Source organism: Pseudomonas sp. NKUCC02_KPG, from assembly GCF_019345465.1.
Taxonomy (GTDB): Bacteria; Pseudomonadota; Gammaproteobacteria; order Pseudomonadales; family Pseudomonadaceae; genus Aquipseudomonas.
Genome location: NZ_JAHKRC010000017.1, coordinates 57,672 through 115,342, shown reverse-complemented (window position 1 = coordinate 115,342; position 57,671 = coordinate 57,672). Strand labels below are relative to the sequence as shown.

Here is a 57,671-nt window from a genome sequence, read left to right as displayed (position 1 = left end):
TGCCATCGTGCAACACTCCCACCAATGACGCCGCTCCCGCCGCTACGCTGAACTGCAGACAACCCAGCATCGCCGATGCACTGCCGGCTCGGGCACCCTGCCCGCTCATGGCGCAGGCCGAAGCATTGGGAATGATGCAGCCCAAACTGGCGATACAGATAAACAACGGGATCAGTAACGGCCACAGTTGCGCGGTATGCAAGGTGCTGACACCCAGCAAGACCAGCCCGGCCGCCAGATACACCCACACCATGCGCGCCAGCAAAAAGGCCGGGCCACGCTTGGCCAACAGGCGGGCGTTCAGTTGCGCCACCAGAATAAAACCGGCTGCGTTGGTACCAAACAGCCAGCCGTAATGCTCGGCGGGTACGCCATACAGTTTGATAAAGACGAAAGGCGAACCTGCGATGTAGGCAAACATCCCGGCCATTGCAATCCCCCCGGTCAGCGCATGCCCCAGGAACTCGCGGTCCTTGAGCAGCCGCCCGTATTGACGCAATGCGCCGGACAGCGGCTGGCGCGGCACGTTGGCAGGCAGGCTTTCAGGCAGGCCCAGCGCTACGGCTGTTGCCGCCAACGCACTGAATACCGTCAACACCAGGAAAATCGACTGCCAGCCATACAGGTTGACCAGCAATCCGCCCAGCATCGGCGCCAGGATCGGCGCCAGGCCCATCACCAACATCAACTGCGAAAACACTTTGGCCGACTGCACGGCATCGCATTTGTCACTGACAATTGCCCGCGAGAGCACCATGCCAGCACAGCCGCCGAGTGCCTGGACAAACCGCGCGCCAATCAGCCACTCCAATGTCGGGGCAAAGGCGCACGCCAGCGATGCAACCGTGAACAGGCCAACACCCACCAGCAGTGGCACGCGCCGCCCAAAGCGGTCTGCCACAGGTCCATACGCCAGTTGCCCGATAGACAGGCCCAGGAAGTACACCGCCAGAGTGAGTTGAATTTGAGTTTCATCTGTCGCAAAGGCTTGTGCCATTGCCGGAAAGCCGGGCAGGTAGAAATCGATCGCCAGGGGACCGAAGGCGCTCAAGGCACCAAGAATCAAGATTGTTCGAAGGTTCATCAGGTATCCAGATCGGGCTGCAATTAGCGCAGCCCGATAGTCTAGCCGTGGATACCGAACTTGAACATAAAGATAGCCAGCTAGCTAATAAACCGCTTTGGCCTTGTCGGAATAACGATACCCCGCAATCTAGTGATTACCTGCATATCAATGCGCTGTACGCGCTTCAAAACCTGCATTGGTGATCACATCAATAATCTGCAAAGGGGACACCTTGCTGTCTACCTTTACGGTTTTGCCCGCCAGATCCACTTCGACCTTCGCGTCTTTATCCACAGCCTGAACCGCACGGGTCACCGCGCCAACACAGCCGCCACAGGTCATACCCTCTACTTTGAACGTTTGCATGATCACGCCTCCTGTCTGAGATATGGCTACAGCTTCAACCTTTCCATTGTGGCAAGGTCAAGCCCGTTGTTTCACGCGCTGACTGGCAATCCATGCCCTGCTCGGCCAAGCTGCAAGCCTCGGGATATAAAACAGGATACTTAGTCATGCGCCGGACCGCTTTGAGCCTAGTCAGCCTTTTGGGTCTCGCCAGTTTGCCGCTGTGGGTAAATGCCGATCAGGACTACGGTGTATTGATCATTTCCCGCGAGCGCCTTGAAGTGCCGACCAACTGCGAGGTCGGTGTGTACATCGATGATCAACTGGCCGGTCGACTGTTTCAGGAACAAGCGCTGGCTTTCAACTTGCCGGCGGCCAGCGTTGATATCCGCCTCAAACTTCTACCCGGACAAGCCCCCGGTTGCTTGCCCGGCATGCTGGTACCGCCCGCGCAGCAATTCAGCCTGAAGGCCGGGGACGTGCGCAAATACCGTATCGCCCTTGGCAAGCAAGGCATGTACCTCAAGCCCGCGAAACTGGAATATTGAGCGCAGCACTAAGGAAAACCTGACGAACAGCAAGAGCCCTTGACCTTCCCATGGGGTCAAGGTCGATTCTATGGATAGATAACTTCTTGAGGAGGATTGCTCGTGCCCACCCAATTCGATCTGCCTATTGATGGTATGACTTGCGCCAGTTGCGCGGGGCGTGTGGAAAAAGCCCTGACCAAAGTACCCGGCGTGCGTTCGGTAAGCGTCAATCTGGCCACTGAACAGGCCCGCATCGAGGCGCCTGTGGACAGTTTGCCGGCATTGGTCGAGGCCGTGAAACAGGCAGGTTACAGCGTACCTGCCCACAGCCTGGAACTGGACATCAGCGGCATGACGTGCGCCTCTTGCGCAGGCCGCGTCGAAAAAGCCCTGGCCAGGGTGCCGGGAGTCAAGAGCGTCAGCGTTAACCTCGCCAGCGAACGTGCCCATGTCGAGCTGCTCGGCCAGGTCGATACCGCCCTGCTGATAAACGCTGTCAGTCAGGCCGGTTATGGCGCCAGCGTCCACCACTCTGCCAAAGCGAGCGAGGATGATCAGCAAAAACGTCTGCACCGCGAGCGCTGGGCGCTGACACTGGCCATTGTGCTGGCGTTGCCGCTGGTATTACCGATGTTGCTCGCACCATTGGGCGTGCACTGGATGCTGCCCGCCTGGGCCCAGTTCGTCCTCGCCACCCCGGTACAATTTATCCTCGGCGCACGCTTTTACGTGGCCGCCTGGAAAGCCGTCAAAGCCGGTGCCGGCAATATGGACCTGCTGGTGGCACTGGGCACCAGCGCCGGTTATGGCCTGAGCCTTTACGAGTGGGCGATTGCCGAGCCCGGCAGCATGCCCCATCTGTATTTCGAAGCTTCGGCGGTGGTGATTGCACTGGTGCTGCTGGGCAAATACCTCGAAAGCCGCGCCAAACGCCAGACTGCCAGCGCCATCCGCGCCCTGGAAGCCTTGCGCCCAGAGCGCGCCCTGCGTGTGGTCGACGGGCAGGAGCAAGACGTCGCCATCAGTGACCTGCGCCTGAATGATCGGGTCCTGGTCAAACCTGGTGAGCGCTTTCCCGTAGATGGCGAAGTTGTCGAAGGCCAAAGCCATGCCGACGAAGCCCTGATCAGCGGTGAAAGCCTGCCAGTCCCCAAACAGCCTGGGGATAAAGTCACCGGAGGCGCCATTAATGGCGAGGGCCGGTTGATCATTAAAACCCTGGCCCTGGGCACTGAAACCGTACTGGCGCGCATTATCCGCCTGGTCGAAGACGCTCAGTCCGCGAAAGCCCCGATCCAGAAACTGGTGGATAAAGTCAGCCAGGTGTTCGTACCCGTGGTCCTGCTGATTGCCCTCGCGACACTACTCGGTTGGTGGCTTTATGGCGCACCGATTGAAACCGCGTTGATCAACGCCGTGGCTGTGCTGGTTATCGCCTGCCCTTGTGCCCTGGGCCTGGCAACGCCCACTGCGATCATGGCCGGCACTGGTGTTGCGGCCCGTTACGGGATTTTGATCAAGGATGCCGAAGCCCTCGAACGCGCCCATGAAGTCAGCGCCGTGGTTTTCGACAAAACCGGCACCCTGACCTCTGGCGCCCCGCAAATTGCCCACTTCAGCGCACTGGACGGCGATGAAGCGCAGTTGTTGCAAGCCGCTGGCGCCCTGCAACGCGGCAGCGAACACCCGCTGGCCAAAGCCGTTCTGGATGCCTGCGCCGCACGCAACCTGAAAGTACCGGATGTCATGGACAGCCAGTCGCTTACCGGGCGAGGTATTGCTGGCACCCTGCAAGGCCGTCGCCTGGCGCTGGGCAACCGCCGCCTGCTGGAAGAAACCGGCCTCAGTCCGGGTTCGCTCGCCGCATCCGCCAAGGCCTGGGAAACCGAAGGCCGCACGCTGTCCTGGCTGATAGAGCAAAGCCCGCAGCCGCAAGTGCTGGGCCTCTTTGCCTTTGGTGACACACTGAAAACCGGCGCCCTCTCGGCGATCCAGCAGCTCAGTGCACGCCACATCAGTAGCCATCTGCTGACAGGCGACAACCGTGGCAGCGCGAAAGTGGTTGCCGAGGCGCTGGGAATTACCGATGTTCACGCCGAAGTGTTGCCCGCTGACAAGGCCGCAACGGTAACTGAACTGAAAAAAACCGGCGTGGTGGCCATGGTTGGCGACGGCATCAACGACGCCCCGGCACTTGCCGCCGCCGACATTGGCATCGCCATGGGTGGCGGCACCGACGTGGCCATGCATGCAGCGGGTATCACCCTGATGCGCGGCGACCCGCGACTGGTACCGGCCGCACTGGAGATCAGCCGCAAGACCTACGCCAAGATTCGTCAAAACCTGTTCTGGGCGTTTATCTATAACGTGATCGGTATTCCACTGGCCGCCTTCGGCTTTTTGAACCCGGTACTGGCGGGTGCGGCCATGGCATTTTCCAGCGTCAGTGTGGTCAGCAACGCATTGCTGCTTAAATTCTGGAAGCCCAAGGATCTTGAATAAGGAGGCAACCCCATGAATATTGGCCAAGCCGCCAAACAAAGCGGCTTGAGCGCCAAGATGATTCGTTATTACGAGTCCATCGGCCTGCTCAAACCCGCCAGCCGCAGCGACAGCGGCTACCGCCTCTACAGCAGTGACGACCTGCACACCCTGGCGTTTATCAAACGCTCCCGTGACCTTGGGTTTTCACTGGAAGAAGTCGGCAAGCTGCTGACACTCTGGCAAGACCGCCAGCGCGCCAGCGGCGATGTGAAGGCGCTGGCGCGTCAGCACATTGATGAGTTGAATCAAAAAATCGCCGAACTGACCAGCCTGCGCGATACGTTGCACGAACTGGTCGAGAGCTGTCAGGGCGACCATCGCCCTGACTGCCCGATTCTCAAGGATCTTGAGAGTGCTTGTTGTGTCGGCTGAACAAAAAGCCCCGTATCCACTGCCGACGGAAATTCGGGGCTTACGACAGGACTGCCTTGGCGAGCATCAACAGACCTATCACCGCACATAACGTCGCGAAGCCTTGCTGTAGCCATTGGGCCGAAACCCTGGGGGCAATCACCCGACCGGCAATCATGCCGGTCAGGGTGGCGCCGATGAACATCACGCCTTCGCTCGACAAGCTCACACCCTGGCTCATCAGATTGCCCAAGGTGCCCAGCGATACCAGTGCCACCACCATCAGCGAGGTGGAGACCACGGCATGAATGCGCACGTCACTGAATTTTCGAAACGCAGGTACGATCAGGAATCCGCCTCCCACACTCAACAACCCCGTCAGCAAACCCGAGGTGGCACCAATCGATACCAGCGTCATGCTGCAGCGGGCATTCCAGGTCAGCCGCCCGGTAGCAGGATTGAGCATGCAGTTTTTTTCTATCGCCCCCAGGCTGCCACTCTCGCGCGCATCAGCTCTGGCCTGCAAAAACATACGCACGGAGACGAACATCATGACCCCGCTGAACATCAACACCAGCGCCCTGGCGGGGATCAATCTGGCGAGGTGCAGCCCGATCGGCGAAGTCATCGAACCCACAATCGCCATCAGCGCGGCGGCCTTGTAGCGCACCAGGCCTTTGCGCAGCCCGTCCAGCGCGCCCAGTGCCGCTGCCGTACCGACCGCCAGCAATGCCACCGGCGTGGCTTGCGCCAGTGTCCACCCCAGGCCCAGGGTCAACGCCGGTATGGCCAGAATACCGCCACCCGCCCCCGTCAAACCCAGCACTACACCCACCAACATGCCTAACAGAATAATCAACATGGTCAGGTTCAGTCCGGTTTGCAGTCAGTGAACCACTCGCGACCTTTAAGCATGCCTTGCCAGTAGAACCAGGGCAGAAACGTTGCCTTGAGCCACCAGGCCGACTTGCGGGCCACGGTCGGGTCCAGGGCAAAGGTGGGCAGCAGTTTTGCGCCATAACCAAATTCGGCCAGGATCACCTTGCCGTTTTCGACGGTCAGCGGGCATGAGCCATAGCCATCGTAGCGCTTGGGCAAAACCGCCCCCTTGCGCAGGGCGAGCAGGTTCTCGGCCACCACGACCACTTGCTTGCGAGTCGCTGCCGCGGTTTTGGCATTGGGTGTGTTGCAGACATCGCCAAGGGCGAAAATGTCGGGGTAGCGTGGGTGTTGCAGTGTAGCCGGATCGGTCTCGAACCAGCCCGCCTTGTCCGCCAACTCGCTGCGACGGATAACGTCGGGCGCTTGCTGGGGTGGCACCACATGCAACATGTCGAACGTTTTCTCAACGCGGGTCACGCCACCGTCTGCGTCGGTCACATCAAACCAGGCGGTCTTGCCTAGCCCGTCGACCTTGACCAGATTGGACTGGAAGACCAATTGGGCCTTATAGGCCTCAACGTATTTCATCAGTGGAGGAACGAAGGTCGGCACGCCAAACAGCACCGCCCCCGCCAGATTGAACTCAACGGCCATCGAATCCAGAACGCCACGCTTGCGCCAATGATCACAGGACAGGTACATGGCTTTTTGTGGAGCCCCCGCGCACTTGATCGGCATTCCCGGCTGGGTGAACAGCGCTTTGCCGCCCTTCAGGGTGCGCACCAGCTCCCAGGTATAGGGCGCCAGGTCATGGCGATAGTTGGACGTCACGCCGTTCTTGCCCAAGGTCTCTTCAAGGCCCTCGATATGCTCCCAGGCCAGTTGCAACCCCGGGCAAACGATCAATTGCTGATAACCCAGTTCAGTACCATCACTGAGCAGCACAACCTTGCGTTGCGGGGCGAAGGCGCACAGCGACGCCTTGATCCAGACAACACCTTTGGGCATTACGGCTGCAGTCGGGCGAACCGTGTCCTTGACATCAAAGGCACCGCCGCCAACCAGCGTCCACGCGGGCTGGTAGTAGTGCTCTGTATTGGGTTCGATCACGGCGATGCGCAATGACGCGTTGCGCTTGAGCAAGCTGGCCGACACCGAGATACCGGCCGAGCCACCACCGACCACGACAACATCGTACAGCCTGGCCTCACGCGAGGCTTGAGTCGCCGCCTGATAGAGCTTTGATGAGCGATTGCCTGTACGGCAATACGCCAGAACGGGTTTTGGCAGCTCATTGAGCAACTGACGCAACTGCTGCGCCTGCTCAGGGGTCGCACCCGTGCTGAGTACCGGCAGGTAAGCAAAGCTCAGCCCCAGGGCCTGCGCCGCCTGCTGTATCGATGCGTGCCCGGGTTGGTCTGGGCCGCCTTCATGATCCGGACGGTTACAGATCACACTGGCAAAACCCAGTGCTGCCAAAGACTGGAGATCAGACTGCCCGATTTGACCGGCCACAGAAAATGACGTGTCGATTCGCTTGATGCTTTGCTCCATTGAGCACTCCAGGCACAACAAAAATGAATGGAATAGGTTGGGCGATGTCAGCCAGAGGAATGAGGTTGCGCTATTTTTTAAGCGCCTGGCCGCAATACAGGCCTGACAGGGTTTGCATCACAGACACCACTTCAAAGCTGGCAAGGGAATAGAAAATGTACTTTCCCATCCTTCGGGTATTGACCATGCCCTCATCGCGCAACACACCAAGCTGTTGCGAAAGGGTGGGCTGCCGGATGCCCGTCAGGGCTTCAAGTTCGCCGACATTGCGCTCACCTTGGGTCAACTGGCAGAGCAACAGCAGTCGGTCTTCATTGGCCAGGGCTTTGAGAAGGGTGCAGGCTTTGGATGCAGAGTCGCGCAGAAGTCCGATTTCTTCGCTGGTTAACTGAGCAGTCATGAAAAGCTCCGGGACGTGATAGTCGACAGTCTACGACCCGATAATATATGTTTCAATATATTGAGCATTTTTTGACAAACACGAGGCCCGTCATGCACCCCGAAATTCAAGGATTTTTCGACCCTGCAACGTCGACCGTGAGCTACGTGGTTCATGAAGCCGGCGCCAGCGAGTGCGCAATCATCGATCCGGTGCTCGACTACGATGCCGCCGCCGGGCGCATCAGTACCACCGGTGCAGACATCATTGCTGCTTACGTGCAGGCACAGGGCCTGAAGGTGCAATGGCTATTGGAAACCCACGCCCACGCCGATCACCTGTCTGCCAGCGCTTACCTGAAGCGAAAGCTGGGCGGCCAGATTGGTATTGGCGCGGCAATCACCCAGGTACAAGGGGTGTTTCGCGACATCTACAACCTTGAGCCCGAGTTCAAGCTCGACGGTTCGCAGTTCGACCGGCTGCTGGAACCGGACGAGCTGTTCCACATTGGACGGCTACAGGTACGCGCACTGCACGTGCCGGGGCACACCCCGGCCGACATGGCGTATCAGGTTGAGGGCGACTGTCTGTTTGTGGGCGACACATTGTTTATGCCCGACGTTGGCACGGCCCGCTGCGACTTCCCGGGAGGCGATCCGCACCAGTTGTACCAATCGATCAAGCGTCTGCTGGCCTTTCCAGTCCAGACCCGACTGTTCATGTGCCATGACTATCCGCCAGCAGGGCGTGAGGCCACATGGTCAACCACGGTGGGTGAGCAGCGAGCCAACAATATTCATGTCAACGACAGCGTCGACCTGACGGGCTTCGTCGAGATGCGCACCGCCCGCGACGCGACGCTGGGGGTTCCGGCACTGCTGATTCCGGCCATTCAAATCAACATTCGGGCCGGTAACCTGCCGCCCGCCGATGAAACCGGCCTGTGCAGCCTTAAGGTGCCGCTGAACCGTTTTTAGCCGCACAATTATTGTGTGTGTGTGTGTGGGAGCGGGCTGCATTGAAGTAAAAAAAATCCGGCCTGAGCCGGATTTTTTATTTAGCCAATCACTGCATCCACGGTGGAGGCGGCTCTTCAGACTTGCTCGGTGGCGCATCATCTGCAGCACGCACGGCCTGACGGAACGCTTCGTCCAGACGGGCAGCTTCGATCTCGCGCATGACACCGCCCACATCGGCCAGCTCGTCCGGCTCGTCAAACTCGCCCGTCAACACGCTGCCAGGGTGCAAGGTGGCAGCTTCGTAAAGCGCCCACATTTCCTTGGCGTATTTGGTTCCTTTAAGTTCCGGCGCAAAACGCCCGAAGTAAGAAGCCATGTTGCCCACGTCACGCTCCAGCATGCTGAATGCGTGGTTGTTACCCGCGGCATCGACAGCCTGTGGCAGATCGATAATCACCGGGCCGGTCGGCGTCAGCAGTACGTTGAACTCGGACAAATCTCCGTGGACCAGACCGGTACACAGCATCAGCACAATCTGCTGAATCAGGAACGCGTGATACTCGCGAGCCTGGTCCGGTTCCAGCACCACGTCATTGAGTCGGGGGGCTGCATCGCCGTACTCATCCGCCACCAGTTCCATCAACAGCACGCCTTCAAGGAAGTCGAACGGTTTTGGAACCCGAACACCGGCGCCCGCCAGACGAAACAGCGCAGCCACTTCGGCGTTCTGCCAGGCATCCTCGGTTTCTTTACGACCGAACTTGGAGCCCTTGGCCATCGCTCGGGCCTGACGGCTGTTGCGAACCTTGCGACCCTCCTGATATTCGGCGGCCTGGCGGAAACTTCGTTTGTTAGCCTCCTTATAAACCTTGGCGCATCGCAGCTCATTGCCGCAGCGGACTACGTACACAGCTGCTTCTTTGCCACTCATGAGTGGGCGCAGCACCTCGTCGATCAGACCGTCCTCGATCAGGGGTTCTAAGCGTTTTGGAGTCTTCATCAGCTTTTATTGTGGGTCCTTTATTACCAAACACGCGAATGTCACTCGTTATACGGCAATCCACTCACCACGGGGAGAGGGCAAACGATTTGAATGATAGACGAGCAATCCGTCAAGAGCACCGACTAATGGGCCCGCTGCCTAGCCCTGGCGAAATAACTCGCCGGGCGTATAGCCGAACATCTTTTTAAATGCCGCGATGAATGCCGACGTCGACTCATACCCGCACGACAACGCCGCACGCGTGACATGACCACCCTCCTCCAGCACCTGCAACGAAGACAGCAGTCGTACCCGCTGACGCCAACTGCGAAAACTCAAGCCCGTTTCACGCAGGAACAACCGCATCAGGGTTTTTTCAGACATGCCCAGACGATCCGACCACAGGCTCAGGCTGACGTCGGCATCGGGGGTTTCGATCAATTCATTGCACAGCACCAGCAAACGCCCATGGCGTGGCAGCGGCAGCGAAAAACCCACCTCAGGCAGGCTCGCCAATTGATCCAGCAACACAGCCACCAACCTTTGCTCAGGGCTGCCGCCCTCGGGGTATTCGGCGGGCAATGCACAAAAACCTTTGATCAGCTCCCGTGCCAGCGGCGTGACCTCCAGCACCCGGCACTGGCCGGGCGCCCAAAGGCAATCCTCACGACGTACATACAGGCTGCGCATTTCGGCACGCATCGAGGTGATGACCTCATGCTCCAGCCCGGCGGGAATCCAGATCCCCCACTGCGGCGGTGCAAAAAAGCTGCCCTCGTCGGTATGCACCCCCAACACGCCACTGATCGCGTATGAAAACTGCACCCAATCATGCCGATGACGTGGCGTCCAGGAACCTGCGCCCAGGCTTTCGGCCCGGGCATACAGTGGCCGTGGCAGTGCATCAAGCACTGGAATGGCGCGCTGGAGTCCACGTTGTCCGTTTGGCGGCATTGATTGGCCTTATATCGCAAGACGTCAGATACCTGCGACGTTAGGCTAAGTTACTAATTCTTACAATGTCCCGGTGCCCACGATGCCTGTGCTCAAACATCTCAAACGAATGTTCACCGACTGGTTTCTGTGCGGCATGCTGCTAGCGACATTTCTGGCCTATGTGTTTCCGCATTTCGGCAGTACTGGCGGCGGGATGCACGCTGAGTGGGTAATCAACATCGGTGTGTTCCTGGTGTTTTTCCTGCACGGGGTCAACCTGTCCAGCGAGCAAATCCGCCACGGCCTGAAAAACATCCGCCTGCACTTCATGGTTCAGGGCTTCACCTTCATCGTTTTCCCGCTGATCTGGGTCATCGCCGACAAGCTGCTGGGCACCCATGTTCCGCCGCTGCTGATGCTGGGCTTCTTCTACCTGTGCGCATTGCCTTCGACCATCTCCTCCTCGGTCGCACTCACCGGCAGCGCAGGCGGCAACGTACCGGCGGCGATTCTCAACGCCAGCCTGTCCAGCGTATTGGGGATTTTCATCACCCCATTGCTCGTCAGCCTGGTGGTTGGCAGCGGCGCGGGCGGTATCGACCTGGGCTCAACCCTGCTCGACCTGTGCGCCATGCTCCTGTTGCCCCTGGTCCTTGGCCAACTGGTACGCCCGCTGTTCGGACGTTTTTTCGCCCGCCACAAGCGCTACACCAACATCTGCGACAAAGTGGTGATTCTGCTGCTGGTTTACGCAGCGTTCTGCAACTCGATGGTCTCGGGCATGTGGCAACAACAAGGCACCTCGGTGATTATCAGCGCCGTGATCGGCAGTGCCGTCCTGCTCGCCGTCATCCTGTGGATGACCACCCGCACTGCCCGTGCCTTGAAGTTCAGCACCAGCGATGAAATTGCCGCAGTGTTCTGCGCCAGCAAAAAATCCCTGGCTGCCGGCGCGCCGATGGCCGCCCTGATCTTTGGCGCCAACCCCGGCCTGGGCCTGATTTTGCTGCCGATCATGATCTACCACCCGCTGCAGTTGATCGTGTGCTCGGTGATGGCAGAAAGCTACGCCACTCGCAAATACAACATGAGTGGGAGCGGGCTTGCTCGCGATGCAGACGCCGCGGTGTAACAGCCACACCGCGGTGATGCCATCGCGAGCAAGCCCGCTCCCACCCACATGCGGCTACCGCTCAATGATTGCGGTAACGCCCTGCCCACCTGCCGCGCAGATCGAGATCAGCCCTCGTCCCTGCCCGGCAGTGGCGAGCAGCTTGGACATATTGGTCACGATCCGCCCTCCTGTCGCCGCAAACGGATGCCCCACCGCCAGCGAGCTGCCCTTGACGTTGAGCTTGCTGCGATCAATCGAGCCCAGCGGTGCATCCAGGTCGAGCCGGCTTTTGCAGTAGGCCGCATCCTCCCAGGCCTTCAACGTACACAGCACCTGCGCAGCAAAAGCCTCGTGAATTTCGTAGTAGTCAAAATCCTGCAAAGTCAGGCCATTGCGCGCCAGCAACCGTGGGACGGCATACACCGGCGCCATGAGCAAACCTTCCGCTCCATGCACGAAATCCACAGCGGCAGTTTCGCCATCACGCAAGTACGCCAAAATCGGCAAGCCGCGTTCCCTGGCCCACTCTTCGCTGCCCAACAGCACCACGGCAGCGCCATCGGTCAGTGGCGTGGAGTTGCCCGCCGTCAACGTGCCTTTGGCACTGCGCTCGAACACAGGCTTAAGGGCGGCCAGCTTCTCCAGGGTCAAGTCGGCACGCAGATTGTTATCGCGGCTCAAACCCCGGAAAGGCGTGAGCAAGTCATCTTCCCAGCCTGCGTGATAGGCCGCCGTCAACGCCTGATGGCTGTGCAGCGCCAGTTCGTCCTGTTCAAGCCTTGGGATGCTCCAGGCTTGCGCCATCAGTTCGCAGTGCTGGCCCATCGACAGCCCGGTGCGGGGCTCGCCATTACGGGGAAACTCGGGTTTCAGAAAACCCGGACGCAATTGCAGCAAGGTCTTGAGCTTATCCAGAGGCGCCTTGGTGCGATTGAACTGCAGCAACCATTTACGCAGGCCGTCATTAAGGCCAATCGGCGCATCGGATGTGGTGTCCACTCCCCCGGCAACCGCACAGTCGATCTGCCCCAGGGCAATCTTGTTGGCCACCAGCAATACCGCTTCAAGCCCCGTCCCGCAGGCCTGCTGCAGGTCATAGGCCGGTGTTTTCGGCGACAGCCGTGAGCCCAGCACGCACTCACGGGTCATGCTGAAATCCCGAGAATCCTTGAGCACCGCCCCGGCCACAACCTCCCCCATGCGCAGCCCGTGCAGGTTGTAACGCTCGATCAACCCCTCCAGCGCGGCCGTCAACATGTCCTGATTACTGGCGGTCGCATACGGCCCGTTGGAGCGGGCAAACGGGATTCGGTTACCACCAATAATTGCTACACGACGCAGACTCATACGATTGCCCCTATTCTTTTGAATCCATTAATCGTTACAAGCGTAGGTCTTATCGCTGATAACGAACGACCACGGCCTGTTTGTGGTCAACCCTTTGAACCCCACCTGTCGGAGAGTGTTCCATGTCAGACCGTTATATCGACTTCGTCAACTCATCCCTCGGCCAGCGTCTGGTCGGCGCGTTGGGGCTGCCGTCACCGGGACGACTGGAACGCTGGCAAGCCGGGCGCCTGCGCCCCGTCGAAGGCCCGCTATTGATTGGCGGCGGGGCACTGGCCGAACAGGTGAACCGTTTTGCCAGCAAACTCACCGACGCCGTCTACAGCTACGGCCCCGAACCGTTGCTCGCAACCCCCTGGATTCCTGGCCAGGGACCAAAGCTCAAGGCCGTGGTGTTCGACGCCAGCGAGCTGCTGCACACCGACCAACTCAAACAACTGCGCGAGTTTTTCCAGCCACTGCTGCGCAGCCTGGAACACAGCACCCACATGGTGATTCTGGGCCGTGCACCTGAAACATTAAGTGACCCATTTGCTGCCAGCGCCCAGCGTGCGCTTGAGGGTTTCAGCCGGTCACTGGCTAAAGAACTGCGCAACGCCAGCACCCTGCAACTGCTGTATGTCGGTGAAGGCGCTGAAGATCAACTTGAAGGTGCACTGCGGTTTTTCCTTTCGCCCAAAAGTGCATTTATCAGTGGGCAAGTGCTGCGCCTCACGACCTGCGCCTCCCAGGTACAGGACTGGACCCGCCCCCTGGCCGGGTGCAAGGCATTGGTGACCGGGGCGGCCCGAGGAATTGGCGCCTCGATTGCCGAAACCCTGGCCCGGGATGGCGCCCAACTGATCCTGCTCGACGTGCCATCCGCCAAGGCCGACCTGGATGCGCTGGCCGCCCGTTTGGGCGGGCACAGCATCGCGCTGGATATCTGTGCCGCCAATGCCGCTGAAGAACTGGTCGAGCACCTGGCTGACGGTGTCGACATCGTGGTGCACAACGCAGGCATCACCCGTGACAAGACCTTGGCCAACATGACGCCCGAGTTCTGGGACTCCGTGCTCACGGTCAACCTCAACGCCCCGCAGGTGCTGACCAAAGCCCTGCTCGACAGTGGCACCTTGCGCGATAACGGCCGGGTGATTCTGCTCGCCTCCATCAGCGGTATCGCCGGTAATCGCGGTCAGACCAACTACGCCGCCAGCAAGGCCGGGCTGATTGGCCTGGCTCAAGCCTGGGCCCCCTTGCTGGGCCAGCGCGGCATCAGCATCAACGCCGTGGCCCCCGGGTTTATCGAAACCCGGATGACTGCGCATATTCCCTTCGCTTTGCGCGAAGCGGGTCGACGCATGAGCTCCCTGGGCCAGGGCGGACTGCCGCAAGACGTGGCCGAAGCCGTGGCCTGGCTCGGGCAGCCGGGGTCGGGCGCCGTCAGCGGTCAAGCGCTGCGGGTGTGCGGACAAAGCATTCTGGGAGCATGAACCATGACCGTGAAGTGGCTCGACCTCGCCAGCCCACCGCACTTGCCCGCGCTGTACGCCCACGCCGCAGCCCGGCGCAAAATCACCGGCAGCACCTTGCCGGAACAGGGTTTGCGCTGCTGGGTGGAAGTTGAACCCACGTCACTGGCTGCCTTCAGGGAGGTGTGCGCCCTGGCGCCAAGCCCACTACTCCCGCCCACCTACCCCCATGTCCTGGCCTTCGGGCTGCAAATGCAATTACTGACCAGCAAGGACTTCCCCTTCCCACTGCTTGGGCTGATTCACCTGACCAATCGGGTACGGTTGCTGCGGCCCATGGGCAGCGTGACGCAGCTACGCATCGGCGTGTTTGTGCACAACCTGCAAAAGCACCCCAAGGGGGCGACCTTTGAGGTGATCACCCAGATGGACGACATGCTCGGGCCGCTGTGGGAGGCCGAAAGCACGCTGCTGTGCAAAGGCGTCGAGCTGCCGGGGGCCCCCCCTGAAACCGCCGCCCCCGGGCCGGTGGTGCTGAACGAGCTGACGCGCTGGTATGCCCCCACCGACATTGGCCGCCGCTACGCCAAGGTGTCGGGCGACTACAACCCCATTCACCTCAGTGCGGCCAGCGCCAAACTGTTTGGCCTGCCCAGCGCCATCGCCCATGGCCTGTGGATAAAAACCCGTGCCCTGGCGGCATTGAATTCGCACCTGCCAGCCGCCAATGTCGAGATCTTTGTCGCGTTCAAAAAGCCGGTACGTCTACCCAGCGAAGTGATTTTGCGCTGCAGCGAAGCGGGTTCCAGTGGTGATTTCCAGCTGAGCGGGCATGGCGATCTGGTGCACATGACCGGTAATTGGCGACCGATCAGTTGAGCCGGCACTTGCCCTGTAGCCGCTGAGGAGCGTAGCGAGGCTGCGATCGATAACGCAGCCTTCGTTCCTCGTCAGCGACTACAAAGAATTGCGCGCCACACCAGCACGCGCCTGTGCCTTTCGCTTGCGCCAAAGGCCGTTCAGTCGCAAGCTTTGCGCCTTCTGGAGAGCACACCCTCGATGAACCTCGACGAACTCACGCAACGCATGCACCGCATCCGCGATAACAACGACTGGAAACAATTCCACAGCCCGAAAAACCTGGCCATGGCCGCCAGTGTCGAAATGGCTGAGCTGGTGGAAATCTTTCAGTGGCTAAGCGAGGACCAGTCCCGCCAGCTCCCCGCCGACAAGCTCGCCCACGCAGGCCAGGAGGTAGGCGATATCGTGCTGTATCTGGTGTTGCTGTGCGCCGAACTGGGGTTGGACATGAACGAAGTGGTGCGCAGCAAATTGGCTGACAATGAAAGGCGTTTCAACCCATGAGTGACCGTCACTTCGATCAACTGGCCACCCGTTTCGCCGAGAAAATCTACGGCGGCGCCAAGGGTGCCATTCGTCTGGCCGTGCTTCAGGCCGACCTTGAAGAATCACTGCCAAAACGCCCGTTGCGGGTACTGGATATCGGTGCAGGCCTGGGTCATATGTCGTTGTGGCTGGCCCAGCAAGGTCATGATGTGACCCTGGCCGAACCGGCCGCGCCAATGCTTGAAGGCGCCCGCCAGCGTTTTGCCGAGGCAGGCCAGACCGGCACCTTTATCCAGGCGCCGTGGCAAGAGCTGCTGGGGCAACTGACCGAGCCCTACGATCTGGTGCTGTGCCACGCCGTGCTGGAATGGCTGGCTGAACCCCACGCGATCCTGCCGGTGCTGCATCAGCTGACCGCCAGGGACGGCTGGTTGTCCCTGGCGTTCTACAACCGCGACGCGTTGATCTATCGCAACCTGCTCAAGGGCCACTTCCGCAAAATGCGCAAGAACGACATGGCCGGCGAAAAACAGAGCCTGACCCCTCAACAACCACTCGACCCTCGAGAACTGGCCACGGCACTCGAAGGCCTGTGGCAGGTCCAAACCCAAAGCGGTGTGCGTGTGTTTCACGACTACATGCCCGTTGAGTTCCAGGCACGAGCCGAGCTTGAGGCGCTGGTTGAAATGGAACTGGCCCATCGTCGCCATCCAGCCTTTGCCGGGCTTGGACGTTATCTGCATTGGGTGTGCCGCCCGGTTTGAATCGCCCTGCGGGGGAGACCATCATGTATCGCCGCGTTGCCTTAGTCGTTTTAAGCCTGGGGCTGGGCGCTTGCCAAAGCCCCAACCCTTACACCCCGAGCGCCCTGCCCATGCCGCCAGCCCCGGCACAAGCGGCCAATAGCCTGGATTTGAGCGCCTATCCGGCACCGCCTCGCGATTACGGGCGCTACCAGAGTTGGGCCTGGCTCAATGGTCGCCTGCCGGTCGGGACCGCGTGGGCCGACTCTGCCCAGATCGCCGAAGCGGTGAACAATGCACTGGACCAGCGGGGCTTGCGCCCGGCGCAGCCCAACCGTCCAGCGGATCTGTGGGTCAGTGCCGACTTGCACACCGAAAAACGCTTGCGTCAGGTTCAGGACGACTATGGTTACGGAGCGGGCTACGGCAGCGGCTATGGCCGTTACGGCAGCCAGTACGGGATGTACAACTCTGTGCCCGTGGTGCGTACCTACGAAGTTGAGGTCATGGTGGTACGACTCAATCTGTATGACGGCAAAACCGGTCAACCGGTGTGGAGTTCCAGTGCAGAAACCAGCAGTAAAGGCAGCCTGGGCGAACGCAGTGATGCTCTGCGCGAATCACTGAACAAGGCAGTACAGGCTTATCCTCCCCATTAAGACTTATTGTTGAAGCGGAGAAATCATCATGCTACGTCGCCTGGCATTACTGGGCATCGCCCTGCTGCTCAGCGCTTGCGAAACCATGCAGGTCAGCAGCGATTACAACCCTGCGGTCGATTTCGCCAAGTTCCAGTCCTGGGCCTGGAAAGACCCTGCTGTGCAATATCACCCCAATAACCCGATGCTGCGAAGCAGCCTGACCGAGCAACGGATCGTTCAGGCCATCAGTGGCCAGCTGGACCAACGGGGTCTGCGCCCGGTTGCGGCAGGCAGCAAGCCGGACTTGCTCGTGCAAGCCTGGTTGATCGTTGCCAACCGCCAGGAGCAGGTCGTGACCAACTACGGCTACGGCGGCCCTTGGGGCGGACCGTGGGGGGGGTACTGGGGTGGCCCGTGGGAAGGCTACTGGGGCCCACCGATGTATAACGAAGTACGCAACGTGGTCTATCAGGTTGGCACGCTGCAAATCGACCTGATCGATGCCAAGGACGGGAAACTGGTGTGGCGCGGCAGTGCTGAAAAAGTCGTCGACACCAGCCCTACTCCGGCTGAACGCAGCGCGGCAATTCAGGAGGCGGTCACTAAAATCTTGAGCGCCTATCCACCGAAGTAAGTTTCAGGACACTCACTTGCTCACACTGTATATATGTAAGTTGGTATTAATACTTTCGTGAGCAAGTTAGTTTCCACACTCGGTTTTCGGCTATTTATCATCGGCTTTTGATTAACTGTTCACATCACGCCTATAAAACTGGCAACTGGCCAGCGCGACGATCACTTTCTGGCTACACTCGATCAAACTTTGGAGAGTTAGCGCTGGGCTATGTTCCAGCAACAGGAGTGCTCGATGTCTCCCCAACTACGCGGTATTGGTTTTACGGGCCCACAGCAACAGCGTGGCGCAATCGGCTTGATGGCTGCCGTGACCCTCGGCATGGTGCTGTTGTTTATGCTGCTGGTGGTCGACAGCGGGCGTTTGTACCTGGAGCAACGAAAATTGCAACGGGTGGCGGATATGGCTGCGTTGGAGGCGGTTAGTAGGCAAGGGACTTGTACCGGCCCCAATACTGCCGATGACTACGTTAAAGAAAGCGCCGAGCGTAACGGCTTCATTCGTGGGGGCGCACATCGTATAAGCCCGACCTGCGGCACCTTGGAAACTGATAAAGCCACACAGGTGCGTAAATTCGCTCAAGGTCAGAATAACTCAGGTTATGTTATCCAAGTGATAGCCACTAGCACTGTTCCCACCAGCGTAGCTGGAGGATTGTGGAGCATTTTCAATGGAAAATTTGACTCGAATACGAATCTGACAGCGAGTGCGGTAGGGAGCAATGGTGGGCCGCCGTTGGCGCAATTGACAATTCGTAGCTCACTAGTAACTATCAACACTGCTCAATCAGTCATTCTGGATCAACTTTTCGGCGGATTACTAGGAGGCACTATAAGTGCAGATTTAGTATCTTGGCAGGGGTTGGTCGACACCAACATCAACCTATTAAGCTATCTAAATCAGCTAATCTCATTGAATGCGAATGTGGCCAGTTACGACCAACTATTAAAAACTGAGCTCCACACTACTCAGCTTATAGATGCGGCCATTACGGTATTGAAAAAAAATGGACCTACTGCTGAAGTAGCAGTAAATGGCCTTACTGCGATACGAGCAATTATCAGTTCCACTCAGGTATTGAAATTGGGAGATCTACTTAAAGTTCAGAGTGGAGCATCCAGTGCTGGCCTCGATGCAAATATGAGAGTATTCGACCTCTTGCAGGGCATCGTCCAGCTTTCAAATGGGAAAAGTGGTATTACTGCAAATGTACAAATCAACCCATTCAATATTATCGACATCAATATTTACACCAAAATCATTCAACCTCCACAACTCTCAGCCATTGGCAACCCTGATTTAATAAAAAACAACCCCACCGGACCAGATCAAATATCCGTTCGCACGGCACAGGTACAAACAAGAATACACATCGGGCTAACCGTACTAAAAGCCTTGGAGCCACTAACAACTCTCGTAACAAACGCGGCATCAACCGTCATAGAAATTGTAGGAAAACTTTTAAAGCTAAACTTATTTGGCGCAATATCATGCACACTCAAATGTGACTCCACCCCAACACTAAGATTAACAAATGACATCAATATCTATTTAGAAGCTGCCAGCGCCAACAGCTATATCACAGACTACCAATGCACAACTGAGAACTCAAAAACCTTAAAAGTACAAGCTAATACTGCACTTGCCAAAATCAGTGTCGGCGCATCCCCTGACAAAGGAGTATTCCCTTCGACAGACACAAAAACTAATAACTTGAATGTCGAACCTGTCAAGCTTATTAGTATCGACATCGAAACATGTAATCTTCTAGGACTTGCTGGTTGCTCGCCGGGCATTGGCGACGGCGGAAGTTTTAATTTAAAGGTTCAAACAAATATATCACCAACCACCCAGAGCCTGCTGTACACATCACCAAGACTACTGAGCATTAAAAAAACCACCTACTTCCAAACCTTTGGATCCAACGCCAACGCCCTTAAGATTGGGAGTGCACCTGAGAGTATCATTACCACTTCCTACTCCCCCCCAACTGGAAAATCGGTCACAAGCGCCCTTCTTGAAACAGTCGCTGAATTGATCACAACACTCACCAAAGATGTAGTCTCGGCCTTAAATAAAGTATTGGCTTCTCTAGTCAACCCAATCATCAATACTTTATTAAGCGCCCTAGGCGTGAATATAGCCGTAGCCGAAGTCGGCGCCAACCTTTCCTGCGGCCAAGGGGGGCGCGCTCAACTGGTGCTTTGACTCCACCTGAACGCAGAAGCCCCGGTGTATCAGATACACCGGGGCTCATGATCTTACGACTGCTGCGCAGCCGATCGCAGCCTCGCTTCGCTCCTCACTCCGGCACTTCAACCACCGGCAACTCCACGCAAAACCGGGCGCCGTGCCCGGTGTTGCTGACGCTCAACCGCCCGCCCATGTTGTCGATGATGCCGTAGCTCACGGACAACCCCAGGCCCGTGCCAAGACCAATGGGCTTGGTAGTGAAGAAAGGCTCGAAGATCCGCTCCAGCAGACGCGGGTCAATACCGCCTGCGTTGTCGTCCACTCTCAGGCACACACGCTGTGCATCGGACTCGATACTCAGGGCTATCCAGGGTTCAAAGTCGCGATCGGTTTCTCGCTTGCTCATCAGCGCATCACGGGCATTGACCATCAGGTTGATCAGCACTTGCTCAAGCTGGTCGACATGGCCACGCACTTGCACACCACACACCTGGCCTTCACTGCGCAACTCTACGCCTTTGCCGCGCAGGCCTTCGCTGAGCAAGGCCACGGAGCCTTCCATCGCCTGCGAAGGGTTGAACACCTGCTGCTCGATTTCCGAGCGACGACCAAACACCCGCAAGTGATCTACCACCCGCGCCGCACGCTGGACTTGCCCGTCGATACGGGCAAGCTTTTCCTGCAGGTACTCGATCTGTGCATCGCCGTTGCTCAGACGCTTGAGGACGTTCGCCACGGCCATGCGCATGACGTTCAACGGCTGGTTGATTTCGTGGGCCAGCCCCGTGGCCATTTCACCAAGGGTAGCCATTTTCGCACTGTGGGTCAGTTGCTGCTGCGAGCGACGTACCTCGGTGTTGTCGCGGCCAACGGCTTGTACTTCCAGCAAGTTGCCCTGTTCGTCGAAAATCCCCCGGTCCGACCACACCCACCAGGCATATTCGCGACCCGGCAGTTGCAGGCTGATTTCAGCGGAGCTCACCGGAGACTGTGGAGTCAAACCCGCAATACGCTGCACAAAGGCTTCACGCTGTTCGTCGGACAGCCAACTGCTCAGGTTGATGCCCGGCAACTGCTCGGTCGTGCACTCCAGGTAGCTGGCAAGGGGCTGGTTGCCAAAGGTCAGGGTCAGGTCGGGCAGGTAACGGCAGATCATGGCGGGTGAATCTTCGACCAGGATTCGATAGCGTTCTTCGCTGCTCTTGACCCGTTCGGCCGCTTCGGTGGCCTCGGTGATGTCCAGCCACAGCCCGACGACTTCCACCGGCAAGCCCAGGTCGTCACGTAGCAACTTGGCTTCATCCAGCAGCCAGTGGTAATCACCTCCTCGGTCGCGAAGGCGATAACGACGCCGGGTGCTGCCTTCGCGCAGCAACTGGCGGGTGCGCTCAAAATAGTGCTCCCGATCATCGGGGTGGACCCACTCGATCAAGGTCGCGCTCGTGCACTCCTCCAGCGTCCAGCCCAGCAAGGGCTTGAGGCTGTCACTGAAAAACGCAGGCAACAGAGCGCCTTCGACATAACGCTGCACGTAAATCACCGCAGGCGAACTGGCGATAAGGTTGTCCAGCCGCGCATGGGCGGCTGCAACTTGCTGCTGTTGATTCTTGATGTCGCTGACATCCAGCATAAAACCCACGATGCGCCGCCGGGTGCCGGTCCCCAGCATCTGGCCCTGAACTCGATACCACTGGGCAGGTTGGGTGCTTTGGGGCTGATGCACCCGCGCAAACAGCAACAACTCCTTGCCATGCTCCAGCAATTCATTAAAACGGCCGCAGAGCTCATCCCGATCTGCAGGATGAAACAGCGCCAGCCAGGTATCTCGGGTCATTGACTGCGGTTCGATGGCCTCTGTCAGGTTGGCGGCCAGTTGGGGGGCCAGTTGCATCAATTCGTTAGTGATCGACCACTCCCACCAACCCGTGCCCAGCAAGCCTTGAAGGGCTTCCATGCGCTCTCGCTGCTGCAGGTGCTGTTGCTCGCGCAAGCGATCCAGCAGGGGGGCGGCCAATGCCGCGCACACCTGCATCCAGTCGCTTTCACTCATCTGCGGCCCATGCAGGGACGCGGGATAAAACCCCAGCATCAACCAGGCACACAAGCCTTGTTGGTCGCTGTACGGCACCAGTACACCGTCGGCATTGCCAAATAAATCGTTCAGCCGCGGGTTGCCGTCGCGCTCGACACGCTGGGGCGAGTTGCCGCCCAACGGGTCGAGCAGGCTGCCCAGGCTTTGCTCTGGCAACCAGAGTTGCGGCGCATCAAACGAGTGATACGTGCTGTGCATATACCAGGAGGACTGCCCATCATCGCGCACGGCCAGCGCCATGCAAGGCACACGACCATGCTGGGCCACGCTGCGCAGCGCTTCGTGCATCACTTCCGGCAGGCGCTGCACACTGCACTGACGCAATTGCTCGCCCAGGCTAAGGGTCAGTTGCGTGCAGCGCTCACGGTTGCGCGCCTGCTCGCTGCCAAGGCGCAAGTCACTGATATCCAGCAGCTGTAAAAGCCAGCCATCACCCTGGGGCTGAACCCAACCTCGGGTATGCACCACGCGCAGCCCGGCGCATTGAAAGTCCAGGTCGAGGCTGTGGCCCACCCAGTCTGCCGGCACGCCTTCGAGCGCCAGCGTGCTGCCCGGCACCATGTAGCTCAGCAGCAGGCGCGGTGCGCCGTCGCCGCTTGAGCGCGCCAGGCCATAACGCTGCAGACCGTGAATGTCGGTCACGTACCCGTGTTGATCGAGCATCAATTGGATGCCCGCATGATTGTGCAATTGCGGATCATTGGATTCAGGCAAGCGCTCGTCGGTCCGTCCCAACAAACGCCCGAACAGCCCTTCACTGCTTTTCAAAGTTTTCAACCTGAATTCTCGACTCTGCGGTCAAGTACTCTGGTAAATCAGGCACCGTGATTACACCCAGATTGAGTACTGGCATGATGCTTTTCAACGCATTGGTATCAAGATTGACCGTGGCATAAATCTCTCGGGTTGAAGTGTCGTAACCACCGTCAGGATCCAGACCAGTTTTCACAATCTTTCTCACCCAACCCAACTTTTGCTCCAACACCTCCTCGGTCACTTTTTTTACAGTACCCGCATAGTCTGCCTTCGTCTCAGGATCGACCGCCATACCGCGACGCGCAGCCTCTGCCGTCGCATTATTGAATGATTGCACCAACAAAAGCGGCAAGCTGTAGCTGACAACGCCATAGAGCACCGCAAAAAAAATCATAAACACCAGCGCGAACTCAATCGCCGCAGCGCCTTTCTGCTTTCTGGGAAGCCTTGTTTTCATGACTGTGTCTACCCTGACTGTCGACAGTAATATCATCATAGAATCATTGGTAAAAAAGGGAGGTTCTTTACGTGATCCAGTTATGTGTTGTGTTCGTGTGGTTTGCTGCGTGTTCCATTCAAGACCTGCTCCAGCGTCATATTTCCAATGTCCTGACCTTTGGCGCGGCGGCGCTGGCATTGCTGTATCTGTTATGGACAGGGCACACCTGGCTCGGCGCAAGCGCAGCCGAAGGTGGTTGGGCATTGCTGGTCGCGCTGGTACTGACACTGCCCGGCTATGCACTGAACAAGCTTGGAGCGGGCGACGTAAAGCTGTTGATGGCCCTGGCACTGGCAACCGATCGTCCGACAATTCTTGGCACTATCATCGGTGCAGGCCTTTGTACTACCGTCTGGTGGCTATTTGCGTCAAAAATCCTGCCGTCAATGAATCAACGAGTTAAGATCCCTTGCCTTGCCCATCACGTCCCAGTGTCAAAAAAGCTTCCATTTGCACCCTTCCTGTTGGGCGGGTTTACCCTGACAATGGCGCTCCTTCGCTAATCGTTTGGAGGGATTAATACCTTGTACATAGTCGTAAAGTAGGTCTACGTTTAACCCAAACGCAGTAAACAAGTGGACCCAGAAGTCCCTGATTGGTTTACCAGGAAGGAGAACCGCGTGCATACATCTACCCCCCTGATAAAAATTCTCGTAGTCGACGACCAGTCGTTGATTGTCGAAGAACTGTGCGAATTTCTTGAAAGCAGTGGCTACCGTTGTGTGCCCTGCCATTCAACACGCGAAGCCATCAGTGCTTTCATCGGCGATCCAGAGATTGGCCTGGTGCTGTGCGACCTGCACATGCCCGAGATGAACGGCATTGAACTGACCCAGCACTTGCAAAAAATCGCTGGCAAGCACCGCTCCTTTGAAAGCATTTTGTTGACCGGTCGAGCAGACAAGCAGGATGTGATCAAGGCCCTGCGCATCGGCATTGCCGATTACTATCAAAAACCGGTCGACCTCAATGAACTGCTTGAGGGCATCCAGCGCCAGGAAGCCATCTTGCGCGAAAAGCACAAGAGCGATCAGTTGGGCCACCTGAACCAAAAACTTCAGTATCTGGCCGAATCCATTGACGACCTGTATCAGGACATGGAGTCCGCTAGACGCCCCCCTCAGTCGGCCACTCAACCTTCAAACCCGCAGGACTCAAACGAGGGCCCCTGGCAGCAGATCCCGACGATTTTCAAACAGCTGTCGCCCCGTCAACTGGACGTTGCCAAGCTGGTGAGCAAAGGCCAGACCAACTATCAGATCGCCTGCGATCTGGGCATAACCGAAAACACGGTAAAGCTTTACGTGTCCCAGGTTCTGCGCCTGACCCACATGAACAACCGCACTCAACTGGCCCTCGCGCTGTCCCCTAACGCCCCCGCACAACATCGCCAGAGTGCGCATTAATCGCTGATCCGGCCTCACCTTAATCGCTGGCAACACCTGTGAGTAACAGGCTTGCCCGCGACAAGTCCGGCTCATTCAGTTCTGCTTGGCCCTGCCGCCCTCATCCTGTTTATAGTACTCAGGGATCTCATGCTTGTAGCTATCCAGCCAACGCTGCAGGCTGAGCTCACGCTCGGCCGGAGTAGCCGTTTGGCGTATCGGCGACTGCACGCTGCCACTGACCTGAAGCTGCAGCCAGTTCTCGGTTTCCTGTTGGCTTTTTGAAGCGGGGCCGGCCTCGATGGCCACCGCACCCAGCGGGATAAGGGCCAGCAGCATTCCCACACGAATAGAAAAAGTCATTGCAAACCTCCAATGCATTATTTGATGACAGCCACCTGGTTGCTGGCTGCCTTGGCTTGAGCCTTCAGCGCTTGCGCCCGGGACTGGGCATCACTCACTTGATCGGGCGTTAATTCGGCGCGGGTGACCAGTTCGGCCGCCTGGGTCCACTGGTCCTGATAAATCAGCAAAGTCACCAGGTTCAGCGCCGCCAACGAGTCATCCTGTTTGAGTTCCAGCGCGGTCAAAAACTCGAACCGGGCATCATCGACACGGCGCTGGTTGAGATAGACCACACCCAGGTCATTGCGGATCTTGGCGTCGGTCGGAGCCAGTTTCGCCGCACGCTCAAGGTGGGCTGTCGCCAATGCGTTGTCGCCACGCCCGGCGGCCAATTGCCCAAGGCCATGCTCCCCTTCTGCCGCCAGACACGACCCCAAAAGCCCCTGGAACAATGGCTCGGCCTCACTGCGCCCCAACTGACGGTAGATCCGCGCCTTGCGCAGCTGCACCTGCGCGGATCGCTCGGGCAGGTTTTGCAGGTTGGCCAGGCTGGCGTGCAGCTTGCCCTCCTTGGCCATGTCATCGGCCAGGTTCAGCGACAGATCCTGATCAGCACTCAGTTTTGTACAACTGCCGCCCATGACCATCCACGGCGGATTGCTCTGGCCTCCTGTTGCACAGCCGCCCAGCATCAGCAGCCCACATACGACGATGACAGCTTTCATGTTCATTCCCCTGATCAAGACTGAAAGGCTCGCGAGATAGCGACAAAGCTCGGCCCGGCCAACACAATCATGAGTGCCGGGAACAGAAACACCATCATCACTACCGACATCTTGGCGGACATTTTGGAGATGTACTCTTCCATGCGAGTCAGACGACGGTCATCCAGCAGCTCTTTGAGTGCTTGCAATGACTTCATCGCGCCACCGCCCTGCTGAATCAATTGTTGAAGAATCACGCAGGTGTCATTGAATTCGTCCACGTCCAGCAAGCTTGCGGTTTTGCTCAGTTCCTGGCTCAGCTCCAGCCCCGAATCAACTCGCGACAGCACTACCCGCAACTCGCCTGTAAGCACTGGCAGCAGCTCCCGAGCATCCTGGCTCAGCACCCGTAGCGCCTGTTCAACGGCCATGCCGGACTCAAACAGGATGCGCAGCAACGGGATAAAGGTAGACACCTCTACCGCTACTTCTTGTTGCCGCCTCTTTGCAGCGTAGGCCAGCATTCGCTTGGGGATCAGATACCCCAGCGCCAGTGAGAACAACAAAACAACCAATAGGTTGCCGGACCTGGGAAAGAACAATTCATGCCCCAAAAACACCAGCCCGGCAAACGCAAACGGCGTACCGATCTGAAACGCTGCAAACAGCGAACGCTGACTGGCGGTACGCCAGCCAAGACGGTTGAGCAGGGTCTGGGTTTCGCTGTCCATCGTGATCGAACGTTGGCCAAACTTGCTGTTGCCCACCGTCCGCATCCAGAGACTGAGCTTGCCCGGGCCGCTCTTGTCACCCTCCAGGCGCTGCATCACCCGCTGCTGAGCCAAACGGTCCTGAACCACGTTATTGATCAGCAGCGCCATGGCGCCCAACAGCAAAACTGCGCAAATCAAATACGCCATGTCATACGCTCCGTACCATGCGCCACAACGCAAGACTGCCTATTACTTGCATCGCCAACGCAGTAAGCAGCATCTGCTGCCCTCCCCCGTCCGCCCACATTTTGAGCATGTAATTTGGATTAGTGACCATAAAAAAGCCCACCACAAAAACCGGCAACAAACCAAGTACCACAGCAGTCATACGGGTTTCGCCAGTCATGGCCCTCAACTTGCGAGCTCCTTGTTCACGTTCACGAATCAATACAATCAGGTTTTCCAGCAGTTCACTGGCATTGCCGCCATAGCGATGGTTCACCTTCAGGCCAAGGGCGAACATGCGAAACTCGTCGCGCTCATACAGCTCGGCAAAATCGCTTACAGCTTCCGGCAGACTTACCCCCATCTGCACGTTACGTGACACCCGGCTGATACTGGTTTTGAGCGGATCACTGGATGCCTCGATTGCGTTCAGCACTGCATCGGCCAAGGTCCGGCCCGCCTTCAGGCTGCGAACGCTGTGATCAAGCAAGAGCGGCAGTTGCTCAACCATGCGCCGTACCCGGCGGTGGTAACGCCAACTGACAAATAGCTTGAGCAACAGTGGCGGCAACACCAGCAGCGCGAGAAAAAATACCCAGCCACCGATCAGGCCAGCCAGCACCACTGCTCCCGCCCACAGCGACAGCCATAAACCCAGGCGCTCAGAAGGACGCCCCAACCCCGCCTGCAAGAAAGCCCGGTCAAGCCAAGCTACGCCCTTTAATTTTTCCGAGGACTGCGGCTGCCCTTCCCCCAAACGGTCCAGCACGCGACTGGTTGTCGGATCCGTCAGAGCCCGATACACCAGACTCAGCGATAGCACGAACATAAGAAAACTGATGGTAAAAAGCAGTAAGGCCGGGATCATGATCAGCGCCTCAGCCGTGTGCATTCAGAATAGGGTCACGACGCAACTTGTCGCCTGCCGGGTTCAAGGCTTCGCGCATAAAACCAAAACCGGTGCGCTTGTCCAGGCGGAACAGGGTGTTGGTCACGTACACATCGTCACGCACCCCGACCACTTCCAGGACTTCACTGACGCAACGGCGACCATCAGGCATGCGCGTGAGCTGGATAATTACGTCCAGTGCAGCGCAGATCATCTGGCGCAGGGTTTTTTCCGCCACGGTGCGACCCGTCAGGCCGACCAGGGTTTCCAGACGCAGCAATGCATCCTGTGCCGTGTTGGCGTGGACAGTGCTCATCGAGCCATCGTGACCGGTGTTCATCGCGGTCAATACGTCGAGCACTTCCACCCCACGAATTTCGCCGAGGATGATGCGGTCCGGACGCATCCGCAGGGCGTTGCGAATCAGGTCGCTGGACTTCACTTCACCATGCCCTTCGGCATTGGGCGGGCGTGTTTCCAGGCGCACCACATGGGGGTGCCCCAACTGCAGCTCGGCCACGTCTTCGATGGTGACCAAACGTTCGTGGGGGTTGATCAACTGGCTCAGGATATTGAGCAGCGTAGTTTTACCGGTACCGGTACCGCCGCTGATCAAGATATTGCAGCGCTTGCCCACCGACTCCTGAAAAAACTCATAGATTGCCTGGTCGATGGTTTGCATCGCCACCAGGTCGCTGCTTTTGAGCATGTCCTTGCGAAACTTCCGGATCGACAGGCACGGCCCGTCCAGCGCAATGGGCGGAATGATCGCGTTGACCCGGCTGCCATCCGGCAGACGTGCATCCACCATCGGCGAAGACTCATCCAGGCGTCGCCCCAGCGGCGCCAGAATGCGCTGCATGACCCGTTCAACGTGATGATCGTCGATAAAACGCAAATCGCTCTGGCTAAGCAGACCCTCGCGCTCAACAAACACGCGATGGGGGCCGTTGACCAAAATTTCCGTGACGGCAGGATCTCGCAGCAAGACTTCAAGCGGGCCGAACCCCGTCAGCTCGTCGACGATTTCTTCAGCCAGACGCTCCATTTCATAACGGGAAATCGCCAGGTGCAGGCGCGACACATATTCAGCCACCCGCTCGGTGACAAACTGGGCCAGGGACACACGGGAGCCTTCCAGCAGGTTAACCCCGGTCTCTTCAATGGCATCGATGATGTAGCGATGCAGTACCAGCTTAAGACCGTCATGGTCAGCACGCCCGTCCTTGTACAGGCCGGAGCCAAACAACTGTTCGTTGTTCATTTGGCCCCCCACAGGCGGTTTAACCACGCGCCAGACTTGGAAACCGTTTGCTCGGACGACTGCGAGCGCTTGGTCAATCGCTCACCCAGTTTTTTCAACGCCAGGCTCAGGGCTTCCCGCGGAGCCAGATCAAACAGGGTGGTGGCCTGATTCTTGGCATTGATGCGTAGCTCAGGGCTGAGCGCCAGTGTCGCCATCACCGGCAGGCCAAAGCTCTTGCCCAGGGCATCGGCATTCGGGGCAACGCCCCCCATGTAACGATCGATCAACAACCCCGTATGCTCAAACTTCATGCCCTTGGCCCGCCAGCGAGCGAGCACGTCCAGGTTGCGGCGGCAATCAAGCACGCTCTGGTCGGTGTACCACAGCAAGCTGTCGCAATGGGTGGCAAAGGTGCGCAGCGCTTCACTGTCTGGCTGCCCCGTGAGGTTGACCACAATGTGCTGGAAATGCTGGCGCAAGGCGCTGAGCAACATATACAGCTCGGCGGCACTGGTGTGCTCCAGCGGCTCATCACTTTCGCTGTGGGCCAATACCCGCAAACCACTCGCTGTCTTGGTAAAGGCACTGTCAATCAAGGTGCTGTCCAGGCGTCGTAAATGGCGCAGGGCATCACCAAAGAAGAACGTACTCTCAAGCCCCAGCACGGCCAGACCATCGCCACGGGGCACGCCCAGGTCCAGAAACAGGGTTTTTTGATCGTGTTTTTGCACGACCAGCCCAAGGTGGCTGGCAACCAGTGCGCCATCGGCATTGCATTGGGCGCTGAACAACACGCTCAACCCGCCCAGTTCGGCGTTGGGCGCCACCGGCGGCAAGCGTTTGCTCAGACGGCGAACCAGCCCCGCCACTTCACTGGAGCGCGAACCGTAGGCGACAAAATCCCTTGCCCCGGCGCGCATGGCGTTGAGCACCAGCTGGTTATCCATGCCGTCGCCCAAGGCAACAATGGCCAGCATGGGCTTGGCTTCCAGCGCGCCTTCAATCAGCGCGCACTGGTTGACCACCTTATCCCGGTCCAGGCCTACAAAAATCAAACCGGCAAACGTCACGTCAACCAGTGCCAGCAGTTCATCCAGGCTACTGGTGCCTGCACCCACCACTTGACCCAACGGCGCCAAGGCACCTTGCAGCCATTCAAGATCGGTGTTGTTGCGCGTCAGCGCGAGAAATGTCTGGCTCAGGCTTTGGCTCATTGGGATAACCCGCTACGGCTGTTGAATTTGCCGTTTTCCAGGAAGTACAGGCGATACCAGTTAGGGTCGTAGTTACGCAGTTTCTCCCCGGGCATCGATGGCAATGGCGCATTGGCAGCCAATGGCTGAACCAGATGCGGGGTCACGATCATCAGCAACTCTTTCTCTTCGCGGCTGATATTGGAGTCGCGGAAGAACGCGCCAAGAATCGGGATATCCCCCAAGCCAGGGAACTTGTTGACCTGTGAGCTGTTGCGCGAACTGATCAAGCCACTGATCACAAAACTTTCGCCATCGGCCAGGGAAATACTGGTGTCGGTGCGTCGAACTGTCAGGCCCGGTACCAAAGTCCCGGCGATATTCACCGCATTGGTGTAATCCAGATCACTCACCTCAGGTGCCACTTTCAGCATGATGCGATCACGTCCAACCACGGTAGGGGTCAGGGTCAGACGGATACCGAACTCCTTGTACTCGATCGATACGTTGTCGCTGCCGCTGCTGGGTACCGGGATCGGCACTTCACCACCCGCGAGGAAGGTTGCACTCTGCCCGCTCATGGCCACCAGGCTTGGTCGTGCAAGGGTGTAGGCAAAACCGCTGCCTTCCAGGGCATTGATCATCGCTTTGACCTTGCCGCCGCCAAAGCCAATGTTGAAATACTTGCTGTTGGCAACCGGACCGCCCGTGATCACCCCTTCAGCCGTACTGAGGAATGAGTTCGGCGAGCCGAACAGAAAGTTGCTGCCCATGCCGAAGATAGAGGTACTGGCCTCTTGCAGTTTGGTACGGCTGACTTCTACAAACCGAATGTCCGTTTGCACCTGAATGGGCAACGTCGGGTCTTCGGTCGGCGACAACGACGCACCGGCCAAACCCGAAGTGGCCTTGCCCTTGACGAACAGCATGGTCTGGTGTGGCTCTTTCGAACAGGCGCTCCAGACCATCAGACTGGTAGTGCCCGACGCAACGCCGGTCAGCAAAAAGGCGTTTTGGCCATTGGTGCGAACATCGGCAACCGTGGGATCACCCACAGCGATGCGAGAAATGTTGACCGGGAAGCTCATGGCCTTCTGGGCCCCCTGGGGCACTTCCAGTACCGATGGCAATGCGTTGAATGCGGCGCAATTGTCAGCAGCGGCCAGGGCCATTTCCAGAGGCAAACTGCTCAGGATCAATGTCCAGGCAGCACGTTTATAAAACGGAGCGCGACGTTGGCTCATGTTCGATGTCCTTATAGATCAGGATTTTTATTGGGCCGACTGCTGAGCCGTTTGATTGCCGCGAATAACTTCAATACCGCGCACTCGAGGAGCGCCAGAGGGACTGCTGACGGGCGCCCTGGCTGGACTGGCCATGGCTAACTGGTTGAATTGATAAAGACTGCGTTTGGCATTCTCAAGGTTAGTCTCAGATTGCTGCTCACCCGCCCAATATTTACTCAACCGTTGTTCATCGGCACTGCGCACAGCCAGACGCAGCGTACCGGCCTGGGTTGCGAGCATCAGTTGATTGAGCAGAAGCTCGGGAATCGCCAGCACTGCGGAGCGCGCATTGATCCGGCTCTGCTCCAGCCTGAGTGCTTCTTCGGCATTTTTCGGCTGGCTGGCCAACTGGCCATCGCGGGTCAAACCCAGCTCGGCACCGACACTCAGCACACGCACGGCAGGCAACACCACTTGAGCCGACTGCTGTGGATTCCCGGCGTCCTGGCGCAGAAATAGCAGAATATCGACGTAGTCACCCGGGGTTAACTGCCCTCCAGCGGCAGAAACTTCGTCAATCATCACTGCCAGTGCCCGCTCATCAGGGCGGATCATGCGTGCCAGTGGTCCACCCATTTCAAAGCTTTGTTCATTGAGCCAAGTGCCCGCACTCAGGCTGCGCCAGGGGGTACGACCTACCGCCTGATCGATTGCAGTGAGGCTGCCTGCAGGCGCGGTACGGAGCTTTTCCAGGGTCACATCGTCAGCCGTCAAGGCCACATTCGGAGGTACATCACGGGCCAGCACCACTACCGATTGACGGGTTTTGTCATCAACTGCCGTTACACCTTGCTCCACAACCTGGGCCACCGGAACTTCGGCAACTGGCTGCTGTCGACTTAATACCAGCCCCCAGTAACCGGCGGCAATTGCCCCTACAAACAGTATGGCGGCCAGTATTAAACTGCGTCGATTGTTCATGCACAAACTCCCTTTTTCACTGCGCACGGCAGACTAATAAACCCATTCACACAGGCAGCCATAAAACATCAAGGCTATTGAAACCATTCGCTATTTAAAAATAGCTCAGTTGAAGCAAAATGCCATTAGCAACAATAAAAAGCTCTAATTAATTGTGAATAGTTTGATTTAGCACACATTTTTAAAAATGATCATTTGGACTAATACTTTGTGATTAGTCCATTGTTACAGTTGTATGGAAGTGATTTATTGCCAATCCTATGATGGCAGATGGAGATCAACCTGCACCATTGTTACGCAGTGCCCGACCCGGTGCACTCAAGGAGAAGTCAGATGATGTTAGATACTGTTCTGAAAGTGTACGTACCTGCACAGGTGCTTCTGGCGCGCCAAGCCAAATTATTTGCAAAAAGAACAGAGGGTGCTTCGGGTATTGAATACGCGATTATTGCGGCGATGGTAGCGGTAGTTATTGCGGGTCTTTCACCCGGTGTAGGAACAGCAATAAAGAATTTGTTTGCTGAAATTGTTAGCGCTTTACCTAAGACCAAAGAGTAACCCTTTAATTACCCCGAGCTTTTAAAATGCCCCTCTCCCCATCACGGCAACAACTGCTTCTGGTGGATGACGAAGAGGACGCACTGCTGGAGTTGGCCGAACTGCTTGAGGGCGAGGGCTTTTGTTGCTTTACGGCAACATCAGTCACACTCGCCCTTTCGCAGTTGACCCGGCATCCGGATATTGCGCTGGTCATCACTGACCTGCGCATGCCGGAGGAAAGCGGGATTGCGCTGATCAGGCGCCTGCGTGAGCACACATCGCGCCAGCATTTACCGGTGATTGTCATCTCGGGGCACGCCGATATGAGCGATGTCAGCGACTTGCTGCGGTTGCAGGTACTGGACCTGTTTCGCAAACCCATCTACCACGTGCGCCTGCTCGACACCCTCGACAATCTCTTTCCAAAACCCGCACAGCTACAACTGGCCAGAACATAAAACCCGCCCCATAAAAACCCCGCAGTCTTAGTTAGCACTGCGGGGTTTTTTACATATAAAGCTTACAACTGATAACTAAAACTTAGTGTATAGCGCGGCCTGCGATTAAAACTGTCCAGCGCGATATCAGACATGGGTTTTGCAACTTCCAGGGCAATGTTGTAGTAACGTTTGTCCCCAAAACGCAACCCCAGTGCTGCGGAGGACATGTCCGAGCCTTTTAATGGCAGTTCGTTGTACCAGGCCTTGGCCCTGTCCACGATCGCATAAGGCTGCAGCAACTTGACCCAATCCCCGTCGCGGTTAAAGCTGTAGTTGAGCTCATAGGCCACGCCCCAGCCCTTGTCCCCCGACGCCTGGTCATCCGGATAACCACGACCGAAGTTCTGCCCGCCAAACACTGCCCGCTCGCTGTCAGGCAACGTGTCATCACTCCAGTACAACGCCCCCGACACCACGCCCTGCCAGTTATCGAAATAGCCGTCACTCTGCACGCCCGACAAACGCAAGCGGAAGAAGTCCAGGTCATAACGGCTGCCAGTCAGGGTGGTTTCGCTCTTGGCACCCATCGCGTCCATGCCCTGATACATACCGGCACTGACAATACGCAACTGCCTGGCATCGGACTTGCGCCAGTCACCTTCAAACGCCAGTGCGCGCACGTTGGTTTTTTCGCTGATGGTCTGGCCGAAGCCTGCCACCTCATAGTCGGTATTGTCGTTGACGCCATACAACCGGGCACCGGCACTGAGCCATTGATCCGGCGCGGCAATCAGCGGGTGGCTGACGCCAATCGAGAAGCGGTCATTCTCACGGTGAGGCTTGAGTTCAAAACCATCATCGGTAGCAATGCTGGTGCTCGGATCACTGCGATAACTGGAGCCATACAGGCTCAGTTGCGTGCCTTCGGCATTCAGGTACTGGCTGTAATCGAGACGGTAGTAGTGCTCCTTGTCGCGACCCGGCGGAAACAAGCCGCTCAGGGTCAACTGCTCCGCCATGGCCGTTTGCGAGTTACTGCTGGCCCCGAACAGTGCCTGGGTACTGTTACGGCTGCCCTCGACAAGGCTCATGCTGGTGGTGAACGGTTTGCGACTGGCACTGACGCGCAGTGTCGAAGCACCGTCGGTGGTACCCGGTGGCGGCACTTGCGCCTGCAAGGTCACACCGGGAATCCGGCTCATCAGGGTGCTGTAGCGATCAAATGTTTTACGGGTCAGCGGGCGCTCGCCCTTGAGCTTGTCTACCAGCTCATCGATATACCCCTTGACCCGCCCTATATCCCCGTCGATCTCGTAATTGCTGACATAGCCTTCGACCAGCACAACACGCACCAGGCCTTGATCGAAGTCCTGTTGAGGCAAAAACGCATACGACAATAAATAGCCATCGTCCTGGTAACGCTTGGTGATGCCGCGCGTGGCCTCGATTAATTCACCCAGGGTGATTTCATGGCCCAGCAGCGGCTTGAACACCGCACCCAACTCGGGCAGCGGGTAAATCGTGCCACCTTCGATCTGCAACTTGCGAATGGTCAGGCGCGTGCCCATGACCAGTGGCTGAGCCTCCCCGACTGCCGGCTTGGGCAATTCCAGCGCAGGCGCCGGCGGGCGATAGGCATCCACCGGCAAGTTGGGTGTGGGCAAGGTTTGCATGCTGTCGTTGCTATTGAGAAAGCGCGGAAGGGACTCGGCCCCCGCATACGGGGCCAGGGCCAATAACAAAAAGGGAACGCAATTACGCATATGACACTCCATGTTCAACTACAGCGGCATAACGAGGGGGGCTTCATCTTTGAATGATTCGCGAAGCTGCCCGAGCATCACGCCTACATCCTGCACATGAAAAAAGACGAGAGACTCATCTGAATCTCTCGTCCCAACCAAGCGTAGGCGCTGTAGGTAAGGCCGTCGAACCGGCCAGGTGCAATTAATCGTCAGTTTTTCTTGCCCAGATTGCCCAGCCCACCCAGCACTCCCCCAAGAGCACCACCCAGACCTGTATTGGCGCCCGTGTTACTACCTGTGCCGGTGCCTGCACCCAACAAGCCGCCGAGAGCGCCGCTCAGACCTGCGCCTGCGCCGGTACTGCCACCCGTGCTTGCGCCCACTCCCAACAGACCGCCAAGACCCAAACCGGCACTTGTACCGCCACCTGTGCTTGCACCTGCACCCAACAGGCCGCCAAGACCGCCACCAATGCCTGCACCGGCACCTGAACCATTACCCGTGCTTGCACCCACACCCAGCAGGCCGCCAAGACCACCACCCAGACCCGAGCCGGTGCCCGTGTTTGCAGCCGGATTCAGCAGGCCGCCCGCCTTGTCGACCGCACCGCCCACGCCCACCAGCACGCCACCTACCAGCGAGGTCACCGGATTTTTGTCGCCGGTTGTAGACACCTTGGTGCCAAGACCGCTCACGGTGCCACCGACCTTGGTCAGCAGCCCATCCACCGGGGCTCCAAGGCCTGTGGTGGTACCCACTTTGCCCGTGACGTTTTCTGCCAGGGAAATGACCGGTACCAGGACCTTGTCATTCACGCCCCCGGTCACCTTGCCCAATTGGCCACTGTTCACATTGGTGGTCAATGTGTCACCGAGCATGGTCACGGTTGTACCGACTTTGTTGACCAGCCCACCTGTGGTGTCAGTCACTTTGCCCACCAGGCCACCGGCCAGCGGGATCTGGCTGATTGGCGTGTTATCGAGCACTGTGCTCAAGCCAGTACCAACGGACGAAACGCCTTTACCCAGCTCGCTGACTGCATTGGTCGCACCCGCTACGGTGATGCCCAGGGAATTCTTGTCTGTGCCCAACGTACCCAGGCCATTCGTCAGGCCAGTGGTGACGGAGCTCACGGCATCGCCGGTTTTGACCACCAGGCCGCCACCCAGGGTGCCGACTACCGGCACCGGGGTCAGGGCAGTGCCCAGACCACTGACAGTGGTGCCTACGCCACCCAGGGCGGTACCGACTTGACCTACAACCTGGCCTGTAACCAGAGGCGTAGTCACACTGCCGCCAGTCCCGCCACCATCTGTACCGCCAGTGCCACCGGTACCGCCTGTACCACCCGTGCCGCCTGTGCCGCCTGTGCCACCTGTACCCCCCGTGCCGCCGTTTGCACCGCTGCCCGAACCGGTATTGGTTGTGGTCACATAGCTTTTGGAGCCGCCACCGCCACTGCTGCAGCCCGCCAGGCTGACAGTCATGACCAACAATAATGCTGTACTGGTTCTAAACCACAGTTGAGTGTTCATGATTAATTCCCTTGCACCTGTTACGCCTGAGTTCGAAGTTCCCTGCTCTGCGTCAGGGATACATTCATCCGTTGGGTACATAACAACCTCAAGGGTCATATCAAACAATTCACAACTTGGTATTAACCCCTTATATAAAGAGGCCGATACCCTGCTTGAGAACTAATACTTTAGCGTTAAGAACTTATTAAAAACGCTATTTATCAAGGTCAGGGACTGCCCACCAAAGTAAAAAACCCACCACCAAACTTTAGGTATATATACAATTAACAGCGTTTTATAAGCGCTTTATCCCGCAAAAACGCTTTGATTACCTCACTCCACCACACTGAACTCGACACGGGCGGTTTGCCCGCTTTCGTCAAGCACGCTGAGCTCATAACGCCCCACGTGTTCCAGGGTGGTGCTGAATACCTCCAGTGGCAGGCTGTCCCCCAAAGGGGCGCCGTTGATAAACCACCACCGCCGCCCCTCTCCGCCCAGGGTCGTCAATGCCAGCCGCAACAGCGACTGGCTCGCAGCCGGGCGGCGCAGGCGGTCGCCTTCGCGCACGCCCGAAATCGACAGCGGTGTCACTGCACTCAAGGGCGGTGGCGGGCATTGGCGTGAGGCGTCTGGCAGTCGCACCTCACGCCGTTCAACACGGGGTAGCCACGGTTCAAGCGGAGCAGGCCACAACGCCACCTCACGCACTTGCGCATCCGGGCATTGCGCCCCCACGCGCAGGCCCCGGGAGTTGACCCGGATGGTTTCCTTGAGCCCCACCCCCAACGGCTGGTCCGCCGCAAGCAAGGTCGGGGGAGTGGTGTGATCCAACGTCCAGGCAAAGCGTTGACGACGGCAATTGGGGTCACTCTTGTTCATGGGTTGGCCCAATGGCCAGCAGATCGCAGCCACCCCGACGCTGTCAGGTACGGCCTGCACCGGCGCCACAATACCGCGCTGGTTGTCGCGGTTACTCAGCACATCGTGGACTTGCAGCATCAAAGGGGCCGCCGACGCCAGGCCAAACTGCCCCGGCACAGGCGTGCCATCCGGGCGACCGATCCACACACCGATCAGATAACGCGGTCCAACGCCGATCGCCAGCGCATCGCGAAAGCCATAGCTGGTACCGGTCTTCCAGGCCAATTGCGGGCGCTGCACCAGATCGGCATGGGGGTCACGATCCGGGCGCGCCTGACCGCTGAGAATGCGCCGGATAATCCACGCCGCTCCTGGGGACAGCATGGGGCGATCGTGTAATTCGTCACTCGGCTGCAGACGTAAATTGGCGCTGCGCCCTTCTCGCGCCAGTGCGCTGTAGCCGCTGACCAGATCCTCCAGGCGAGTGCCGGCGCCGCCCAGAATCAGCGCCAGATTGGGTTGCGCGAGTGCCGGCAGGCTCAACGGCACGCCGCCATTGCGCATATCGGCGGCAAAACGCTTGGGGCCATAAGCCTCCAGCAACTGCACGGCGGGCAAGTTAAGGGACGTCACCAGCGCCGCACTGGCCGATACCGGCCCGCTAAACCCCGTGGAGAAATTACCCGGTCGATAGTCGCCATAGCGCCGGGGCACATCCTGCAGCAACGACTCGGAGTGGATCAGCCCCGCATCCATTGCCATGCCATACAAAAACGGCTTGAGGGTGGAGCCCGGCGAGCGCATGGCGGTGATCATGTCGACATGGCCAAAACGGCGCGCATCGTTGATATCCACCGACCCCAGATAGGCGCGTACCGCCATGCTCTCGGTCTCGACCACCACGATGGCGGCCGAGGTGTGATCGGGTAAACGGGCGCGCCAGCCCAGCAGCAAGTCTTCGAGACGGCGCTGCAGGCTGGCGTCGATCGTGGTACGAATCAGCGGCGGGCTGTCCGGGCGGTTGAGCCGTCGTGCCAACAACGGCGCCAAGCTCGGTTCCAGGCGCGGCGCCAGTAACAGCGGTTCTTCCTGCGCCTCGTCAACCGCCGATTGCGGCCACACCCGGTATTCGGCCAAGCGGCGCAACACCTTGTCCCGCGCCACTTGTGCCCGCCCCGGATGACGGTCGGGACGCAAGCGGCTCGGCGCCTGGGGCAACACGGCGAGCAGCGCCGCCTCGGAATGGGTGAGCTGGAGCGGAGACTTGCCCAGATAAGCCCAACTGGCCGCCGCGACCCCCTGTAACGTGCCGCCGAACGGAGCCCGGTTGAGGTACAGCGCAAGAATCTGGTCCTTGGACAAGTGCCATTCCAGCTGCGCCGTACGCCACAACTGGCGCAGCTTGCCGGGCAGCGTGCGCTCATGGGGATCGAGCAAACGCGCCACCTGCATCGACAACGTGCTGCCGCCTGACAACACCCGTCCGCCCGTCAGGTTTTGCCAGGCCGCACGGCCCAACGCCAAGGGATTGATCCCGGGGTGCTGAAAAAACCAGCGGTCTTCGTAGGTCAGCAAAGCGTCCAGGTACAACGGTGATACTTCACCGGTTTGCACCGGATAGCGCCACACGCCATTGGCATCGGCAAACCGCCACAGGGGCGTGCCGTCTTCGGCCAATACCACACGGGCCAGATCATCCCGGGGCAAGGGCAACGGCCAGATCCTGTCGGCCAACCACAGCAATGCGCACGCCAGCAGCAGACCGGCGAGCGTCCAGCCGACTATTTTTTTGATCCTTGCCCCCACTGACTCTCACTCTCTACGCAACTTGCGGCATGGATGGATGCCTAATCTGGCACAGTGGCCACCTTACTCATCGGAACATGACCATGCACGTCGAAAGTTTTATCGGAAATCTTGGCCTCTGGCTGGGCACACTGGTTCGTTTTATCGTGGAGAGCCTGAACGGCCTGTTTGGCGCCATCACAGAGGCAGGCAGCAGCTTTGTCGAAGGCATGGCGCGCGCGTTGGGCATGGACACCTCGATCATCAGCATTGCGGTACTGATCATCGGCTTGCTGTTTCTGTACAACGCCGTGCGCGCCTTCATGCGCGCCTCGGTCATCGGTGGCGTGATCTGGCTGCTGCTGGGCCTGTGGGTGCTGAGCTGGATCATCAACTGAGCAAGCCCGCTCCCACTCCGGTCAGCGGCCCTTAATCACCATGTCCCCCGGTGTTTCGCCCACGGCCTGCCAGTTGGGGCGGTACATCGACTCCACTTGCGGCGGCGGGACGCGGTAGGTGCCAGGGGTCACGGCACGGGCCAGGTACAGCAGGTGCGTGGTGCCGTAGCCATCCAGTTTCAACGCTGCCACATACCGATCATCCCGATATTCCTGGTGCTGCACGCTGGCGTTCTGCATCGACTCGCGCCATTGCTTGACCTGGGTGCTGGCGTTTTCAAGGCTAGCGGCGCTTTGGCCCAGATTCTGGTTTTCAAGTTCCAGGCCCGCTGGCAGCAAATCGACCACCAGCGCATCCGGCACCTGCTGCTTGGCCGTCACGGCCAGGTGCACCAGCACCAGATCACCACTTTTCAGGGCCTTGAGGTTCAACGGCTCCCCGTTCATGCCCAGGTAGTCACGGCGAATGCTCATGTTCTCGCCGCCCGCCGCCGGGGCTTGTTGTGGATAACCTGAAATCGTCAGTTGTTGATAAACCGGCGCACTGCCTTCGTTGCGCAAGGTCAGTGGCGAAGCGAGCAGCGGCCCGTCGAGCTTGAGGCCCGACTGGGCATTGTTCAGCTCGCGGGTCTGGTCGCCACTGGCAAACTGCACCGACCACTTGGCTTCAGGCTGGCTCAACAGATCGCGACCGGCAAGGAACAGCGCGTTGCGCTCCTGGGTCGACAGCCACTGGCTCGCCGCCAGTTGATCGGACAGGTCGAACACCCGTTGCTCGCGCTGGCCGGCCATCAAGTTGTTTTCTTCCAGCAAGGCCAGAATCAGAGCCTGATCCCGCAACGGGCTGCCGTAATCGCCCAGCCATTGATCGGCTTTACGGGTCACTGCCAGGCCCGCCACCAGCGCCTGATCAGCCCGTGGTTGGTCGCCCATCTTCTGCAAGGCAATCGACAACTGCACCAACGGCAGGCCGGAACGGGCATCGCTGCGTCGCTCGAAAATGCTGCGCAATGCACCCAGCGGTGCTTGCTGACTGCGGGCCAGGACCATCGCCGCATAGGCCTGTACGGCAAAGCGGGTGTGTTCGAGGTTTTCGCTGTAATCGGCCTCGATCAGGTTGCGTTCCTGCACATAGCGCAGCAAACGCTCGCTGGCCTTTTTAAGCGCTTCGGGCGGCACGGCATAGCCTTGATCCCGGGCACGCAGCAAGAAATCGGTGACATAGGCGCTGAGCCAATACTCCTCCTGACCGTCCGCGCCCCACAGGCCGAAGCTGCCGTTGTAACGCTGCATGCCCAGCAGGCGCTCGATACCCAACTCGATTTTGCGTTTGCGCTCGGTGTCCGGCTCGCCTTCCAGGCCCAGGCGTTTGAGCAGGGTCGCATCGGCATACAGCGCCGGGTAAAGACCGCTGGTGGTCTGCTCGGAGCAGCCGTAGGGGTAGGCTTTGAGCGCCCGGATCTGCTCGCCCAGGTTCAGCGGCGGGCGGCTCGACAGGCTGAGCAAGGCTTCACGCCCGGCCGGTTCAAAGGCTTGCAGCTCGCCCTCGGGCAGGCTCCAGGGCTGGTCGTTGAGTACGGCACGGTAATGCTTGAGCAATGCCGGATACGCCGGGCGCACGCCCAGCGTCCATTCGCGGGTGAACGGCGCCAGGGTTTCACCCGGCAGGTCCAGGCCATTGACCGTCACCTTGACCACACCGGTGCCATACCCGCCCAGCGCCTTGACCGGAACCTGCAAGGTACTGCGCTGGCCGGGGCTGAGTGTCAGGTTCTGTGTCGCGTCACCCGGCAGGCTCAGTTGCCCCTCGGTGTTGAGCTTCACGTGCAGCGTTTGCGGCGTGTCAGTGAGGTTGGACACGTCCAGCGCCAGCCGTGTCTCATCGCCACCGGCCAAAAAGCGCGGTGCCGCCAGTTCGGCCACCAAGGGCGCGGCGACTACGGTTTTGGCTTCGGCCATGCCGTAGCGATCATCGGTCCAGGCTTGAGCCATCAGGCGCAGCTCGCCATTGAAGTCAGGGATATCCACACTGACTTCACCTTCGCCCTGCTCGTTCAGGGTCACGGGTGCGCTTTGCAGTGCCACGATCGTCACACTGGTGGCAGGCCGCTTGCCGCCTTTGGCCAGCGCTGCATCGCCTCCGAACGCCAGGCTGGCCAAACGGCCTTGCCCGGTTTCGATCAATTGCCCGTAGATGTCCAGCTGATCCGCGCCATAGGCCTTGCGCCCAAACAGACTGGCAAATGGATCCGGAGTCGGGTAGTCGGTGATGTTGAGCACGCCCACATCCACGGCGGCCAGTAGCACATGGGCCTGTTTGGGGATGCTGCCATCGGCGTTCTTAGCGTGGATTTTCACCGTCAATGGCTGCTTGGGGCGCATTTTCTCAGGGGCATCGAGAGTGAGTGCCAACTTGCGCTGGCTGCGATCGATCGGCAAATGCAGCACGCCCACGGCACGCTTGGGAGTGATGTTGGTCTTGCGCTCACCCGGGCGAATCACCAGGGCGCTGATGTACAAGTCGTGCCGCGCCCAGCGTGGGTCAAGCTTGACGTCGAAGACCTTGCCCTCGGCAGGCACCTCGATTTCTTCCCACCACAACGGGCCGTCACTGCCTTCAACCAGCAAATAGCCTTTGCCTGCCGCTGGCGGCGTGACCGTTACCCTGGCCGTGTCGCCATCGGCATAGGCAGCCTTGTCCAGCGCCAGCTTGACCTGATCGGGGCGTACGGCGCCGCCTTCGGCGTTGTCCTGGGCGCGATAACCGGCCCAGAAGCGCAGGCTGCTGATCAAGCCGGTTTTCGGGTCTTCAACTTCAACGCGATACGGCCCCCACTCGACCGGGAAGCTGACCTTGGCGGTTTCGCCCGCCTTGAGGCTGAGGGTTTCTTCGTTGAGATTCAGAAACTTCTCGTTGTAGTGGTAGCTCCAGCCGTCGCTGTCCGAGTAGTTCCAGTAATAGTCACGGCGCTCGCGCACCAGGCGCACCATGAGGTCGTCGGCGGCCAGCTTGTTGCCCTGGCTGTCGGCAACCAGCAGCTCGAATTCAACCGGGCCATCACCGTCGGTTTCAGTGCCGTCAAACAGGCCGCGAATGCCCGGCAGACGATCCGCTGGCCACACCGCCTGCACCAGACGCCGGGTAATCGGCCGCCCGCCCGACTCTTGCAGACTGGCCTGCACAATCAGTTGCAACGGGGATTTGGCATCGCTCCACTGGCTTTCGAGGCTGATGGTTTCCTTGCCTTCGGCATCCAGAACGCTTTCGTCCAGTTCCAGGTCCTGAGTCAGCTCGGGTTCTGTCACCGATCCGAACTCATAGCCCGGCAAGGTGCTGACGGCCTCGCGCAATGGCCGCACATAGACTTGACCACTCAAGCGATTACCCGCCGCCGGAGCGCCATACAAGTAGCGGCCATTGACCTGGATTTCAGCGGTTTGCTCAGGGCTCAGCGGCGTATCGCTGCCCTTTAGTTCCAGCGCCAAACGCTCGGGCAGGAAGTCCTCGACCAAAAACTCGTACAGCTGCGGCTTGCCGTCACCGAAGTCGAACACCAGCTGCCAGCGCCCGGTCGGGGCTTCAGCGGCCAGTTGCAACGGGTACTGATACAACCCAGAAGCGTCCGGCGACCACACAAACTTGCGGCTGACCTGCTCGTCCGGACGACGGACTTCAACGCTGACCGGCTGCGGCTTGACCGGGTTGCCATCGCGGTCGCGCAACAAGGCATTGAGCAATACGGTTTCGCCGGGGCGATACAGGTCACGGGGGCCAAACACAAAGAACTGCAGCGGATGCCCCTGGGGGCCGCCAATATCGAATTCGGCCAGGTCCAGCGCCGCCGTATTCAGACGCAGCAAGCTGGTTTGATCGCCTTGGCGCGCAACCAGCACTTCGGCCTTGGGGGGCAGCGCCAGTTCGGCGTGACCGTCTTTACCGGTTTTACCCTGGCCCAGCATCCGGCCTTTACCGTCGAGCAATTCCAGCTCGACACCCGCCAGGGCGCTACCGCCTTCAAGGGCCTGGGTGAACACATCCAGACGCTTCTGATAGCGGTGTACCGAAAGGCCGATATCGCTGAGGGTGAACAAGGTGGCAGGGGTCGAATAGTTGTAGCTGCCCGTCGCCGTCATCACCGCCAGATACACGCCCGGCTGCTGCAAAGGCTTGATTCCGGACGTCGGCAAGATCAGGGTTTCACGGGTATTGCGCGCCGGGTTCAAGTCAAAACGGCCGCCGTACACCAGCTCGGCCATGCTCAGCAGATCCTTGGCTTCGTAGCTTTGCAGGCTGCTGTTGCGACCCCATTGACTGAGAAACGCTGGCAGGGACTCGGGTTTGACCCGAAAGAACTCAACATCCACCTTGTCGACGTTCAGCGCGATCACCGGCAAGCCTTCGGCCAGGCGGGTGGGCAGCAAGTTGCCACGGCTGGCAAAGCCGACTGTGGGTTGCAGGTCACGGGTTTCAAGGCGGCTGATGTACTCGGCGGCCAACGTGGCGTCGTTGACGGCACGCAGGCCGGGGTCAACGGTGAGGATCAGTTTGCGCTGTGGCTCAAGATGGCGCAGGCGCAGTTCCATCAGGTTATCCGACAACTCCCAGGCGCCATCGACCTTGCCGGTTTTGGCATCGACCAGGTGCAGCTTGTCTGCAAAATTCTGCTCAGGATGGAGCGGCACCGAAAAGCTCACGGACAAGGTGCTGGCTCCGTCCAGTTGCACCTCGGACACATCCACCACACTTAACTCACGCCCGGCGTAACGCTGGGCCAGGGCCTTGACGTCCTGCACCGGCTTGGCGGGCTGGCTCGCTGCAACGGTCGGCGCTGCAGGCTTGTCGACGCTCGAAGAATCGCAAGCGCTCAACAGCGCCAGCGTGCAGGCCAGGAACAATCCTTTGTTAAGCATGGTGTTCTCGTTAACTGGGCAGATAAAGGGCGACTATATAACAGCCGCTGGGGAACCACTGGCGCACTGGTCTGATTGTGGGAGCGGGCTTGCTCGCGATGGCATCACTGCGGCTGGCCTGACAAACCGCGCTGCCTGCAGCGCGAGCAAGCCCGCTCCCACAGGTTACAATCGCGCCCCCCAAAGGAGCCTGCATGTCATCTTCTCTATCAGCCGACTGGCGCGATCGCCCAACCCATCGCCGGGTATGGGCGCTGGCGGCGCCCATGATTCTGTCGAATATTTCCGTGCCCCTGGTGGCGCTGGTCGACAGCACGGTCATTGGCCATTTGCCTCACGCCCATCAGCTGGGCGCAGTGGCGGTGGGCGCCAGCATGTACATCTTCCTGGCCTGGATGATGGGCTTTTTGCGCATGGGCACCACCGGGTTCTCCGCGCAGGCCGCAGGGCGTGGCGATGGCACCGCACTGCGACAAATTCTGGTGCAGGGCTTGCTGCTCAGTGCGTTGCTGTCGATGCTGCTGGGGGCCATTGCGATTCCGTTCAGCGGGGTAGCCTTGAGCGTGATGCAACCGTCGTCCGAGCTGCACGCCCTGACCCTGGATTTTTTCCATATCCGCCTGTTTGGCTTGCCCGCTGCCCTGGCCAGTTATGCCTTGGTGGGCTGGTTCCTGGGGACGCAGAACGCCCGCGCGCCACTGGCGATCCTGCTGACCACCAATCTGGTCAATATCGCCCTTAACCTGTGGTTTGTACTCGGCCTGGACTGGGGCGTGGTCGGTTCGGCGCGGGCTTCGGTGATTGCCGAGTGGAGCGGCGCCCTCCTCGGTTTATGGCTGACCCGCGGCGCCCTGCGCACGTTTCCAGGCACCCTGGCATGGGCCGGGTTGCGCATCTGGAACAACTGGAAGCCGTTGCTGGGGGTCAATCGCGATATTTTTATCCGCAGCCTGATGCTGCAACTGGTGTTTTTCTCCATCACCCTGCAAGGCGCCCGCCTGGGTGACGCCACCGTGGCGGCCAATGCGCTGCTGCTCAATGGCCTGCTGCTCGCGGCCCACGCCCTGGACGGCCTGGCCCATGCTGTCGAGGCACTGTGCGGGCATGCTATCGGTGCACGGGATCGCAATGCGTTACGCCGTTCGATGGTGGTGGCCTGTGGCTGGTCGTTGCTGGCCAGCGTGGGGTTTGCGCTGTTGTTCATGTTCGGCGGCCATCTGTTTGTGCAAATGCAGACCGACATCCCTGCGGTGCGCGAAACCGCCTTCCAGTACCTGCCTTATCTGGCCGTGCTGCCACTGATTGCGGTGTGGAGCTATTTGCTCGACGGGCTGTTCATTGGCGCCACCCGCGCCCGGGAAATGCGTGATGCAATGGTCATCAGCGTGATTATCGCGCTCCCTGTCGCCTGGGCACTGCACGGTTATGGCAACCACGGGCTGTGGATAAGTTTTCTGCTGTTTATGGTGCTGCGCAGCCTGACCCTGGCGGTTTATGCGTGGCGCATGCAGCGCCGGGACGAGTGGTTTACGCCCAAGGCTGCAACCTGACCCCGCAACCTGCGCCTACGGGGTTGCGGTGACAAACTCGCTGACGTTGTCCAGCACCGGTGCCAGCCAGCGCAGCGGCCGTGAAAGCGCCGCCACCAGCGTCACGTGACTGGTGCGCGAAAAGTACAGCTCCTGCACCGGCACCTGCGCCCCGCGCAGTGCATTGGCCAGGCCGCCTGTGTTTCGGGTCGGGTTGACCAGCGTATCCGTCGCGGCCGCCATCAATAACGTCGGCGGCGACGCGTGGCTGACATGACGAATCGGCTGCGACTCGGGCGGTGAGTCCGGGTAGAAAAATACCGGCCTGACGGCCTCATCCTTGATCGGCAAAAAGTCGTATGGCCCAGCCAGACCAATCCAGCCGCGGACATTGGCCGGGCTCAGGCCTACGGCCTTCAACCATTGCGCATCGAGGGCCAGCATCGCGACGTTGTAGGCCCCGGCGCTGTGGCCCATCAAGTACAGACGCTGGGGATTGCCGCCGTACTCGCCAATGTGCCGATACGTCCAGCCCACCGCCTGCGCACCGTCCACCAGAAACTCCGGATATCGCACCTGTGGATAAAGCCGGTAATCGGCAATCACCGTGGTGATCCCCCGGGAAGCCAGCGCTTCGCCCACAAACAGATAGTCACTGCGCGAGCCGCTGTTCCAGCTGCCGCCATAGAAGAACACCACCACCGGCGCGCCGGGTGCAGGCTGCCTGGGGCGATAGATATCGAGGGTTTGCCGTGGGTCTGCGCCGTAGGCAATGTCGCTGGTTTTTTCGAAGCTGCCGGTGGGCGTCAGGCCGTTGATGACCCCCACCGGTGAGCAGGCGCTGAGCAGCCAGCCCATCAGTCCCGCACAGGCCAGCCCGATGACGCGCTTGAAGGTATTGGACATGCCTGCGACCTCTGGGCAAAAAAAAACGCTGACCCCTGCAATGCACAGGTCAGCGTAGTTCAGTCAACGAGGACTATGTCGGGCAATCAGTGGCTCGACAGGTACGACGAACGGGTCAGGCCAAGACGCAGCGCGTCCAGATACTGGGTACGCTCCTTGACGCTGATGTTGGCGCTGGCCACTTTGTCGCGGTAGTGGTTCATCAGCTCTTCGGGGGACAAGTGCACGTAGCGCAGCATGTCTTCGATGGTGTCGTGGGTCTCGATACCGGCGTGATAAACGCTGCCGTCTTCGTTCTGGTAGATGTTCACCGAATCGGTGTCACCAAACAGGTTGTGCATGTCACCCAGGATTTCCTGGTAAGCGCCCACCAGGAAGATACCCAGCAGGTAGTCTTCGCCTTCGTTCAGCCCGTGAACCGGCAGGCTGGTTTCGATGCTCTGCTCGTCGACGTATTGCTTGATCTTGCCGTCGGAGTCGCAGGTCAGGTCTTGCAGCACGGCGCGACGCAGCGGCTCTTCGTTGAGACGGTGCAGCGGCAGGATCGGCAGTACCTGGCCAATCGCCCAGGTGTCCGGCAGGCTCTGGAACACCGAGAAGTTGCAGATGTACTTGTCGGCCAGCTTGTCGTTGAGTTCGTCCAGCACCTGACGGTGGGAACGCTGACGCGCTTTGAGCGAGTTGTGCAGGCGACGGCATACGGCGAAGTAGCACTGCTCGGCCAGGGCTTTTTCAGCCAGATTGATTTTGCCGTCGGCGTACTGGGCAGCGATGTCGCTCATGTAGTGCGTGGCACGCCAGTAGGTTTCGGTGACCATTTCAATGTCGGTCGGGCCCAGCAGGTCAACCAGCCATTGCACGGTTTCGGGCAGGCTTTCCTTGTTCTCGATCACCGGCACGTCGTCGTTGTGTTTCTCGACGTCGGTCACTTGCACCACCAGCATGGCGTGGTGCGCGGTCAGGGAACGGCCGCTCTCGGAGAAGATGTGCGGATGCGGCAGGCTCTGCGCGTCGCAGAACTCTTTGAGCATGCCCACTACCACACCGGCGTAATCGTCCATGTCGTAGTTGATCGAGCTGGCGTTGCGCGAGTGCGTACCGTCGTAGTCCACGCCCAGACCGCCGCCCACGTCGATGTGGTCAACCGGCAGGCCCAGGTTGCGCAGTTCGCCGTAGTAACGAATCGCTTCCTTGAAGCCGTGCTGGTAGTCCGCCAGGTTGGCGATCTGCGAGCCCATATGGAAGTGCAACAGGCGGATGCCCTGATCCAGACCGGCCACACGGAAACGCTCAACCACCGACAGCAATTGCGCGGCAGACAAACCAAACTTGGATTTCTCGCCGCCCGTGTCAGCCCACTTGCTCGATGCCAGGGACGACAGACGTACGCGCAGACCCACCTGAGGCTTGACCTTCAGCGAGGCCGCTTCTTCGATCACCAGGTCTACTTCGGATTCTTTCTCGATCACGATAAAGACGTTGTGGCCCAGCTTCTGGCCCATCAGTGCCAGACGGATGAACTCGCGGTCCTTGTAACCGTTGCAGACGATGGTGCCGCCCTTGGGGGCCAGCGCCAGCACGGCCAGCAGCTCAGGCTTGGAGCCGGCTTCAAGGCCAATGGACACGTCTTTGGTGGCGATGATGTTTTCGATCACCGCTTCTTGCTGGTTTACCTTGATCGGGTACAGCGCGGTGTACTTGCTCTGGTATTCCAGGCGCTCGATATTGGCATCGAAAGCGCCGGTCAACTGGCGTACACGGTCTTGCAGGATATCCGGGAACCGCACCAGCAACGGCAAGGACAAGCCACTGTTTTTGCGCAATTCGTCGACCTGCTCGTACAGATCGATGGGCGAGCTGTTCGGGCCGTTCGGACGGACTTCTACGCGACCGGCTTCATTGATCGCGAAATACCCGGCCCCCCAATGGCGAATCCCATAAACGCTGCGGCTGTCCGCAACTGTCCATTGGCTGCCATCGTCTTTGCGTGTGCGTCGTACGGACATCGAAGTCCCCTATAAATAAGTCAAATAGCCCAGCCTGAAAGCAGGCTGGCGCAGTCTAAAGTGTGAACGTGACGATTAGTCAGACCCTGACAACAGCGCCGAGTTTAGAAACCCGTGATAACAGGCTCTGTGAAAACCATGGCAAGCACGATCTGGCCAGCCCTTCAGAGGCGCCAGATCGGCTGTGCGGTGGTTTTCACAGAGGCTGCTAGCCGCCGGATTTCTTGGCTTTGAACCCGTGCTTGATCAACTCGCCAAGCAACAGCTCGACGTGATCGCCCTGGATTTCGATGATGCCGTCTTTCAACGCACCACCCGTGCCACAGCGTTTTTTCAACGTCGTGGCCAGTTCCTTGAGCGCGTCTTCAGCCAGCGGCACGCCGGTGATGGTGGTCACCGTCTTGCCGCCACGGCCTTTGCTTTCGCGACGCACGCGGGCAATGCCATCACCTTCGGGGATCAGGGTTTGTTTGCAGGTACAGGCGTCCACCGGCTGGCGACAGTCCGGACAGTGACGACCTGCGTCGGTGGAAAATACCAGGCCACCAAGGGCGGCGAAGGATGCGGCTTTTTTGGCCACCGGCAATCCTCATTCGGAGGACAAATAATTGGCCGGTGCATGACGCTGTTGCGCCAAGGGATACCGACCGCGAAGCCCCACTCTGGCAGGGGCAGCGCAACTCAGGCGGGAAAACCGCCTGAGCCTGAAAAAGGTCGCGCAGTGTAACGACAAAATCGCTGCTGCCCAATAGCCAATCGGCGCAAAAATCTTGGTGGACCCTGTAGTCGCTGCCGCAGGCTGCGTTGAGGGTTGTGGGGACCTTGAGAAAACGGGTTGCTACGCAACCCTTCGCAGCCTGCGGCAGCGACTACAGGGTTTTGACTTGCGCCAGATAACGCTTGAGCGCATCCAGTGAGTCAGGGCAGTAGTCCAGGTGCGTACTCAAGCGCAGTGCCTCGTCCACCGGCATGAAGCAGGCCTGCTGAACTTCTTCGGGCTGCACCTGCAAGGGGCCATCCCACACCGCCGAAAACACCGCGCACCACAGGTGGTTCTGCGGGCCTTCGAAGTAAAACCGCTCATGGGCCGTCAGCGCCACGCCACTGACCCCAAGCTCCTCGGCCAGTTCCCGGGCAGCCGACTCGGCGTAGGTTTCGTCCACCCCCACCATTCCACCTGCCGCCACATCCCAAAAACCCGGGTACAGCGCTTTGCTGAGGGTGCGCTGATGCACGCACAGTTCCCCGGCAGAATTGAATAAAAGGATGAACGTACCGCGCCCGATCAGGCCGCGCTCGCGCAACTCATGGCGCGCCAGGGCGCCCAGCAAGCGATCATCACGATCGACCCAGGCAACTTGCTCGACATCAGAGGCCGCACGGTGTGCGGCCTCCAAAGCTGAAATAGCCATCGCTTAGCCTTGGGACAGCAATTGACGAAGGTCCATGACCGCCGCGTTGGCGCGGGAAATATAGTTGGCCATGACCAGCGAGTGGTTAGCCAGGACGCCATAGCCGCTGCCATTGAGGATCATGGGGCTCCAGACCGGTTCTTGAGCCGCTTCCAGCTCGCGAATGATCTGGCGCACGCTCACCGTGGCGTTCTTTTTGGCCAGCACGTCGGCGAAGTCAACCTCGATGGCACGCAGCAAGTGCGACAAGGCCCAGGCTTGACCACGCGCTTCGTAGAACACGTTGTCGATCTGCATCCACGGCGTTTCGACCACTTCTTCGTCAACCACCGGCACCTGGCCCGGCTGCAGAGATTCGGTCTTCAGTGCGCTATTGAGCTTTACCCGCCCGACACTGGCCGACAGGCGTTGCGACAGCGAACCCAGACGGGTCCCTACATCACCCAGCCAGTTGTTGAGGTTATCGGCGCGTGCATAGAACAGTGCATTTTTCTGATTCGGATCAGACAGACGCGCCTGATAGCGGCTCAGGGAGTTGATGCCTTCCTGGTATTCGGATTCGCTGGACGGCAGCATCCAGCTCTTGTTGTCAAAGTTGAAGCGCGGCTCAGCCTTGGCCAGATCCGCATCTTCGGCCGATTGCGATTGCGAGCGTGCGAAGTCTTTGCGCAGGGCGCGGGTCAGGTCCCGTACCTGCACCAGAACGCCGTATTCCCAGCTCGGGATATTGTCCAAAAAGATGCCCGGTGGAAGACGGTCATTGGACAGATACCCGCCCGGCTTGTTGAGCAACGTACCGGCCACGGTCTTGAGGGTTTCGACGGTGGTGAAGCCCGGCACCATCTGTTTGCCTTCTTTCTCGGCCGCCAGCTGGGCGTTTTGCTGCACAGGGAACAGGTCCGGTTCCTGGCTCCAGTACCAGCCAAGCCCCAGGTTCACCACCACGAAAATCGCCACCAGCACGGCGATGGAGCGGCTCAGCAGAATGCTTTTGAAATAGCCACGCGACTGTGTTTTGGTCTCTTTTACCGACTCGCGGGCACTGCCCTCACGTTTTTTCCAGTCCAGCATGGCTATGTCCTTTCATCTGCTTGATTCAACGGTTCGACCATAACCCTAACCCATCGTGCCTTGGGTGCACGCTTTTAAATCGGGGCCGGGCTTCCTGCCGTATCGCAGGGGCCATTTACGCCCGGCACTATAGAACAAGCACGCGGGCGATGGGCAAAATGGCTACCCACCCGTTAATTTCAAGTAGAAACTCGTACATTTGAAACGAGCTGCTAGCATAGAGCCACTATTTCATTTCAGCATGCTCACTTACCAGCAGCCAGGATATGACAGAGCTAGAAGACCCCAGTCGCGAACGCCTGAAACACCACTTTGCCCAGCGTGTCACCCACCAGGCACGCCAGATCCTTGAGCTCTGGCAGCGTTTACAAGCTAATGAATGGTCACCCGCAAGCCTGGCCGAACTCGACGACGCCAACCTGCGCCTGCTGCGTTTTGCCAAGCGTTTTGAACAGCCGGAGCACACCGAGCTGGCTCGGGCGATCAACGTTGCGCTGCAAGACATGGCAGCCAATCAAAGTCGCCTGAGCAGCCAGCTCATCACCGAGCTCAACCGTTTGATGCAGCGCCTGTCGCGCACCGGCCTGCGCCAGGGCGACGTGGACGCCAACATCCGCCTGCCGCCGCTGCGCAAGCCTGTGTATATCTTGCTGCAGGACCTGGAGCGGGCGGACCGCCTGGCCAGGCAACTGGAGTTTTTTGAACTCAGCGTCCAGGCCTTCAGCAACCCGATGAGCTTTCGCCACGCCATGGCCGAGCGCCATCCGGCCGCAATTGTGATGGACGTTGATTTCGGCGGTCCGGGCCTTGGCCTGGAACTGGCCGCCGAAGCCCAGGTCGGCCTTGAGCAGAAACTGCCGCTGCTGTTTTTCAGCCTGCATGAAACCGACACCCCGACGCGCCTGGCCGCCGTGCGCGCAGGAGGGCAAGCGTTCATGACCGGCACACTCGAAGCGTCCAGCCTGATGGAAAAGGTCGAAGTGCTGACCTGTGTCGCTCAGTACGAGCCTTACAAAGTGCTGATCATTGACGACTCCCGGGCACAGACGTTGCTTACCGAGCGCCTGCTCAACAGCGCGGGAATTGTCACCCGCACCCTGACCGATCCGATCCAGACCATGGCCCAGCTTGCAGACTTCCAGCCGGACCTGATCATCCTCGACATGTACATGCCCAGCTGTACGGGCACCGAGCTGGCCAAGGTCATCCGCCACAACGATCGCTATGTGAGTGTGCCGATCATTTATCTGTCAGCCGAAGACGACATGGACAAGCAACTCGACGCCATGAGCGAAGGCGGCGATGACTTCCTGACCAAACCCATCCAGCCGCGCCATCTGATCACCACCGTACGCAATCGGGCCGCCCGTGCCCGCCACCTCAAGGCGCGCATGGTGCGGGACAGCCTGACCGGGCTGTATAACCACACCCATATCCTTCAACTGCTCGAAGACTGCACCTTTCGCGCGCGCCGTGAAAATCGTCCATTGAGCTTTGCGATGCTCGACCTGGACCACTTCAAACACGTCAACGATGGCTACGGCCACCCAATGGGCGATCGGGTGATCAAAAGCCTGGCGTTGTTTCTCAAGCAACGCCTGCGTAAAACCGACTTTATTGGCCGATACGGCGGCGAAGAGTTTGCGATTGTGATGCCCGATACGGACCAAGAGTCGGCTTACAAGGTGCTCAATCAGATTCGCCAACGTTTTTCGGAGATTCACTACCCCGCCCAGCCGACCGATCTGTCGTGCTCGTTCAGCGCCGGCGTGGTGCAAATGCAGGACGAGGCTGACAGCCTGCTGATGGCCTCACAGGCAGACGAAGCCCTTTACCGGGCCAAGAACAGCGGCCGCAATCAGGTGCAGCGCTTCACCCAGACAAGGCCAATTGCCACTATTTGCTCGTAACCCCAGTTTTCCGTCATACCGCTGTAACTTAAGTGCAATAACTTCTGCCGCTTCTGACTGTGTTGTAGGCAAAATCCCACATGCGCCTGAAGCTGCTAACCAATCTCAACACACTGTTGCTGGTCGCCGTGTGCCTCGCCCTGGGCGCAACCTTGTGGTGGTCACAACAGGCACTGGAACGGCCCTTCCTGTTGATGGAACGCTACCTGAGCCTCTCGCAGCAGTTCCAGAATAAGGTGGCACGCAATATCGAGGACTACCTGGCCAGCGGCGATGCCCTGCGCCTGAGCGATGCCAACAGCGCCCTCGACACGCTCAAGGACGAACTCAAGCCATTACCTGTGGCGCTGGCCGATGCGCTGCGCCCCAGCCTTGAAGACCTGAGCACCTACAGCAATACCCAATTGCTGGCTGCCGGCAAATTGGCCGGTGATCCCCAGGCCTTGCTGCTGCAAGCCGAACGCGAGCTGGGCGCCAGCCTCGAACAACTCAGCCAGTACGCCAGCGATGCCGCCTCACCCGAGGCCCGCGCCTACCTGCCCTGGTTGCTTGGCGCCTCGCAACACTTGGCCAAGCTGTCTCTTGCTCGCGACAAGCTGGTCAGTAGCGGGCGCAGTGAGCTGGCGGGCGACGTGGCGCGTGAGCTGGACGGCATTGAGCGCCAGGTCCGGCAAATCGACGCCTTGCCCCTGCTGGGGGTCAGCAGCAAAAGCGCTTCGGACACCGACGACTTTGCCGCGATGATGGGCCTGGAATCCACCGCCACAGCCCAGGCCGAAGACGCCGGAATTGGCCTCAAGCGCGAACTCAACAGCCTGCTGAGCCGCTACCCGGCGGAGCTCAAGCGCACCCGGAACCAGATAGAACAACGCGCTCAACTCAGCGCCGCCACCCACCTGAAACTCGATGCAGTGCAGCAGGCCATCGCCGGGCTGGAGCCGGTGGTACGCGCCGAACACGGGCAGATCCAGAACGAAGTGCGGTTGATTCAGGGACTGATGATTGGCCTGATCCTGCTGATTGCGCTGCTGATCGACACCCTGCAACGCAAACTGGCGCGGGTGCTGACGTATTTGGCACCGCTGCTTTCGACATGGGCCGAGGGTGACTTCAGCCGCGACATTCAGCTGGGCAAAACCAACCGGGAATTGCGCGACATCGAATCATCACTCAACCGGCTGCGCAGCTATCTGGTGAATCTGGTGGGCACCCTGCGCCTGAATGCCGAGCAGGTTGCCGGCAGCAGCCAGACCCTGGCCGAACTGAGCACGGGCCTGCACAGCGGCGCACAACGCCAGGCAGGTGATACCACGCAAATCCGCGACGCACTGGGTGAGCTGGAGGCCACCATTTCTCAGGTGGCTGGCGATGCCAGCCAGGCCGCCGACGCCAGTCGCAGCGCGGGGCTGGCCGTGGCACAAGGGCAACGTGTGATCGGCCAGAGCCTGACCGGGCTGCACGCCCTGGTGGGAGAAGTGCAAGGCAATGCGCAGACCATCGAACGTCTTGCAGAAGAATCGGCCACCATCGGCGGGGTCCTGACCGTGATTCGCTCCATTGCGGACCAGACCAATCTGCTGGCGCTCAATGCCGCCATCGAGGCTGCCCGCGCCGGTGAAATGGGCCGTGGCTTTGCGGTGGTCGCCGAAGAGGTGCGTTCCCTGGCGCAACGTACTGCGGGTGCGACCAACGAAATACAGGTACTCATTGGCGGGCTGCAACTGGCCGCCCGCCAATCGGTCGAGGGCATCCGTGCGCAAGTGACCCACGCCCAGGCCACCGCCCAGCAAGCCCAGGACGCGGACGGTGCCCTGGATGAGATTGTCGGGGCGATTGCAACCATCTCAGACACCGCCGTGCGCATTGCCGACGTCACGGCACAACAAACGGGCGCCGTCAGCGAGATTCGCGATCACAGCGAGCGCATTCACGTGCTGGGGGACGAAAACCTGCAACGCATCGGCATTGCCCGCGACCAGAGCCAGCAGCTACTGACGTTGGGGTCAGAACTCAACACCGCGGTGCAGGCGTTTCGGGTGTAACCCGCGCCCCTTGTGGGAGCGGGCTTGCTCGCGATGCAGACGACTCGGTCTACCTCCATGACTACGGTGATGCAATCGCGAGCAAGCCCGCTCCCACACACATACCCATGCACCGCGCTATCATGCCCGCACGTTCGACTTGCGAGATTCCTATGCGCCGCCTGTTTCTGCTTCTGTGTTTGCTGTTTGCCGTGCCCGCCCTGGGCGCGGGGTTACTGGATAACCGACCCAGTGCGACCCTGGGTGCAATCAATAACAGCAGCGACTTCTTGCCGGTTCGCGAAGCGTTCAAGCTCAACCTGATCAGCAGTACACCCGAGTCGATAAAGCTGCGCTTTGTACCCACCGAAGGCTACTACCTGTATCGGCACAAGTTCGCCTTCAAGACCGAACCTGCCGACATCGCCCTGGGCGCCGCGCAACTGCCTCCCGGCGAAGCAAAACACGACGAATACTTTGGCAACGTCGAGGTCTATCACGGCATTCTCGATGTGGATATCCCGCGCCCGGCCAACGATTCGCGCCCTTTCACCCTCGTGGTCACCTACCAGGGCTGCGCCGACAAGGGCCTGTGCTACCCGCCTGAAACCGAGCGACTGACCATCGAGGGCACCGCCCCCCCTGCCACCGGCCAACCCGAAAAATCGTGGAACTGGCGCGAACTGGCTCTGTTTTTCCTCGCAGGTATTGGCCTGACGTTCACCCCCTGCGTCTTGCCGATGCTGCCGATTCTGTCCGGCGTGGTATTGCGGGGCCAGGTCGGCGGCTTGCGCGGTTTCAGCCTGTCACTGGCCTACGTGCTGCCGATGGCTGCGTGCTTTGCCTTGCTGGGCGCCCTGATGGGCCTGTTCGGGGCTCAGCTCAATCTGCAGGCACGCCTGCAATCGGTGTGGGTACTGGTGCCATTTGCCCTGTTTTTCGGGGTTTTTGCCCTCGCGATGTTTGGCGTGTTTGAGCTGAAATTGCCGCAAGCCATCAGCAATCGCCTCGATCGCGTGGCCAATCGCACTCAGGGTGGTTCGCTGTGGGGAGCCGCCGTGCTGGGCGTGGTCTCCAGCCTGCTGGTGTCACCTTGCGTGTCGGCTCCGCTGGCCGGGGCCTTGCTCTATATCAGTGCCAGTGGCGATGCGCTGGGGGGTGGCTTGAAGCTGTTCGCCCTCGGTCTGGGCATGGGTGCGCCGCTGCTGCTGGTCGCCACCGGTGGCGCGGCCTGGCTGCCGAAAAGCGGGCCTTGGCTGGTCAATGTGAAAAACGCCATTGGCGTGCTGCTGCTCGGCCTGGCCATTGGCTTGCTCAGCCGCGTATTGCCGGGGCCCGTGACCTTGCTTCTGATCGGTGCGCTGGCGGCGGGCGTGAGCGTGTTTCTCGGCACCCTGGAATTTACCGCTAAAGCCCCGCGCCAGCGTCTGGCCCAGTTACTCGGGCTGTTTTTGCTGGTCTATGGACTGGCCTGCTGGTACGGCGCACTGAGCGGTCAAAGTGATCCGTTCAACCCCATCGGCCAGTCGCAACCCGCAAACACGGCAGTGACCGCCAGCGCCCAACCGGCCGACCAGTGGCTGACCGTCAGCACCCCGGCCGAGCTGGATAGCGCACTGGCTCAGGCCAAGGCCGCTGGTCAGCCACTGTTGCTGGACTGGTACGCCGACTGGTGCATCAGTTGCAAAGTGATCGAGCACGAAGTGTTGAACAACCCCCGCGTGGTCGATCTGCTCAAAGGTTATCGGCTGGTGCGTTTCGATATCACTGCCAGCAATGCCGAGCAACGTGCCCTGCTCGATCACTACTCATTGTTCGGCCCGCCAGCGCTGATGTTCTTCGGAAAAAACGGCGCCGAAAAAAGTGACCAGCGGGTCATCGGCGAGATCAATGCCGCAGACTTCGCCGAACGTGTCGCTATCGCGAATGACCAGATCTAGAGCACCGGTCACAAACTTTTCGCGAACATCGGTCATCGTGCTGGCTATTGCAGTTAACTGGACAGCGAATCCGCTTTTCGGCATAGTCGCCCGGCACTGACAACTGCACATAGATAATAAGGAACAGCAGATGGCGACTTTTCTGGTACTGCACGGCCCCAACCTGAACCTGCTTGGCACCCGCGAGCCGGGCGTCTACGGCGCAACTACCCTGGCGCAAATCAATCAGGATCTGGAACAGAGAGCCCGTGATGCCGGCCACCATTTGCTCTACCTGCAAAGCAATGCCGAGTATGAATTGATCGACCGCGTACACGCTGCCCGCAACGAAGGCGTGGACTTTATTCTGATCAACCCGGCGGCTTTTACCCACACCAGCGTGGCATTACGTGACGCGCTGCTGGCGGTGAGCATCCCATTC

The 57,671-nt window shown here is 59.3% G+C and carries 49 protein-coding genes (2 of these 49 cut by a window edge); 22 read left to right on the top strand and 27 right to left on the bottom strand.

What is annotated here, in order from left to right; genetic code table 11:
* Both KO536_RS20805 and KO536_RS20800 read right to left on the bottom strand, forming a co-directional pair.
* Positions 1–1,084, bottom strand: partial view of a multidrug effflux MFS transporter gene (locus KO536_RS20805; protein WP_133079617.1) — the 5' portion only. 113 nt of this gene lie to the left of the window's left edge; the window shows 1,084 of its 1,197 coding nt (coding positions 1–1,084); it begins with the start codon at positions 1,082–1,084; the stop codon falls past the left edge of the window.
* Between the two features lie 147 nt (positions 1,085–1,231).
* On the bottom strand, positions 1,232–1,432 hold the full coding sequence (locus tag KO536_RS20800) for a heavy-metal-associated domain-containing protein (protein ID WP_133079616.1): 201 nt from the start codon (positions 1,430–1,432) through the stop codon (positions 1,232–1,234).
* A 146-nt stretch (positions 1,433–1,578) separates the two neighbouring features.
* Here KO536_RS20800 and KO536_RS20795 point away from each other — a divergent pair, with 146 nt between their 5' ends.
* The 3 genes from KO536_RS20795 to cueR all read left to right on the top strand — a co-directional run bounded on the left by KO536_RS20795 (position 1,579) and on the right by cueR (position 4,857).
* Positions 1,579–1,959, top strand: coding sequence for a hypothetical protein (locus KO536_RS20795; protein ID WP_219262832.1), 381 nt, complete (start codon positions 1,579–1,581; stop codon positions 1,957–1,959).
* A 102-nt stretch (positions 1,960–2,061) separates the two neighbouring features.
* Positions 2,062–4,443, top strand: coding sequence for a heavy metal translocating P-type ATPase (locus KO536_RS20790; RefSeq protein ID WP_374105721.1), 2,382 nt, complete (start codon positions 2,062–2,064; stop codon positions 4,441–4,443).
* A gap of 12 nt (positions 4,444–4,455) precedes the next feature.
* Positions 4,456–4,857 (top strand): Cu(I)-responsive transcriptional regulator, encoded by a 402-nt coding sequence (cueR, locus tag KO536_RS20785; RefSeq protein ID WP_133079613.1) that lies wholly within the window; start codon positions 4,456–4,458, stop codon positions 4,855–4,857.
* A gap of 40 nt (positions 4,858–4,897) precedes the next feature.
* On the opposite strand, the gene KO536_RS20780 is transcribed toward cueR, so the two are convergent.
* The 3 genes from KO536_RS20780 to KO536_RS20770 form a co-directional block, all read right to left on the bottom strand.
* Entirely contained in the window at positions 4,898–5,698 is an 801-nt protein-coding gene (locus tag KO536_RS20780) for a sulfite exporter TauE/SafE family protein (RefSeq protein WP_133079612.1), read from the bottom strand.
* Positions 5,699–5,706: 8 nt separating this feature from the next.
* Positions 5,707–7,272 carry a bifunctional protein tyrosine phosphatase family protein/NAD(P)/FAD-dependent oxidoreductase gene (locus KO536_RS20775; RefSeq protein WP_219262830.1) on the bottom strand — a complete coding sequence of 522 codons (1,566 nt, stop codon included), beginning with the start codon at positions 7,270–7,272 and terminating at the stop codon, positions 5,707–5,709.
* A gap of 70 nt (positions 7,273–7,342) precedes the next feature.
* Positions 7,343–7,672: a metalloregulator ArsR/SmtB family transcription factor gene (locus tag KO536_RS20770; protein ID WP_133079610.1), complete on the bottom strand. Its 330-nt coding sequence runs from the start codon at positions 7,670–7,672 to the stop codon at positions 7,343–7,345.
* Positions 7,673–7,764: 92 nt separating this feature from the next.
* On the opposite strand from KO536_RS20770, the gene KO536_RS20765 reads away from it, so the two are divergent.
* On the top strand, positions 7,765–8,628 hold the full coding sequence (locus KO536_RS20765; protein ID WP_133079609.1) for an MBL fold metallo-hydrolase: 864 nt from the start codon (positions 7,765–7,767) through the stop codon (positions 8,626–8,628).
* 88 nt (positions 8,629–8,716) lie between these two features.
* On the opposite strand, the gene KO536_RS20760 is transcribed toward KO536_RS20765, so the two are convergent.
* A complete protein-coding gene (locus KO536_RS20760) occupies positions 8,717–9,610 on the bottom strand; it encodes a PA4780 family RIO1-like protein kinase (RefSeq protein ID WP_133079608.1) in 894 nt (297 codons plus the stop codon).
* A gap of 141 nt (positions 9,611–9,751) precedes the next feature.
* Positions 9,752–10,546 carry a helix-turn-helix transcriptional regulator gene (locus KO536_RS20755; protein ID WP_219262829.1) on the bottom strand — a complete coding sequence of 265 codons (795 nt, stop codon included), beginning with the start codon at positions 10,544–10,546 and terminating at the stop codon, positions 9,752–9,754.
* A gap of 82 nt (positions 10,547–10,628) precedes the next feature.
* Here KO536_RS20755 and KO536_RS20750 point away from each other — a divergent pair, with 82 nt between their 5' ends.
* Positions 10,629–11,660: a bile acid:sodium symporter family protein gene (locus tag KO536_RS20750; protein WP_219262828.1), complete on the top strand. Its 1,032-nt coding sequence runs from the start codon at positions 10,629–10,631 to the stop codon at positions 11,658–11,660.
* A 54-nt stretch (positions 11,661–11,714) separates the two neighbouring features.
* On the opposite strand, the gene KO536_RS20745 is transcribed toward KO536_RS20750, so the two are convergent.
* Positions 11,715–12,989: an acetyl-CoA C-acetyltransferase gene (locus tag KO536_RS20745; RefSeq protein WP_219262827.1), complete on the bottom strand. Its 1,275-nt coding sequence runs from the start codon at positions 12,987–12,989 to the stop codon at positions 11,715–11,717.
* Between the two features lie 122 nt (positions 12,990–13,111).
* On the opposite strand from KO536_RS20745, the gene KO536_RS20740 reads away from it, so the two are divergent.
* The 7 genes from KO536_RS20740 (at position 13,112) to KO536_RS20710 (ending at position 20,016) form a co-directional block, all read left to right on the top strand.
* The gene (locus KO536_RS20740; RefSeq protein WP_219262826.1) at positions 13,112–14,464 is read left to right on the top strand and encodes a 3-oxoacyl-ACP reductase; all 1,353 of its coding nucleotides are present in this window, start codon (positions 13,112–13,114) and stop codon (positions 14,462–14,464) included.
* Between the two features lie 3 nt (positions 14,465–14,467).
* Positions 14,468–15,322, top strand: coding sequence for a MaoC/PaaZ C-terminal domain-containing protein (locus KO536_RS20735; protein WP_219262825.1), 855 nt, complete (start codon positions 14,468–14,470; stop codon positions 15,320–15,322).
* Positions 15,323–15,502: 180 nt separating this feature from the next.
* Positions 15,503–15,808, top strand: coding sequence for a nucleotide pyrophosphohydrolase (locus KO536_RS20730; protein ID WP_133079602.1), 306 nt, complete (start codon positions 15,503–15,505; stop codon positions 15,806–15,808).
* Positions 15,805–16,554 carry a methyltransferase domain-containing protein gene (locus KO536_RS20725; protein WP_219262824.1) on the top strand — a complete coding sequence of 250 codons (750 nt, stop codon included), beginning with the start codon at positions 15,805–15,807 and terminating at the stop codon, positions 16,552–16,554. Before KO536_RS20730 ends, KO536_RS20725 begins: the two co-directional genes overlap by 4 nt.
* Positions 16,555–16,577: 23 nt before the next feature.
* Positions 16,578–17,192, top strand: coding sequence for a DUF4136 domain-containing protein (locus KO536_RS20720; protein ID WP_133079600.1), 615 nt, complete (start codon positions 16,578–16,580; stop codon positions 17,190–17,192).
* Between the two features lie 28 nt (positions 17,193–17,220).
* Positions 17,221–17,808 (top strand): DUF4136 domain-containing protein, encoded by a 588-nt coding sequence (locus tag KO536_RS20715; RefSeq protein ID WP_133079599.1) that lies wholly within the window; start codon positions 17,221–17,223, stop codon positions 17,806–17,808.
* 234 nt (positions 17,809–18,042) lie between these two features.
* Positions 18,043–20,016, top strand: coding sequence for a pilus assembly protein TadG-related protein (locus KO536_RS20710; protein ID WP_219262823.1), 1,974 nt, complete (start codon positions 18,043–18,045; stop codon positions 20,014–20,016).
* Between the two features lie 94 nt (positions 20,017–20,110).
* On the opposite strand, the gene KO536_RS20705 is transcribed toward KO536_RS20710, so the two are convergent.
* Positions 20,111–22,861, bottom strand: coding sequence for a PAS domain-containing sensor histidine kinase (locus tag KO536_RS20705; protein WP_219262822.1), 2,751 nt, complete (start codon positions 22,859–22,861; stop codon positions 20,111–20,113).
* Entirely contained in the window at positions 22,848–23,306 is a 459-nt protein-coding gene (locus KO536_RS20700; RefSeq protein ID WP_219262821.1) for a TadE/TadG family type IV pilus assembly protein, read from the bottom strand. Before KO536_RS20700 ends, KO536_RS20705 begins: the two co-directional genes overlap by 14 nt.
* A gap of 71 nt (positions 23,307–23,377) precedes the next feature.
* On the opposite strand from KO536_RS20700, the gene KO536_RS20695 reads away from it, so the two are divergent.
* Together KO536_RS20695 and KO536_RS20690 are read left to right on the top strand one after the other, a co-directional pair.
* A complete protein-coding gene (locus KO536_RS20695; RefSeq protein WP_219262820.1) occupies positions 23,378–23,851 on the top strand; it encodes a prepilin peptidase in 474 nt (157 codons plus the stop codon).
* A 117-nt stretch (positions 23,852–23,968) separates the two neighbouring features.
* Positions 23,969–24,754, top strand: coding sequence for a response regulator transcription factor (locus KO536_RS20690; protein WP_219262819.1), 786 nt, complete (start codon positions 23,969–23,971; stop codon positions 24,752–24,754).
* A 75-nt stretch (positions 24,755–24,829) separates the two neighbouring features.
* Here KO536_RS20690 and KO536_RS20685 read toward each other — a convergent pair whose 3' ends face one another.
* Genes KO536_RS20685 through cpaB form a run of 8 tightly spaced genes read right to left on the bottom strand, consistent with a single transcriptional unit; the run spans position 24,830 to position 32,255 of the window.
* Positions 24,830–25,096, bottom strand: a complete 267-nt coding sequence (locus KO536_RS20685; protein ID WP_219262818.1) for a DUF3613 domain-containing protein — start codon at positions 25,094–25,096, stop codon at positions 24,830–24,832.
* A 17-nt stretch (positions 25,097–25,113) separates the two neighbouring features.
* On the bottom strand, positions 25,114–25,803 hold the full coding sequence (locus KO536_RS20680; protein ID WP_133078793.1) for a lipopolysaccharide assembly protein LapB: 690 nt from the start codon (positions 25,801–25,803) through the stop codon (positions 25,114–25,116).
* A 14-nt stretch (positions 25,804–25,817) separates the two neighbouring features.
* On the bottom strand, positions 25,818–26,702 hold the full coding sequence (locus tag KO536_RS20675; RefSeq protein WP_219262817.1) for a type II secretion system F family protein: 885 nt from the start codon (positions 26,700–26,702) through the stop codon (positions 25,818–25,820).
* Position 26,703: 1 nt separating this feature from the next.
* Positions 26,704–27,588 carry a type II secretion system F family protein gene (locus tag KO536_RS20670; RefSeq protein WP_219262816.1) on the bottom strand — a complete coding sequence of 295 codons (885 nt, stop codon included), beginning with the start codon at positions 27,586–27,588 and terminating at the stop codon, positions 26,704–26,706.
* 10 nt (positions 27,589–27,598) lie between these two features.
* On the bottom strand, positions 27,599–28,873 hold the full coding sequence (locus KO536_RS20665; protein ID WP_133078790.1) for a CpaF family protein: 1,275 nt from the start codon (positions 28,871–28,873) through the stop codon (positions 27,599–27,601).
* A complete protein-coding gene (locus KO536_RS20660; protein WP_133078789.1) occupies positions 28,870–30,069 on the bottom strand; it encodes a pilus assembly protein in 1,200 nt (399 codons plus the stop codon). The genes KO536_RS20665 and KO536_RS20660 overlap by 4 nt, the downstream gene beginning before the upstream one ends.
* Positions 30,066–31,292 (bottom strand): type II and III secretion system protein family protein, encoded by a 1,227-nt coding sequence (locus KO536_RS20655; RefSeq protein WP_219262815.1) that lies wholly within the window; start codon positions 31,290–31,292, stop codon positions 30,066–30,068. The genes KO536_RS20660 and KO536_RS20655 overlap by 4 nt, the downstream gene beginning before the upstream one ends.
* Positions 31,293–31,319: 27 nt before the next feature.
* Positions 31,320–32,255 (bottom strand): Flp pilus assembly protein CpaB, encoded by a 936-nt coding sequence (gene cpaB, locus KO536_RS20650; protein WP_133078787.1) that lies wholly within the window; start codon positions 32,253–32,255, stop codon positions 31,320–31,322.
* Positions 32,256–32,588: 333 nt separating this feature from the next.
* On the opposite strand from cpaB, the gene KO536_RS20645 reads away from it, so the two are divergent.
* Both KO536_RS20645 and KO536_RS20640 read left to right on the top strand, forming a co-directional pair.
* Positions 32,589–32,813, top strand: coding sequence for a Flp family type IVb pilin (locus KO536_RS20645; protein WP_219262814.1), 225 nt, complete (start codon positions 32,589–32,591; stop codon positions 32,811–32,813).
* Between the two features lie 26 nt (positions 32,814–32,839).
* Positions 32,840–33,253 (top strand): response regulator, encoded by a 414-nt coding sequence (locus KO536_RS20640; RefSeq protein ID WP_219262813.1) that lies wholly within the window; start codon positions 32,840–32,842, stop codon positions 33,251–33,253.
* Positions 33,254–33,315: 62 nt separating this feature from the next.
* Here the strand turns inward: KO536_RS20640 and KO536_RS20635 are convergent, their stop codons facing one another.
* From KO536_RS20635 to pbpC, 3 genes are all read right to left on the bottom strand, one after another.
* Positions 33,316–34,998 carry a ShlB/FhaC/HecB family hemolysin secretion/activation protein gene (locus KO536_RS20635; RefSeq protein WP_219262812.1) on the bottom strand — a complete coding sequence of 561 codons (1,683 nt, stop codon included), beginning with the start codon at positions 34,996–34,998 and terminating at the stop codon, positions 33,316–33,318.
* Positions 34,999–35,189: 191 nt separating this feature from the next.
* The gene (locus KO536_RS20630) at positions 35,190–36,515 is read right to left on the bottom strand and encodes a collagen-like triple helix repeat-containing protein (protein ID WP_219262811.1); all 1,326 of its coding nucleotides are present in this window, start codon (positions 36,513–36,515) and stop codon (positions 35,190–35,192) included.
* 315 nt (positions 36,516–36,830) lie between these two features.
* Complete coding sequence (gene pbpC / locus KO536_RS20625) at positions 36,831–39,167, bottom strand: peptidoglycan glycosyltransferase PbpC (RefSeq protein ID WP_374105720.1); 2,337 nt, start codon at positions 39,165–39,167, stop codon at positions 36,831–36,833.
* Between the two features lie 83 nt (positions 39,168–39,250).
* Here pbpC and KO536_RS20620 point away from each other — a divergent pair, with 83 nt between their 5' ends.
* The gene (locus KO536_RS20620) at positions 39,251–39,544 is read left to right on the top strand and encodes a hypothetical protein (RefSeq protein WP_133078782.1); all 294 of its coding nucleotides are present in this window, start codon (positions 39,251–39,253) and stop codon (positions 39,542–39,544) included.
* A gap of 21 nt (positions 39,545–39,565) precedes the next feature.
* Here the strand turns inward: KO536_RS20620 and KO536_RS20615 are convergent, their stop codons facing one another.
* Positions 39,566–44,455, bottom strand: a complete 4,890-nt coding sequence (locus KO536_RS20615; RefSeq protein WP_219262810.1) for an alpha-2-macroglobulin — start codon at positions 44,453–44,455, stop codon at positions 39,566–39,568.
* Between the two features lie 194 nt (positions 44,456–44,649).
* Here KO536_RS20615 and KO536_RS20610 point away from each other — a divergent pair, with 194 nt between their 5' ends.
* Positions 44,650–46,005 (top strand): MATE family efflux transporter, encoded by a 1,356-nt coding sequence (locus KO536_RS20610; RefSeq protein WP_219262809.1) that lies wholly within the window; start codon positions 44,650–44,652, stop codon positions 46,003–46,005.
* A gap of 15 nt (positions 46,006–46,020) precedes the next feature.
* Here the strand turns inward: KO536_RS20610 and KO536_RS20605 are convergent, their stop codons facing one another.
* The 5 genes from KO536_RS20605 to KO536_RS20585 all read right to left on the bottom strand — a co-directional run bounded on the left by KO536_RS20605 (position 46,021) and on the right by KO536_RS20585 (position 51,379).
* The gene (locus KO536_RS20605; protein ID WP_219262808.1) at positions 46,021–46,890 is read right to left on the bottom strand and encodes an alpha/beta hydrolase; all 870 of its coding nucleotides are present in this window, start codon (positions 46,888–46,890) and stop codon (positions 46,021–46,023) included.
* Positions 46,891–46,976: 86 nt separating this feature from the next.
* The gene (gene speA, locus KO536_RS20600) at positions 46,977–48,896 is read right to left on the bottom strand and encodes an arginine decarboxylase (protein WP_133078778.1); all 1,920 of its coding nucleotides are present in this window, start codon (positions 48,894–48,896) and stop codon (positions 46,977–46,979) included.
* Positions 48,897–49,104: 208 nt separating this feature from the next.
* Positions 49,105–49,476: a translation initiation factor Sui1 gene (locus KO536_RS20595; protein WP_019825846.1), complete on the bottom strand. Its 372-nt coding sequence runs from the start codon at positions 49,474–49,476 to the stop codon at positions 49,105–49,107.
* Between the two features lie 289 nt (positions 49,477–49,765).
* Positions 49,766–50,308 carry an NUDIX hydrolase gene (locus tag KO536_RS20590; protein WP_133078777.1) on the bottom strand — a complete coding sequence of 181 codons (543 nt, stop codon included), beginning with the start codon at positions 50,306–50,308 and terminating at the stop codon, positions 49,766–49,768.
* A 3-nt stretch (positions 50,309–50,311) separates the two neighbouring features.
* Positions 50,312–51,379 carry a DUF2333 family protein gene (locus KO536_RS20585; protein ID WP_133078776.1) on the bottom strand — a complete coding sequence of 356 codons (1,068 nt, stop codon included), beginning with the start codon at positions 51,377–51,379 and terminating at the stop codon, positions 50,312–50,314.
* A 266-nt stretch (positions 51,380–51,645) separates the two neighbouring features.
* On the opposite strand from KO536_RS20585, the gene KO536_RS20580 reads away from it, so the two are divergent.
* The 4 genes from KO536_RS20580 to aroQ all read left to right on the top strand — a co-directional run.
* The gene (locus KO536_RS20580) at positions 51,646–53,289 is read left to right on the top strand and encodes a PleD family two-component system response regulator (RefSeq protein WP_219262807.1); all 1,644 of its coding nucleotides are present in this window, start codon (positions 51,646–51,648) and stop codon (positions 53,287–53,289) included.
* Between the two features lie 80 nt (positions 53,290–53,369).
* Positions 53,370–55,331, top strand: a complete 1,962-nt coding sequence (locus KO536_RS20575) for a methyl-accepting chemotaxis protein (RefSeq protein ID WP_219262806.1) — start codon at positions 53,370–53,372, stop codon at positions 55,329–55,331.
* A 152-nt stretch (positions 55,332–55,483) separates the two neighbouring features.
* A complete protein-coding gene (locus KO536_RS20570) occupies positions 55,484–57,250 on the top strand; it encodes a protein-disulfide reductase DsbD (protein WP_133078773.1) in 1,767 nt (588 codons plus the stop codon).
* 130 nt (positions 57,251–57,380) lie between these two features.
* On the top strand, positions 57,381–57,671 hold the 5' portion of the coding sequence (gene aroQ, locus KO536_RS20565) for a type II 3-dehydroquinate dehydratase (protein WP_048360251.1). It continues 165 nt past the right edge of the window; only the first 291 of its 456 coding nucleotides appear in the window; the start codon lies at positions 57,381–57,383; its stop codon lies off the right edge, out of view.

Excerpts from the sequence above, each read along its gene's own strand:
- KO536_RS20715 (WP_133079599.1), top strand. The coding sequence starts at position 17,221 with ATGCTACGTCGCCTGGCATTACTGGGCATCGCCCTGCTGCTCAGCGCT.
- KO536_RS20620 (WP_133078782.1), top strand. The coding sequence starts at position 39,251 with ATGCACGTCGAAAGTTTTATCGGAAATCTTGGCCTCTGGCTGGGCACA.
- KO536_RS20710 (WP_219262823.1), top strand. The coding sequence starts at position 18,043 with ATGTCTCCCCAACTACGCGGTATTGGTTTTACGGGCCCACAGCAACAG.
- KO536_RS20725 (WP_219262824.1), top strand. The coding sequence starts at position 15,805 with ATGAGTGACCGTCACTTCGATCAACTGGCCACCCGTTTCGCCGAGAAA.
- KO536_RS20795 (WP_219262832.1), top strand. The coding sequence starts at position 1,579 with ATGCGCCGGACCGCTTTGAGCCTAGTCAGCCTTTTGGGTCTCGCCAGT.
- KO536_RS20630 (WP_219262811.1), bottom strand. The coding sequence starts at position 36,515 with ATGAACACTCAACTGTGGTTTAGAACCAGTACAGCATTATTGTTGGTC.
- KO536_RS20765 (WP_133079609.1), top strand. The coding sequence starts at position 7,765 with ATGCACCCCGAAATTCAAGGATTTTTCGACCCTGCAACGTCGACCGTG.
- KO536_RS20720 (WP_133079600.1), top strand. The coding sequence starts at position 16,578 with ATGTATCGCCGCGTTGCCTTAGTCGTTTTAAGCCTGGGGCTGGGCGCT.
- KO536_RS20605 (WP_219262808.1), bottom strand. The coding sequence starts at position 46,890 with ATGTCCAATACCTTCAAGCGCGTCATCGGGCTGGCCTGTGCGGGACTG.
- KO536_RS20640 (WP_219262813.1), top strand. The coding sequence starts at position 32,840 with ATGCCCCTCTCCCCATCACGGCAACAACTGCTTCTGGTGGATGACGAA.
- KO536_RS20590 (WP_133078777.1), bottom strand. The coding sequence starts at position 50,308 with ATGGCTATTTCAGCTTTGGAGGCCGCACACCGTGCGGCCTCTGATGTC.
- speA (WP_133078778.1), bottom strand. The coding sequence starts at position 48,896 with ATGTCCGTACGACGCACACGCAAAGACGATGGCAGCCAATGGACAGTT.
- KO536_RS20645 (WP_219262814.1), top strand. The coding sequence starts at position 32,589 with ATGATGTTAGATACTGTTCTGAAAGTGTACGTACCTGCACAGGTGCTT.
- KO536_RS20750 (WP_219262828.1), top strand. The coding sequence starts at position 10,629 with ATGCCTGTGCTCAAACATCTCAAACGAATGTTCACCGACTGGTTTCTG.
- cueR (WP_133079613.1), top strand. The coding sequence starts at position 4,456 with ATGAATATTGGCCAAGCCGCCAAACAAAGCGGCTTGAGCGCCAAGATG.
- KO536_RS20635 (WP_219262812.1), bottom strand. The coding sequence starts at position 34,998 with ATGCGTAATTGCGTTCCCTTTTTGTTATTGGCCCTGGCCCCGTATGCG.
- KO536_RS20615 (WP_219262810.1), bottom strand. The coding sequence starts at position 44,455 with ATGCTTAACAAAGGATTGTTCCTGGCCTGCACGCTGGCGCTGTTGAGC.
- KO536_RS20680 (WP_133078793.1), bottom strand. The coding sequence starts at position 25,803 with ATGAAAGCTGTCATCGTCGTATGTGGGCTGCTGATGCTGGGCGGCTGT.
- KO536_RS20780 (WP_133079612.1), bottom strand. The coding sequence starts at position 5,698 with ATGTTGATTATTCTGTTAGGCATGTTGGTGGGTGTAGTGCTGGGTTTG.
- KO536_RS20665 (WP_133078790.1), bottom strand. The coding sequence starts at position 28,873 with ATGAACAACGAACAGTTGTTTGGCTCCGGCCTGTACAAGGACGGGCGT.
- cpaB (WP_133078787.1), bottom strand. The coding sequence starts at position 32,255 with ATGAACAATCGACGCAGTTTAATACTGGCCGCCATACTGTTTGTAGGG.
- KO536_RS20760 (WP_133079608.1), bottom strand. The coding sequence starts at position 9,610 with ATGAAGACTCCAAAACGCTTAGAACCCCTGATCGAGGACGGTCTGATC.
- KO536_RS20735 (WP_219262825.1), top strand. The coding sequence starts at position 14,468 with ATGACCGTGAAGTGGCTCGACCTCGCCAGCCCACCGCACTTGCCCGCG.
- KO536_RS20610 (WP_219262809.1), top strand. The coding sequence starts at position 44,650 with ATGTCATCTTCTCTATCAGCCGACTGGCGCGATCGCCCAACCCATCGC.
- KO536_RS20770 (WP_133079610.1), bottom strand. The coding sequence starts at position 7,672 with ATGACTGCTCAGTTAACCAGCGAAGAAATCGGACTTCTGCGCGACTCT.
- KO536_RS20730 (WP_133079602.1), top strand. The coding sequence starts at position 15,503 with ATGAACCTCGACGAACTCACGCAACGCATGCACCGCATCCGCGATAAC.
- KO536_RS20775 (WP_219262830.1), bottom strand. The coding sequence starts at position 7,272 with ATGGAGCAAAGCATCAAGCGAATCGACACGTCATTTTCTGTGGCCGGT.
- KO536_RS20700 (WP_219262821.1), bottom strand. The coding sequence starts at position 23,306 with ATGAAAACAAGGCTTCCCAGAAAGCAGAAAGGCGCTGCGGCGATTGAG.
- KO536_RS20655 (WP_219262815.1), bottom strand. The coding sequence starts at position 31,292 with ATGAGCCAACGTCGCGCTCCGTTTTATAAACGTGCTGCCTGGACATTG.
- KO536_RS20670 (WP_219262816.1), bottom strand. The coding sequence starts at position 27,588 with ATGATCCCGGCCTTACTGCTTTTTACCATCAGTTTTCTTATGTTCGTG.
- KO536_RS20740 (WP_219262826.1), top strand. The coding sequence starts at position 13,112 with ATGTCAGACCGTTATATCGACTTCGTCAACTCATCCCTCGGCCAGCGT.
- KO536_RS20660 (WP_133078789.1), bottom strand. The coding sequence starts at position 30,069 with ATGAGCCAAAGCCTGAGCCAGACATTTCTCGCGCTGACGCGCAACAAC.
- KO536_RS20575 (WP_219262806.1), top strand. The coding sequence starts at position 53,370 with ATGCGCCTGAAGCTGCTAACCAATCTCAACACACTGTTGCTGGTCGCC.
- KO536_RS20800 (WP_133079616.1), bottom strand. The coding sequence starts at position 1,432 with ATGCAAACGTTCAAAGTAGAGGGTATGACCTGTGGCGGCTGTGTTGGC.
- KO536_RS20755 (WP_219262829.1), bottom strand. The coding sequence starts at position 10,546 with ATGCCGCCAAACGGACAACGTGGACTCCAGCGCGCCATTCCAGTGCTT.
- KO536_RS20685 (WP_219262818.1), bottom strand. The coding sequence starts at position 25,096 with ATGACTTTTTCTATTCGTGTGGGAATGCTGCTGGCCCTTATCCCGCTG.
- KO536_RS20675 (WP_219262817.1), bottom strand. The coding sequence starts at position 26,702 with ATGGCGTATTTGATTTGCGCAGTTTTGCTGTTGGGCGCCATGGCGCTG.
- KO536_RS20570 (WP_133078773.1), top strand. The coding sequence starts at position 55,484 with ATGCGCCGCCTGTTTCTGCTTCTGTGTTTGCTGTTTGCCGTGCCCGCC.
- KO536_RS20745 (WP_219262827.1), bottom strand. The coding sequence starts at position 12,989 with ATGAGTCTGCGTCGTGTAGCAATTATTGGTGGTAACCGAATCCCGTTT.
- KO536_RS20580 (WP_219262807.1), top strand. The coding sequence starts at position 51,646 with ATGACAGAGCTAGAAGACCCCAGTCGCGAACGCCTGAAACACCACTTT.
- KO536_RS20585 (WP_133078776.1), bottom strand. The coding sequence starts at position 51,379 with ATGCTGGACTGGAAAAAACGTGAGGGCAGTGCCCGCGAGTCGGTAAAA.